Source organism: Fluviicoccus sp. (assembly GCF_030646115.1).
Lineage (GTDB): Bacteria > Pseudomonadota > Gammaproteobacteria > Pseudomonadales > Moraxellaceae > Fluviicoccus.
This window is the reverse complement of record NZ_JAUSMX010000008.1, coordinates 114,544-172,214: the sequence shown is the minus strand read 5'-3', so window position 1 is coordinate 172,214 and position 57,671 is coordinate 114,544. Positions and strand designations below refer to the sequence as shown.

Genomic DNA, 57,671 nt, shown 5'->3' with positions numbered 1-57,671 from the left:
CCTACCGTGACCCCGCCAATCTGCCGCGATACAGCCTCGGCAGGTTCTGATTCCATCGGTTTCCCCGAAGCGTGGCCCGCCGGATCAGGCCGCGCTTCGAATGCCGCCATCCCCGCACCACCTTTGCCCACCCCCGCCCCCTAAATCGCGCATCCAGGGCTGGTGCACGGTGCAAAACCCGCCCCGCTTCGGTGCAAATGCATCCAGCGCGACACCCAAGATCACCTCCAAATCCATAACCCATTGAAATAAAACACTTTCAACAATAACCCCCGCCATTGGCACGCCCCTTGCTAATACCAGCTTGTATACAAGAATGCATGCCTGGGGGCTGTAATGACCGTCACAACAACCGCGTGGACATTGGCAGAATGGCAGACGGCCTACCGTCAGGGCCAAACGCCGCACGCCCTGCTGACGGCGCTGCTGCAAACCTTGTCCCCGGCCGATCCCGCCTGGATCAGCCTGCTGGACACCGCCGGACTGACCGCCGCCCTGGAGGCGCTGCATGCCCGGCTGGACGCCGTGAACGGCGATCTCTCCCGTCTGCCCCTTTACGGAATTCCCTTTGCGGTCAAGGACAACCTTGACGCTACCCCTTTGCCCACCACCTGCGCCTGTCCTTCGTTTGTCTACAAACCTGAGCACAGCGCGGTTGTTGTTGAAAAGTTGGTTGCAGCAGGTGCGGTCGTGGTGGGCAAAACCAACCTCGACCAGTTCGCCACCGGCCTGGTGGGCACGCGTTCGCCTTATGGCGCGGTGCCCAATACCTTCAACCCCGCCTATATCAGCGGCGGCTCCAGTTCCGGCTCCGGCAGTGTGGTGGCGCGCGGTCTGGTGCCGTTTGCGCTGGGCACGGACACCGCCGGTTCCGGCCGGGTGCCTGCCGGGTTCAATAACATTGTCGGCCTGAAACCCACCAAAGGCTGGCTGAGCACCACCGGCCTGATACCGGCCTGCCGCACGCTGGACTGTGTGTCGGTGTTTGCGCTGACGGTGGAAGACGCGGAGGCCGTCACTGCCATCGCCGCCGGATTCGATGCCGCCGACCCCTATTCCCGCCCGGCCCCGACCAACAAGTCCTCCTTCCCCGCCCGACCGGTGCTGGGCATTCCCGCCCATCCCCAGTGGTTTGGCGATGCTCAGGCGGAAGCGGCTTATCAGGCCACGCTGGCAAAGTGGCAAGAACTGGGAGTGACGCTGAAGCCACTGGACTTTACCCCGCTGCACGCCACCGCCGCCCTGCTGTATGACGGCCCGTGGGTGGCGGAACGTTATGCCGCCCTGGAAAGCCTGATGGAAAAGCCACCGGTGGACCTGCATCCCGTGGTGCATGACATTGTGCTGCGCGCCAAGGGCCAGACCGCCGTGGACGCCTTCAAGGCCGAATACCGCCGCGCCGCGCTGGCCCGCGAAGCCGAACAATTGCTGGCTGGCGTGGACGGCCTGCTGGTGCCCACCACTCCCGGCATCTACACCACGGCCGCCGTGCTGGCCGAACCGGTGGCGCTGAACAGCCGCCTCGGCCTCTACACCAATTTCGTCAACCTGCTGGACCTGTGCGCGCTGGCGCTGCCCGCCGGTTTCCGCGCCGACGGCCTGCCCGCCGGGATCACGCTGATCGGCCGCACCTGGCAGGACAGCCTGCTGGCCGACCTTGGCCGCCAATGGCAACAGTCGCAACCGTGGACCGCCGGGGCCACCGGCAAGGCGCTTCCCCTTCCCACTTTCAAGAAAACGACAACGCCCATGACTGACACCCTCACCGTCGCCGTGGTTGGCGCGCACCTGACCGGCATGCCGCTGAACAGCCAGCTGACCGAACGCGGCGCCACGCTGCTGGAAAGCACCGTCACCGCCCCGGCCTACCGGCTCTTTGCCCTGGCCAACACCACGCCGCCCAAGCCCGGCCTGAAGCGGGTCAGTGAAGGCGGTGCGTCGATCATCGTCGAATTGTGGTCGATGCCGGTGGAACACTTCGGCTCCTTCGTGGCGCTGATTCCGTCGCCGCTGGGCATCGGCACGCTGGAACTGGCGGACGGCCGTCTGGTGAAAGGTTTCATTTGCGAACCGTGGGCGCTGGATGACGCGGTGGACATCACGTCCTTCGGCGGCTGGCGCGCCTATATGGCCAGCCGGGTTTAAGGAGCGGACCGTCATGTTCAAGACCGTACTGATTGCGAACCGGGGCGAAATCGCCGTCCGCATCGCCAAGACGCTGAAGAAGATGGACGTGCGCAGCATCGCTGTCTATTCCGAAGCCGACCGTTACAGCGCCCATGTCACCGCCGCCGACGAAGCGGTGCTGATTGGCGGCCCGTCGCCGTCCGACAGCTACCTGCGCGGCGACACGATTATCGAAGTGGCCAAGGCCACCGGTGCGGAAGCGATCATTCCCGGTTACGGCTTTCTCTCCGAAAACGCCGGTTTTGCCGAAGCCTGCGCTGCCGCCGGGATCGTCTTTGTCGGCCCCAGCCCTGACCAGCTGCGCCGTTTCGGCCTGAAACACACCTCGCGGGAACTGGCCGAACAGGCCGGAGTGCCGCTGACCCCCGGCACCGGCCTGCTGACCAGCCTGGCGGAAGCCAAAACAGAAGCCGCGAAACTGGGCTATCCGGTGATGCTGAAAAGCACGGCGGGCGGCGGCGGCATCGGCCTGTCCCGCTGCAACAGCGAAGCCGAGCTGGTGGCCGCCTATGAGTCGGTGCAGCGGCTGGGCCAGAACTTCTTCAACGACGCCGGGGTGTTCCTGGAGCGTTTTGTCGATGAAGCCCGCCATGTCGAAGTGCAGATTTTCGGCAACGGGCTGGGCAAGGTGGTGGCGCTGGGCGAACGTGACTGCTCGGTGCAGCGTCGCAACCAGAAGGTGATGGAAGAAACCCCCGCCCCGGGCCTGCCCGCCGCCACCCGCGCCAAGTTGCTGGACGCCGCCGTGCGTCTGGGCGAGTCCGTAGGCTACGCCTCCGCCGGCACCGTCGAATTCATCTACGACGGCCTGCGCGACGAATTCTACTTCCTGGAAGTGAACACCCGCCTGCAGGTGGAACATCCAATCACCGAAATGGTCACCGGCCTGGATCTGGTGCAATGGATGGTGATGACCGCCGCTGGCGAACCGCCGTCATTGGACAACCTGCCGGTGCCGCAAGGCGCGGCCATTGAAGTGCGCATCTACGCCGAAGACCCGGTGAAGAACTTCCAGCCCTCGCCCGGCGTGCTCACCGACGTATCCTTCCCGGACGGCATCCGCCTGGACGGCTGGGTGGCCACCGGCACCGAAGTCTCGCCCTATTACGACCCGATGCTGGCCAAGCTGATCGTGCACGGCGCCAACCGCGCCGAGGCGCTGGCCAAGCTGCAGGCGGCGCTGGACAGCACCCGCCTCTACGGTATCAGCACCAACCTCGATTACCTGCGCCAGATCGTCGCCAGCACCGCCTTCCGCGAAGCCACGCTGTCCACGCGCTTCCTGGAACGCTTCACCTACCAGCCGCACCTGATTGAAGTGCTGGAACCGGGCACCTACAGCTCGGTGCAGGACTACCCCGGCCGCAAAGGCTACTGGGACATCGGCGTACCGCCGTCCGGCCCCATGGACGACTACGCCTTCCGTCTCGCCAACCGCATTGTCGGCAACGACGAAGCTGCCGCCGGGCTGGAATTCACCATCCAGGGACCGGCGTTGCGTTTCCATGGCGACACCGTCATTGCCCTCACCGGCGCGGATCTGGGTGCCACGTTGGACGGTGAACCCGTCGCCTGCTGGATACCGGTGGCGGTCAAGAGCGGCCAAGTGCTGAAGACCGGCCGCGCCGTGGCCGGTTGCCGGGCTTACCTCGCGGTGCGTCAGGGCATCGACGTGCCCGACTATCTGGGCAGCAAGTCCACCTTCGCCCTCGGCCAGTTCGGCGGCCATGCCGGGCGCACGCTGCGCAACGGCGACATGCTGGCCATCAGCCAGCCTAACATCAGCGCCTGCAACACCCCTGCGCCCCTGTTCGCCCCTGCCCCGGCTCCGGCCGAACTCATTCCCGCCTATGGCACGGACTGGGACATCGGCGTGCTCTACGGCCCGCACGGCGCACCCGATTTCTTCACCACCGAGGCCATTGACGAATTCTTCGCCAGCCCGTGGCAGGTGCACTACAACTCCAACCGGCTGGGCGTGCGCCTGACCGGCCCCAAGCCGACCTGGACCCGCTCCGACGGCGGCGAGGCCGGGTTGCACCCCTCCAACATCCACGACTGCGAATATGCCATCGGCTCCATCAACTTCACCGGCGACATGCCGGTGATCCTGACCCGCGACGGCCCCAGCCTGGGCGGCTTTGTCTGCGCCGCCACCATCGCCAAGGGCGAATTGTGGAAGGTGGGCCAGGTGAAGCCTGGCGACCGCATCCGCTTCAAACGCATGACCTTTGAAGAAGCGCTGGCGCTGGAGACGGCTCAGGATGCCGCGATTGCCGCGCTCTCCACCGCCGTCACTCCCGCGCAGGCAGGCATGACGACCTCGACCGCCGATGAAGTTTGGCCCGCCCCCGACGCCGAGTGCGAGAAAACCGCCTGCATCATCGCCATGCTGGCCGCCTACGAGCACCACCCCGGCGTCACCTACCGGCAGGCGGGCGACAAGTACATCCTGGTGGAATACGGCCCCAACATCCTCGACCTGCGTTTCCGCTTCCGTATCCATGCGCTGATGGAAGCGCTGAAGGCCGCGCCGATTCCCGGCGTGCTGGAGCTGGCCCCCGGCGTGCGTTCGCTGCAGATCCATTACGACAGCCGCGTCATTTCTCAGCACGCGCTGGTCAACACCTTGCTGGCGATGGAAAACACACTGCCGGACGTGGAGACCATGACCATCCGCAGCCGCGTGGTGTACATGCCGCTGGCCTTCGAGGACTCCGCCACGCTGGGCGCGGTGGACCGCTACCGCGAAACCGTGCGCGCCGAAGCGCCGTGGCTGCCGAATAACGTCGATTTCATCCAGCGCATCAACGGCCTGGCCACGCGGGAAGAAGTCAGCGACATCGTCTACAGCGCCCGCTACATGATCCTCGGCCTGGGCGACGTCTATCTGGGCGCGCCCTGCGCGGTGCCGGTGGACCCGCGCCACCGCCTGATGACCTCCAAGTACAACCCCGCCCGCACCTTCACGGCGGAGGGCACGGTCGGCATCGGCGGCGTCTACATGTGCATCTACGGCATGGATTCCCCCGGCGGCTACCAGCTGGTGGGCCGCACCCTGCCGATCTGGAACAAGTTCCTGAAGAACGAGCAATTCACCGACGGCGAACCCTGGCTGCTGAAGTTCTTCGACCAGGTGCAGTTCTACCCCGTCACCGAGGCCGAACTGACGCAGTTGCGCGAAGACTTCCGCGAAGGCCGCGCCACCATCCGCATTGAGGAAGAGACCTTCGACCTGAAGACCTACGACGCTTTCCTGCACGAAAACGCCGCCTCGATTGCCGATTTCCGCGCCAAGCAGAAGACCGCCTTCGACACCGAAGTGGCGCTGTGGCAGGCCGAAAGCACGCAGGACCTGGTGGCCGCACTGGAAGAGGAAATTGCGCTGGCGATTGCCGAGGACATGCACCTGGTCTCCGCCGACATTTCCGGCAACGTCTGGAAACTGCTGGTGGACGTGGGGCATGTGGTGGAAGCCGGCACGCCGCTGGTGATCCTGGAAGCCATGAAAATGGAATTCCCGGTGCACGCCACCGTCAGCGGCACGGTGCGCGCCCTGCACTGCCGCCCCGGCAAATCCATTGGCGCGGGCGAACCGCTGCTGGTGATTGAACTGGCGGAAGAGGCCTGACCATGAGCGAACCCGTGCAGCTGAACGTGGTGCGCGGCGGCCGCCGCAAGGAAACCCCGGAAAACCTGGCCGAGCGCATCTATGGCCGCCTGAAGGAGGAAATCTTCAACTTCCACCTGCTGCCGGGCGACCGCTTCAGCGAAAACGAAGTGGCGGAACGCATGGACGCCAGCCGCACCCCGGTGCGCGAGGCGCTGTACCGCCTGCAACGGGAAGGCTATGTGGATGTGCTGTACCGCAGCGGCTGGCAGGTGAAGCCCTTCGATTTCCGTTTCTTCGAGGAAATCTATGACGTGCGCATCGTGCTGGAACTGGCCGCCGTCAAGAAGCTGTGCGAACAGGAAACGCAGTCGCCGATTCTGGACGACCTGAAACGCATATGGCTGGTGACACCGGAAGAACGCATCCAGGACGGCCATACCGTCTCGATGCTGGACGAACGCTTTCACGAAATGCTGGTGGAAGCCACCGGCAACCGCGAGATGGCGCGCATGCACCACGAGATCACGGAACGCATCCGCATCATCCGCCGCCTGGACTTCACCAAGGGGCCGCGCATTGAAGCGACCTATGAAGAACACGGCAAGATTTTACGGTCGGTGCTGGAACGACGCATCGACCAGGCACAGCGCCTGCTGAAAACGCACATCGGCGAAAGCAAGTCCGAGGTGCGCAAGATCACGCTGCACATGCTGCACAGCGCCCGCGAGGCGCTGGCAGCGGATACCGAAAACGGCCTTTAACGCCGCCGATCGGGGCCGACTGACCACCGCCCCGTGTTTTGATGGTCATCAACGGAGAAACATCATGTTCGCACCATTCGCGCTTAACCGGGGTAAAACGACACTGATGGCCGCTGTGGTTCTGGCCAGCCTGGGCTCTGCCGCCCAAGCCGCAGAAGTGAAGATTCCGGATACCACCATCACCGCCAGCCTGCGTTCCAGCTTCACCTACACGGACACAGAAGGCGCAGCCACTTCCACGTCTGACTTTGCGCTGAACAGCTTCAACATCTACCTGAACAGCAAGATCACCGAGAACATCAAATTCAGTTTCTCCAGTGAAATGACCGGGGTCGCCGATGCCTCGTCACCCAGCGGCTCCAACACATCGGTGACGGTGCAGGACGCCGTCGCCCAGTTTGAATACAGCCCGACCATGAACATCTGGGCCGGCCGCTTCCTGGCCCCGACCGACCGCGCCAACAGCTACGGCGCCTACTTCTCCAACAACTGGAACTTCGCCAGTGACGGCACCCAGGACGGTTACCCCTTCATTGACAAGTATGGCCGCGCCGACGGTGTAGCCTACTGGGGTGACTTCGCTGACACCAAGCTGAAGATCTCCGCCGGTCTGTTCGACATCCCCGCCACCCTCGGCAAGAACGAAACCATGGTCGCCGCCCGCGTGCAGTACGACTTCTGGGACGCCGAGCCGGGTTACTACGTCAACGGCACCTATCTGGGTGAAAAGAACATCCTCGCCGTGGGCGGCGCCACCAACATGGTGGACGGCAAGAGCACCACCAACCTCGATTTCCTGATGGAAAAGAAAGTGGGTGACGGCGGCGCGTTCACCGTGGAAGGCGAATACATCGTCTATGACAAGCTGGGCGGCTACGACGGCGGTTTCAGCGAAGGCAACAGCTTCTACCTGCTCTCCTCCTACCTGCTGCCGGGCAAGATCGGCCCCGGCAAGGTGTCGGTGCTGGGCAAGTTCGGCACCACCAGCTACGAAAAAGGCGTCACGGCTGACTACGAACAGGACACCACCGAGTTCAACGTCAACTACTTCCTGAAGTCCTTCAACGCCAAGGTCAGCCTGTTCGTGAAGGACACCGCCTACACCGCCACGTCCGTCAAATCCGACAACACCCAGATCGGCCTTGGCGTGCAGTTGATGACCCTGTAACCCCATGACCCCAGACCAAGCAAGTACGGAGACACGCACATGAAAATGCATACGCTGCTGAAGAACCTGTCAGCCGGAGTCATGGCTGCCGGGCTGGCCATGAGCGCCATGACTGCGCAGGCCGCCGACACCATCAAGGTCGGCATCCTGCACTCGCTGTCCGGCACCATGGCCATTTCAGAAACCACGCTGAAGGACACCATGCTGATGCTCATTGAAGAGCAGAACCAGAAAGGCGGCCTGCTGGGCAAGAAGCTGGAACCGGTGGTGGTGGACCCCGCCTCCAACTGGCCGCTGTTTGCCGAGAAGACCCGCGAGCTGATCCAGAAGGAAAAAGTGTCGGCGATTTTCGGTTGCTGGACCTCGGTGTCGCGCAAGTCGGTGCTGCCGGTGGTGGAAGAACTGAACGGCCTGCTGTTCTACCCAGTGCAGTATGAAGGCGAAGAATCGTCGAAGAACGTGTTCTACACCGGCGCTGCGCCCAACCAGCAGGCCATTCCCGCCGTGGATTACCTGATGAAGCAAGGCGTGAAGCGTTGGGTGCTGGCCGGTACGGACTATGTCTACCCGCGCACCACCAACAAGATCCTGGAAGCCTATCTGAAGGCCAAGGGCGTCAAGCAAGCCGACATCATGATCAACTACACCCCGTTCGGTCATTCTGACTGGCAGTCGATTGTGGCAGACGTGAAGAAGTTCGGTTCGGCGGGCAAGAAGACGGCGGTGGTCTCCACCATCAACGGCGACGCCAACGTGCCCTTCTACAAGGAACTGGGCAACCAGGGCATTACGGCTGAAAAGATTCCGGTGGTCGCTTTCTCGGTGGGTGAGGAAGAACTTTCCGGTATCGACACCAAGCCGCTGGTCGGCCATCTGGCCGCGTGGAACTACTTCATGAGCGAGAAGTCTCCGGCCAACGCCGCGTTCATCAAGAAGTGGAAGGCTTTCACCAAGAATCCGAAGCGCGTGACCAACGATCCGATGGAAGCGCACGTGATTGGTTTCAATCTGTGGGTGCAGGCGGTGCAGAAGGCGAAGTCGACGGATACCGACAAGGTGGCTGCCGCCATCATTGGTCTGAAGACGCCGAACCTGACGGGCGGTATGGCTGAGATGTTGCCGAACCACCATATTACCAAGCCGGTGCTGATTGGTGAAATCCAGGCTAACGGTCAGATTGCGACGGTGTGGAAGACCAAGGGTCTGGTGGCCGGTGATGCGTGGTCTGACTTCCTGCCGGGCAGCAAGGACATTGTGGCGGATTGGGTGAAGCTGAAGTGCGGTAACTACAATATGGTCACCAAGAAGTGTTCGGGGCAGGTGTTCTGATCGCGGGTTGGGTGAACAAAAGAGGGTAAAAGGAGCCCGCCGGAAGGCGGGCTTTTTGTCGGCAAAATCAATAAATGGATACTTACCACCACCAGAACGAACGGATACTTTTTGAGCTAATTGGCCCCAAAATCCACCTGAGCCTACCTTTCATCTCAGCAGACACATCACCTGAATTAAGCATCTCCTCCAATTTACGACGTCCGTATATTGACTCAATCTCGCTGCCCAACTCTTTTAGATACTCCGGGTTGCTGCTAATTGTTAAAGCCCCGAGATCTAGCATCTCCAGTGGAGGCCACTTGAGGACAGCGCTCCTGCAAAGTTTGATACGTATCAATGAGGTTCGGATGGCTAAGGGTAGATGGCCTTCCAAATACCGCACCTCTTCTCTTGAGAGCCTATGTCTATGTACAGCATATTGCAGGGGGTCATACACAGCTCTCGCAAGAATAAGCGAGGGTTCTCCTTCTAAGTTCAATGCAGAGATGTATCCAACAACCAAACTGGCATTGCCAATAGACTGATTGGCTTCTTCTACTGCTGAGCAAACAAGTTTCGACCAGAGCAAACAATGTTGATTATGAGAGCCAAAGTTAATCTGTGCTCTGGCCAACGCCTCAACTACAGCTGGTTTTATATTATCGTGCATGCCCATCAAGCCTCCAAAGCGCACTGGTACTTGCACAATCCATGCAGAAACAATGTCACAAACCTCTTTCGTGCCATTGCGCATTAACATGACAACTTCAGGAGATAGGCTTGCTGTGTCGTTGAGCAATGCAGAAACAGTTTGCTCTCCAATATTATAACCAAAAATATCTATGGCTTTTTCTAGGTTGAATATATTAAGGGGGTGTATCTGACTGATAAGTTCTGCCCTGCTTAAGTCAGAATTGGGCCAGAATTCATTGACATTTGCAAGCTCAGGCCGTCGCAGTAGCATTGGGAGTCGATTTTCTTCTGTTACTGCCATCACTAATTTTTCCAATGGCGATATATTTAAAAGATCAGAAAAGATACTACTTCCAAGCGAATTATCATTACATGGGCTTGTTATCATTAACAATATTCGGAACTCACTTTCTGAAAATGAGTCTATGCGATTTCTTAATTCAAACAAATCAAGCTTTATTATTTCCTGACGAAATATACGCACAATTTCAATAACATCAAGATTGCTCGAGGCACTCTTTAATCCTTCTACAATGATATCCCTTACCAGCCTTGGGAGCGATTCACCCTTGCTCAGTGAGAGAATGTGGCTAAGACTTAGGTTTATTGGCTTACTCTTTTTTTCGTATTGCAATTCAGTGAGGGGTATCACCAAACGACGGGGCTGTTTGCTTTCGATAACATAGCGCCCCAAAAATGAACGGAGATCTGTTGGCCCCAGTTTTGGCAGATCCTCCAGAAGCCAGCGATAGCCCTCATCAAGTGGCTCAGCAATTGGGTCTAATTGATAATTTTCATGATCAAAGAAGCGGAGGATGCATCCAGCTTCGAGGCCTAGTAGGTCATTACTAATACACGTAATGAAAGCAAAATCGCGACGTAATCCTGGCCACATTTGTCGCCACAAGGCGAGAGCAAGTATCTCATCCGACTCAGCTGTCGAACGAGGCAGATTAATTTCTCGCCTAGGATTTTTCCCATAGAGCTGCATTAGGGCATCAATTGCTCGTGACCCCTGTTCAACCAACTCAGGACTCTGCTCTTTACTTATAAAGGCAATGGGTACGGTGTAGTTATTATGATTTCCTTTCTCAGGGAACTTAAAGTGTGATCGAAGCGCAGCGAGATCAGGTATTAGTGTTAATGCCTGATAATCAAGGATTAATGAATGCGTCCAGACGCTGCCAGGTCTAAAACCTCGCCCCGCCGCCCAAGTCCTAGCGAGCACGTGTTTTGATGCGTGCCGAAGTGGATAGGAAGTCAGATAAGAAACTCCTTCTTCCAAACTTGTAGAGGCGATCAAATCGCTCAAAACCAACATTAGTGCGCGAGACTGTTCATCCAAAGAAATGGAGGCAGCTAATTCTTTGTGACCGCGATCATAGCCGTGTAATACCTGATCGATATAGATGCTCGATGTCACCTGCATGATATTAGCGATGCTCCAACATGAGCCATCGTAAAGGTGCAGAGAGATCATGAATTTTAGCACAATTACCTACAACGCGAATTCTCTCTGACGGCTTTTTGATCTTCTCAAGAGTCACCTGCATCTCTGGCAACTTTCCTCCTTGGGCACTGATTCCATAAACGCGAGTTTCCCATAGGTCATAATTCGTTTCTAGAAACTGGGCGAGCATTGGCCGATGTGTCTCAAGCCATTTATCCGGTAACAAAACATGTTGGTTTTCGACAATATCCCACGCGGATATTAAGACAGCGACTTTACGTTTGCGAGGATATCTCGGCCGTCGGTTTGCGAATTGAAGGAACTCTACAATTTTTACCTCTTCAGGCATGTTTTCCGGCTTGAAGCCATGGAGCGGTTGCTGATCGGCTGTTTCATCTTCACCAAGAATGTCAGAAAAATCAGATATTAGAAGAGCATCATCCTCACGATCTGCATTGGTAAAGAGTAAAATACCATCTGTCTCTATTAGGGAGTCATGAAGCTCTTTCTGGCATTTGCCAATGCAGGCCGGTTGCTCAAAAGCCTCTCCCCTGAGATCAGGTATTGAGAGGGTAGATTCAATACCACTTTCCTGATCTCTGACATGAAACTGTACCCACCCCTCAGTTGCAGGCTTAGTCCTCTCGACCATTTGACAGGCAAGCCAATCTCTCTCTAGCAGGTTCAAGTGTGCTTCATTTTCTGCAAGCCCTGTAAGCTTCAACTCCGTAGTAACCTCGTTCGCTAGTAGCAGATGACGCAGCGCAGCGATGAATGTACTTTTTCCCGAGTTGGGCATTCCAATAATCAGTTGATGCATCATTGCTGTTTACTCCTGTACACATGCATGAGTGCATCCAACTCAGTGTTTTTTTCGGGCCATGATGATCCTGCGCAAAAATTCGGAGGTTCCTTCTCTTTTAATATTTCATCAATCAGGGCTTCAAATCCTTCACCAATCTGTGTCGATCCAGCACTTGCCCTGGACGCGATCAGGGAAGACGTCACAGAAACGCGGCCAACTGTGCGTCTACTTAAATCTACTGCCAATTCATTAAGTGCAGATATTGCCTCACTACGTGCATCTCTAGTCTTCGCTAAGTCTGCCTTCGTGCCCACTAACCTTACGGGCTTGTTCTCTAACAGCGCATGCTGCTCCATAGCCATGAATAGCCGACGTACCTGTGAAGTAGGATGGTGTGGTGTTTTTAGCAACTGCTCCAAATCCACGAGCAAAAGGATGATGTCAGCACGTTTGAGCTCTGCGAATCCAGCGATGTCAGAGGGGCGCTTCAAGGCATTATCAAAATGCTCTCCCGATCGATCGGAGAAAATGACATCCTTTATGCCAGACAACGTTGCAACCTTCAGATGAGTAAAACTGAGTTTCGCTGATATCGGTGTGTGCGGCGTGTCCGAGCGTGCAGCATTTGACGCCATTCGTGATAAGTGACATCGCTCCTCATAGCCTCGGAGAGTCTCAGATCCTGCAAAGCGATACGCTGTTAAGCGTCCCCGATGTATCAGCTCATACATGGTGGCAATCATTGTTGTCTTACCCACCTCAGGCCCTGCAACTATTGCCACAACAGTCCCTCCGCGCGCTCGCAGTAAGGCATCACATGCTGCCGCATCAAGACTACTTACGCCTCCAGTTTGAACCAGCTCATTGCTAACAGGATCGACCTCCGGGACAACAGAGGTGCCTTCTGCACTATCTTCCTCTCCTATAGGAATGACGTCTGGGCATTCACTGAGGCTTAGGCTGTTGATACATACGCCAGAGCGTGGTCCTTGGCATCCAGGGATCCGACACGTGTACGCCAAGAGGTTCATCATCAAACCTCCAAGGCTCGCAGCACCAGCCGTTCACGATATAACTGGAGTGCAATATCAAGTGGGTGCAATTTCTTACGTGGGTCAATATTAGTAAAGCGCTTGAATCGAGGCTGCCAATCATCGGCATCATCGCTTAACGCTGCTAGACCTAGCGCTGACGTTACTGGCAGGAGGTCTGCCAGTGATTTTTCGGCCTCAGCCCCGAAAGAATCGAGTCTCCATACCCGATTTGAAAGAGTTGCCGCCTCGGTTAGGGCCATATCCTTGATAGCAACTTTTCGGCCTGTTTCGATGACCATACTTAGAAGGGCTGGTGCGGAAAACAGACCAAGTTTGTTTCCGTTCTTGTCTGCAAGCTCTTTCCCAGCCCGCAAAGCAGCCTCAATTGGTGTTAGAGTACGGAAAGCTACGCCAGCATCAGTGCTCCACCCTCCAGTTACCCACCAATGAGTGCGAAGCTCATCTTCGAGCCGCCTCACATACCCGAGGATATCATTATCACTCTTTGCCGCAGCAAGCGCGTTCGCCTCTGAATATTTACCAAGCTGTTGAATAGACGAAATCATATGAGGCAGAGCAACATTAATGTTGCTGTTTTGCAGGGAAGTGGCTGCGTCAGTTAACTCCTTTGGCTGCTTCATATATCGACGATCTGGGGGCACCAAAGTAGCTGCGCTTTGCGCATGTGCAAGGGTTTTATCCCCAAGCTTGAGTAGTTGGTCGTCTACAAGTGGTGGTCGTATACCTCCAAAGGAAGCCGTCACCAAGCAAAGAGCCAGCAATCCATTGAGGTCAGACTCTCTTTCCATCTCAAAGGCAACGACTGCACTAGCTAGCAGAGCAGCCTCATGGTCTCTAGGTTGAACATCGAATGTGGGGTCTTGATTGCTGAAGTGGCTGAGAAAACCTGGAGCCGCATTTGCACGACCTATACCGAAGACGTATCGCAGGATTTCAGGTATGTCCTTGGCTTCCAAAGCGTCAGCCGCTTCCTCAATACTACTCCCACGTCGTTCAATTAGGCTGGCATCTGTCGAAAGGCCGAGCTTTCCGTATAGGATCCCCATCCGTTTAATTGCATGCATCAATCATTCTCCAATTTATCCATAAGTGCTTCTATTGCGTCCATTTGCTCTCTTTCTCGCGCTCTTAGCAATGAGAGCTTGAAGCGCTCAACATCGGTTAGACGACTGTCACTTTCCTCGGAGAGCCTCAGATGGCCGACAATCTCGTTTTTCTTCGAAAGCGATAGGCGGAAAAACCGAAACACGGCTATCCGAAAGCGTTGCTGTGGATCCACTGACTTCGCCTCCAATTCACCTTTTGCTTCTGACATCACCAATGAAGGACAGGAGATGGCAGGCAAAAAAGCCATAGTACGCATAGCCTCGGGTAGATCCGGTAGCTTTATTTCCGTACGATGAACTGAATCATGTCGAATGTCTTCAATCGACCGAAATTGTGCTGGCGCACCCTGCCACTCCCTCGCATGCACCTCTACTTTTAGGCGGCGATCCGGAATGGGATCCACATACACCTCAAGAATGTTGTAACCCGGCCTCCAACCAGACTCAGCGCGATGTGGATTGATTGCCCCTGCAAAAAGTTTCACCCAGTCTCTACCTGGCATTATGCGCTGGTCGTGCTCATGACCGAAGAGTTGGATGCGAGCAACATTTTCAAAGGCGCGCTCGGTCTCTCGCCCATCAGCCAACCAACTGGGGGGATGATGTGCCATTACCATATATTCAACCCCAGAATGGATGGGCAGCGTCCAAGCTCGTGAACCAAGGAAAAGGCTTCGCTCTTGGTCTGCCAAGCCGGAGAGAAGCGCTGTATTTAGGCCGCGAAGCCGTAGCGTTGAACTGTCATTAAGCGTGAAGTCGTGCTCCCAAACGAAAGTCTTGCTATCCGCAAAGAAAGACGACTGGTAGCGGGCAGCAAACTCGTTGTATGCAGCAATCGGCGAATAAAAAAGCGCACGCACGCCAGGCTGTACGAGTCGCCGGGTGAGTGCCGTATCGCGTTCGTAATGAGTATTTTCACGCCGGATTGCATCGTGCCCATCCTGAATCAGAGGGTTATCTCTAATTACGCTTTGATCGACGTCATGATTGCCCGGACACATGAAAACTGCTTCAGGCCCGCAGCCTGCGGCAGTGCAAATGTCGCCTAACCACTCTGCGGCGTCTTCAAACTCCTCACGCTTACCTGCGTAGGCGATATCACCCGATATGAGGATTGCATCCGCATTCCCTAGCTGAACCCTCATCTCAGCAATATCACGTTCCACCGCTCTCCTAAGCTCACGATCAGGGTCGAATCCGTATGAAGCGGCTCTGTTGTTGAAGTGGATATCTGATAGGTGGATAAATCGTAGCTTTGCAATAGCACTCATGATGAGATTACAAACTCAAATCAAACTATAGAAGGATAGGATTATCCCTACAGGAACACAACTCTCATACCGCTAAACCCGCCGAGCAATTGCCCTATAGAGCTCAAATTTCCCATCCCCGTCAACAACACCAACGTCTAGTTCAAATTCTGCACTATCAGCAACCATTCCGTAGGGGCCGCCTCTACGGCAACATCCAAGATTGATGTACATAGCTCAAATCCTTTTGCGCCAAACATTAAAATTTGTACGCCACAAAAAATATTGACACACACCTGAACTAAGTACACACTGAAAACCAAGTACACGCTTCGTACCAATCAGTACTATACCTGTGGAGAATTATATGGCAAGACCTTTTGTTGCACCTGATCCGAAAGACCGCTCTGTCAATGAACCAACTCAAGTGGTCAACGCCAATCAAGTGCTTGGCCTTTACAATCAAGTGACCGGGGAAAAAAAGGAGCGCGTGGTCGATTCGGTCAAAGAATGGTATTCGCAGCACATGATCGAGGCTGGCTGGTCCGATGCCAGTTTTCACGGAAATCAGTGCGTCCTGAGTGCCGAAGTAACTTTGAAACCAAAACGTCGATAGAGGTGGATCATGAGTGATAGCTGGTGTCAGCCGTTTTGGGACGGTGATAAATGGCTCTATGGCGGGGCGGCTCGCAATGCACGAATTGCCTTGGCCGGAGGGGTTCAAAAAATATGCCACGACGTTGCAACCGACGCAGCACATCAAGCTCTACTTCGGGTTGAGAAAGCCGCCAAAATTGCCCGTAAGAACAATGTGGTAGCATTACACAAAGCTGCCTGATCTGTTTAAGATCAGGCCCTGTCATTGCTTTACGTAGCTGATCGGGCCGAGATAACGGGATCAGTTGTGAAACATCATTACCATCCCGACAGAAAATCAGGGACGTAGCTCAATTTAAACAAACAAGCTCCCAACTTTTCTCAAACCACCATGCTCGTAAGCGAGGGCGCACGCAGTGCGCCCCTACGACCCCGTCATCTGACAAACCCACCGTCTGGCTTACCGCATCCAAAAGCGCATAATCATGCACATCTTCATGCTCATGAATTGGCACTCCTCATGCGACAACGAATGACCATCACCCTCGACGCCGCCGTCGTCCAGCAATTCCGGGCCGCCGTCCCGGCCAAACAACGCAGCCAATACATCGAGGATAACCTGCGCAAAGCCCTGCGCCGCATGGACATGGAGGCCGACTACGAAGCCATGGCCAACGACCCGGAATCGCAGGCAGACTCCGGGTTCTACAAACAATTCGCTGGGGACGTGGAATGAACCGCCCCCCCTCACCCCAACAAATCCTTCACCGCCACCGACTCATCCACCAACCGCCCCGGCTCAATCACAATATTGTCCAGAATGATCTTCTTGCTCAGCATGAATTCCTGCGGCCGGTTAATGCAATCCGCCGCAATCAAACGCGCCCCCTGGAAATAGAACGCCGCAAAACTCCGGCTGTTCGCCTGATCACCCCGAAACACCACCCGGTCATAACCCTGGCTTAACCCAGCAATCTGCAACTTCAGGTCATACTGATCCGACCAGAACCACGGCAAGCTCTGATAGGCCTTCTTCACCCCACACATTGAAGCCGCCGCCGCCTTCGCCTGATCCCCGGCATTGGGCACCGACTCCAGCCGCATGCGGCGCTGGTAAATGGCATTGAAGTGATTGGCGCAATCCCCCGCCGCCACAATAGCCGGATCGTTGGTGCAGGCAAACTCATCCACCGTAATGCCGTTATCCACGTCCAGCCCGGCAGCCTGGGCCAGCTCGACATTGGGCACCACCCCGACGCCGATAATCACCAGATCGGCCGGAAATTCGCTCCCATCCGCACACACCACCCGTTCAACCCGCGTGTCCCCGACCAGCGCTTTCACCGAGACACCGGTATGGATGCTGACGCCTTCCTCCCGATGAATGCGGCTGTAGAACGCCGACAAGGCCGGGGCGGTCACCCGCTGCAGGATACGGTCGGCCATTTCCAGCACCACCACCTCCATGCCCTGCTTGCGCAGCGAGGCCGCCGTTTCCAGGCCGATATAGCCCCCGCCGATAATCACCGCCCGCTTGCCCGCGACCACATCCGGCTGAATGCCCTGCACATCGGCAATGGTCCGCAGGTAGTGCACCCCGGCCAGTTGCTCGCCCGGCAGGCCGGCCTTGCGGACGCGCGCGCCCAGGCACAACGCCAGCTTGTCGTAGGCCAGCGAGGTGCCATCGTCCAGCGTCAGGCTTTGCTGCGCGCGGTTGATGGCCGTGACCCGGGCCTGACGAAAGCGGATGTTGTTTTTTTCATAAAACGCGGCAGGCCGGATGTACAGATCCGCCACGGTCTTGTCGCCCGACAAGAACGTCTTCGACAGCGGCGGATGCTGGTACGGCAGATACGCCTCATCACCCACCACCAGAATATCCCCGTCCCAGCCTTCCTGACGCAGGCTGGCGGATAGCTGGGCGGCGGCATGGCTGGCGCCAATGATCACGGCGGTTTTCGGGGTCATGGCGAATCAGCCTGCAGCCTTGGGGGTGAGTTTGACCATCATCTTGCCGTAGCCGCGCACAAAGTTGGACTGGACGATTTCCGGTTCGCTGAGCACTTCAATGTTGTCGAAACGGGCCAGCAGTTCTTCCCACAGGATTTTCAACTGCAATTCCGCCAGGCGGTTGCCCATGCAACGATGGACGCCAAAGCCGAAGGACAGGTGGTTGCGCGCGCCCTTGCGGTCAATGATGAATTCATCCGGCTGCTCAATGGCGCGTTCATCGCGGTTGCCCGAGACATACCACATCACCACCTTGTCGCCCTTCTTGATCAACTGGCCGTTCAACTCGACGTCCTGCTTGGCAATGCGGCGCATGTACGCCAACGGGGTCTGCCAGCGGATAATCTCGGACACCATGTTGGGAATCAGGCTGGGCTTGGCTTTCAGCTTGATGAACTCGTTGGGGAACAGGTTCAGCGCATACACGCCGCCCGACATGGAATTCCGCGTGGTGTCGTTGCCGCCGACAATCAGCAAGGCCAGATTGCCCATGAATTCCATGGGCTTCTTGATCAAGTCTTCGGTGTCCTTGGAATAGACCAGCATGCTCATCACATCGTAGCCCATCGGTACACCCGCCGCCTTCTGGGCCGCCTTCTTGTGCCACAGCTCCGAAGACTGCTTGGTCATGTCAATCGCGGCGCGATAGAACTCGTCATTACTGCTGCCCGGACCGCCGGTGGCTTGCGGGCTGCCCGCAATGATGTCAGACCAGTACACCAGCTTGTGGCGCTTTTCATACGGGAAATCGAACAGGGTGGCCAGCATGCGCGTGGTCAGCTCGATGGACACGTTTTGCACCCAGTCAAACGGCTGGTTCAGCGGCAGTTCATCCAGCACATTCTGTGTTCTGGAGCGAATCAGCGATTCCAGCTCCTTCAGATTCTTGGGCGCCACCACATCCTGAACGGCCTGCCGTTGCTTGTCGTGTTTGGGCGGGTCCATGGCAATGAACATTTCCGCCGGCAAGCCTTCGGGGGTCTGACCAATGATGATGGCAGGCTCGGCCGAGAACAAGTCATGGTTTTTATCTACAAAAACAATGTCTTCATAGCGGGTGACGGACCAGAAGGGGCCAAAGGGGCTGTTCTTCTGATAATGGACCGGGCATTCATCCCGCAGGCGCTTGAAGTAGGACTGCCACTTTTTTTGCTTGTACAGGAAGGGATTGCTGACATCGATCTCTTCGAGCTTCAGGCTCATGACATCGGGGATGGGCTTTTCGACGAACTCTTCAAAGGCCTGGGTCTGCAACACCGCATGCTTGACGTTCTGGAACGTCTGGATGCCTTTGATCAGGATCGGCATCGGCACGTTGGCCGAGACGGTTTCGACCACCAGGTCCGTGGCTTTTTGAATGGCGGGTACTTTTTCGTTCAGTTCGGCAAAGGTCGAGGTCGCTTTGTCGTAGGCGGTTTTCAGCAGGCTCATGATTTTTCAACCCAGGCAGTGTATTGGCTAACGGGGACACATCTCGCGTTGTGACGCGACATTACATCTGGAATTCCGGCAGGTGGATCACCATGCCATTCATGGCATCGGTGGCCTTGATCTGGCAGGACAGGCGCGAGGCCGGTTTTTTCTCGGGGGTCATTTCCAGCATCTGCAACTCTTCCGCACCGGGCTTACCCGCCACGTTCAGCCATGCGTTGTCCACGATCACATGGCAGGTGCCGCAGGCGCATTCGCCGCCGCAATCGGCATCAATGCCGGGAACACCGTTGTCCATCGCAATCTGCATCAGCGATTTGCCCACTTCCAGCTCAACCTGATGTTCAGCGCCATCGTGTTCGATAAAGGTAATGTTGCCCATGAATCTGTCCCCTGCGTTGAATTAAACATGCCGATGGTTTCGTAATGATCCGCATGTCACTGAGTGGTCTAAGCGTAGTCAAGATTTGCCCGGTGCATAGAGGTCATTTCTTGACAGGCCGGGGTCATTTCATGACTGCTGCCCCCTGAAAAGCGTACTTTGGCTGAATTTCACACAGCCTTGACGCCATTTCGTAAGCCTTTCCCGCCCTATGGAGGTTGGATTGTACTACAATTTGGCAATTTTGAAAGTCAGGGGAGGATCGAATTATCTACATTTAGGGGAGGTGGTTCTGATCGCGGCTTAGGGTGGGCAAAACAGGGTAAAGAGAAGCCCGCCGGGAGACGGGATATTTTGGCTCACAATTCCTTGATGGACGAAGAACGCCGTTGGGGCGCAGTGCCTGCGCCCTTCTATGCCGGACATGGCTGCTTGATATGAATGGAAAATACGGCGCATTATTAATGCGCCCTACGCTGGCTTCGTCAACCCAACCCACAGACTTGTCACTTCAAGCTTATATCCGCCGGAGAACAACAATGATCACCAGAGTCTTTCGAGTCCGGGTTCCGGCTGAACTGCATACCGAGTTCGAGAGCAAGTTCCTCTCCGTCTCGGTGCCGTATGTTCAGGCAGCCCCCGGCCTGGTTTCCGTCACGGTAGGCCGCCCCACCCGGTGGGATCCGGATGAATACATCATGATCTCGGTATGGCTCAATGAAGCGGCAGTGGACGCCTTCGCCGGTGAAAACTGGAATACCGCCGTCATCCCGGAAGGCATGGAAAAATTCGTCTCGGAGTGCCGTGTTCATCACTACGAGAACTTTGATCAGCCTGCGTAGATGGGTAGAGACACAATCCCCCGGCATCACCATGATAGACTTCATGTCATCATCTCAACCGGGCCATACAGATGCTGCGAGCCTTGATCTACGGACTGACCATCCTGCACCTCGGCCCCGGATTCGCCTTTGCCGTCCTCGCCTTCGGCTGCGACTCCTTCAACCCCGCTCTTGGCGACTTCTGCACCGGCAACCAACTGAAGACCTTTGCCTGGCTCACTCTAGGCGCATGGGTCATCCTGATAGCTGGCTATATCGTGTGGCAGGCATTGGCGAGAAAACGGCAAAGCAAGTCGTGAGGTTTGCATCAACGGAAATAGCGCAACATCATCCGCAGACCGCCCAAGGAACCGATCCGGTACTACTTCCCAATGACAATTTCATTGTGAATGGTGTGAACGCCGCTAACACTGCTGGCAACCAAAGCGGCCATGTCGTACTGGCTTTGATTCATCACTGCCCCGGTCAGCAGCACGTCACCCTTTTGAGATTTTGCAGTGATCTGAACATCTTTCAGCTCAGCACTCCCAATCAGGGCCCTTTGCACGTTTGCTGTCAAATCGACATCGCTCACCTCTGTAGTACCGTTCGCGTGAACTGCCGGATCAGAATTCGTGACCTTATCGCAGCCGACGATGGATATGGCAGATACTCCTGAAAGCAGGAGAATTGTCCAAATTTTAACGGAATGCCTTGTCATGTTATTTGCCCCTGCGAAGAATCACATTGCGTGATATCTGAGCAAACAAGTATCAACCATGCCAAGAATATTCTCTGTTCAGTACCGTACACACATGGTTCAGGGACAAAGGCCCCCGGTCTAAAGTTTAACAAGCTGCAACCTTATTGAACTTCAGCTTACCGCCGCACCCCCCAAATTGCGCTATGCTCCCCCTCATCACCCGCCGGAGTCCCGCCATGTCCGCCAACGACAAAACCGTCGCCGAAGCCCGCCGCGCTGTCGCCGCCCGCGAGCAAGGCTACCGCGAACAAGCCCTGAAACTGTACCCCTGGGTCTGTGGCCGCTGTACCCGCGAATTCACCCGCGCCAACCTCTCCCAGCTCACCGTGCACCACCGCGACCACAACCATGACAACAACCCCGCCGACGGCAGCAACTGGGAATTGCTGTGCATATACTGCCACGACCACGAACACGCCAAATACGTGCATCAAGACGGCAACGCCACCATCACCAGCCGTGAGGAAGGCCCTGCCCCGGCCAAGCACAAACCCTTCGCCGCGCTGGCCGGACTGTTTCCCAAACAAGACAACTAAGAGCAACCGGCCCGGGCGCTGCGCGGACGCACCGGTGGCATCGATGGCTCCACCGCAGAGCAAACCCGGTGACGACCTGACTGCTTCGCTTCGTACAAGGCACGGTCCGCCAGTTCCAGCAGATCGGCCTGTCGCAGCGCCGGATGCGGCAGTAATGCCGCCACCCCAGCACTGACCGTGACAAACGACGCCGTGGCAGACGCGGCATGCGGAATATCCAGCGCTGCCACACCGGCCAGCAAACGCCGGGCAACATCCAGGGCGCCGTTCAGGTCGGTATCCGGCAACAGCACCACAAATTCCTCACCGCCATAACGCGCCGCCAAATCCGCCGGACGCAACAGGGCATCGCCAATGGCCCGCCCCACCGCCGCCAGGCAGTGGTCGCCCTTCGCATGCCCGTAGTGGTCGTTGAACTTCTTGAAGTGATCAATATCGATATACAGCGCCGACAATGGCTTCTGCTCCCGCTGCATGCGCTCCCACTCCACCGACAGCGAACGGTCCAGTTCCCGGCGGTTGGCCAGCCCCGACAGGCTGTCGCGGTGCGCCATACGGTCCAGATCGGCAATCATTTGTTCCCGCTCGGCCGCCGCATGTTCAATCAATACGGATTGCAGGAAACTCTCCTTTTCCTCTTCCTCCATCAGCCAGGCCACAAACAGGCATACACCGGCCAGCGCCACGAAGTAATACCCGAAGAAGGTATGCCGGCTCAGCGGCCCGCCGTCAAAAAAGAAGGCCACCGTCACACCCAGCAAGGGCCCGCAAACACACACCGCAGTCGCCTGGAACAGCGTCAGGCGCATGGCCAGCGTCACCAGAGTAATGGCAATCATGCAGAAAAAACTCTCCGCCAGCGCCGCAGACGGGCTGTCCAGAAAAGTCGGCATCGCCACGAATTTTGCCAGGATCAGGGTCGCCAGCGGCATCGCCAAGCGAGGGTAGTGCTTCTGCACCAAGGGAGACTGCGCTGCCAGCAAGCCCAGCGCCACGGCCAGACAGATAAAGCCCGAACCGAAACGCCACAGCGACTCATCATGAACAGACAACTTGCCCGCCTGTTGCAACGACTCAACCACCGCCAGCCCGATCACCAACAACAGCAACGGCGCCGACGCCACCCGGATATACCGCCCCAGATCCCGCAGCCGCCAAGCCAGAAAGGCCGGCCTCAACGCAACCGGCATCACCAGCCACACCGCGCGCTTCTCCAGCAAGCCCCGGATAGCCTCGACCTGTGACTCACTCACCCGCCAATTCACATTCAACACGCTACCCAGCCTCCATTTCAGCCCCGCCACGAAACTGAGCTGACCATTCTTTGAACGCCGCCTAGTTTCCAACCCCCACACCAATCGATGCAAGAATAACCAGACAAGCGTTAACGCCTCATCAACGAGCCTCTAACGCCTCACAAACACTTCCCCACATTGCGCCCCTCTTCAAATACCGCTCGCAAACGCTGCATTCGAACCACGCCCCCCAAATGCTGTCCGCAGCCAACTGTCCGAGCCACAAGCCCGTCACCGAAGTGATGGAGTCAAAGCCATTGAAACAGAGAGCAGCCCTCTCGCGAGTTTTGGCGAAGGACGCGCTTTTGCCTACTTTTGGCAAGCACAAAAGTAGGGCCTGCGTCAGGCAGACGCCATCAAATCAGGCACGCCTGCATCCAGCGCCCCAACCAAAAACCCAGCCAACCATCGCCAATTCATTGATTAAAAAAGAAAATTAATAACCATAAAGACTGGCACGATTCCTGCCCTCCAAACTTGGATACAAGCTGAAATACCAGCCCAGGGAACCCCGTCATGCCACCACACACCCGCCCCACCCCACACAGGCCACTGCTCTGGCAAAGCCTGATCCTGCTGCTGCTGATACAACTGCACCCCACCGTCCAGGCCGACGACCTCCCCGTTGCCGACAGCATCGCCACCGACGTCACCGTTGAAGCCCCGGCCGCCCCGCTGCCCGCCACCTTCGACGGCCTGCTGCTGGCCCTGCCCGATGCCGACTTTGACATCCGCGCCGAGATCATCCAGCGCCTGTCCGCCACACAGCATCCGCGCCTGCTGCCGGTGCTGGAGGCGCTGGTGGAAGGTCAGCTGAACAGCACCACCGAAGCCCCGAAGAAAATCGTCATTGTCGCCGCCGAAGGCGACGACCCGGCCGCCACCGACGCCCTCACCGGCCAGGCGCTGGGCCCGTCCTCCGCGCTCAGCCTGGACATGATCTCTGTCAACAACGCCCTGCGCGGTGAACTGCGCGACCTGATTGCCGGTCTGCAACTGGCCTCGCCGGACAAGGCCAACCGCCTCGCCGCCGCGCAGCGCCTCATTGCCTCGGACGAGATCAGCCCGGAACAGCTGGCGCTGGTCAAGACGCAACTGCTCAAGGAAAGCGACGGTGGTGTGAAGGATTTGCTGACCAGCGTCGCCGCGGCCTCGGCCTTGGCCAGCGAATCCCCGGCCGACCGTCGGGCTGCCATCCATGCGCTGGAAAACTCGCTGTACCCGGAAGTGCGCGCCAAGCTGCAGAACCTGGCGGAAAACGATGCCGATGACGGCGTGAAAAACACCGCCAAGGCGGCGCTGGTGGCCATTGACGAAAAACTGTCGCTGAACCACGCCGCCGAGAACATCTTCTTCGGTCTCAGCCTTGGCTCGGTACTGCTGCTCTCGGCCATCGGGCTTGCCATCACCTTCGGTGTCATGGGCGTCATCAACATGGCGCACGGCGAACTGATGATGCTGGGCGCCTACACCACCTATGTGCTGCAACAGCTGATGCCGAATTCCATTGGCGCCAGCCTGCTGCTGTCCATTCCCGCCGCCTTTCTCGTCTCCGGGTTGGTGGGCATCGCCATTGAGCGCGGCGTCATTCGTCATCTCTACGGCCGTCCGCTGGAAACCCTGCTCGCCACCTTCGGCATCAGCCTTATTTTGCAACAGGCGGTGCGCTCGGTGTTCTCGCCGCTGAACCGTCAAGTGGCCTCCCCCGACTGGATGAGCGGTTCACTGGCCATCAACCCGGCGCTGGCCATTACCTATAACCGGCTGTTCATCTTCGGTTTCGCGCTGCTGGTGTTCTTCATCCTGCTGGTGGCCATCAAGCGCACCACGCTGGGCCTGAAGCTGCGCGCCGTGGCCCAGAACCGCGCCATGGCGCGGGCGGTCGGGGTGCGCGCCGACTGGGTGGATGCGCTCACCTTCGGCCTCGGCTCCGGCATTGCCGGGGTGGCGGGCGTGGCGCTGTCACAACTGACCAATGTCGGGCCGAACCTCGGCCAGGCCTACATCATCGACTCGTTCATGGTGGTGGTGTTCGGGGGCGTCGGCAATCTCTGGGGCACGTTGGTGGCGGCGCTCAGTCTGGGCGTGGCCAACAAGTTCCTGGAACCCTTCGCCGGGGCGGTGCTGGCCAAGATCCTCATCCTCGGTTTCATCATCCTGTTCATCCAGAAACGGCCGCGCGGATTGTTCCCGCAAAAAGGCCGCGCGGCGGAGGCCTGATCATGCTGACCCAACGCCTCATCCTCGCCGATACCGGCAGCCGCTGGCTGATGGGCCTGCTGGCCCTGAGCATTGTGCTGGTGCCGGTGCTGAACCTGCTGGTGCCCGCCGACTCGGTGTTCCACCTCTCCACCTTCACCGTCACCCAGCTGGGCAAGTTCCTTTGCTACGCCTTGCTGGCGCTGTCGCTGGACCTGATCTGGGGCTATTGCGGCATCCTGTCGCTGGGCCATGGCGCCTTCTTCGCCCTGGGCGGCTATGCCATGGGCATGTACCTGATGCGGCAGATCGGCAGTCGCGGCGTCTATGGCAATGCCGAACTCCCCGACTTCATGGTGTTCCTGAACTGGGACTCCTTGCCCTGGTACTGGTATGGCTTTGACCAGTTCTGGTTCGCCATGCTGATGGTGCTGTTGGTGCCGGGGCTGCTGGCCTTTGTCTTCGGCTGGCTGGCCTTCCGCTCCCGCGTCACCGGCGTCTACCTGTCCATCATCACCCAGGCGCTGACCTATGCACTGATGCTGGCCTTCTTCCGCAATGAAATGGGCTTCGGCGGCAACAACGGCCTCACCGACTTCAAGGATCTGCTGGGCTTTTCGCTCAGCCACGACAGCACCCGCGTCGGCCTGTTCCTCGCCTCCGCCTTCGCGCTGGGGTTGGGCTACCTCGCCTGCCGCTTCATCGTCACCTCGCGGCTGGGCCGGGTGGTGGTGGCCATCCGTGATGCCGAAAGCCGTACCCGGTTCTGCGGCTATCAGGTGGAACGCTACAAGGTCTGGGTCTATGTCTTTGCCGCCATGCTGGCGGGCGTGGCCGGGGCGCTGTATGTACCGCAGGTGGGCATCATCAACCCCGGTGAATTCGCGCCGCTGAATTCCATCGAACAGGTGGTGTGGGTGGCGGTAGGCGGACGAGGCACGCTGTTCGGCGCGGTGCTGGGCGCGCTCAGCGTCAACTACACCAAGAGCTGGTTCACCTCCGCCTATCCCGATGCCTGGCTGTTCGCGCTGGGCGCGCTGTTCGTGCTGGTGACGCTGTTCCTGCCCAAAGGACTGGTCGGCCTGCGCCGTCCGCAACGGTTCGCCCGCAAATCCGCAGAACCGGCCACCCCCGCCCCTGTCGCCACTCCGGAGGAAAAGGCATGAAGGTGCTTGAGAAATTCCCGGCGCTGAAGACGCGCCGTCCCACCCGCCTGATGACGCAGGGCGGCGAGCTGCCGCTGGATACCGGCAAGGGCCCGGTGCTATATCTGGAAGACGTCAGCGTCAGTTTTGACGGCTTCAAGGCGCTGAACAAACTCAACCTCTACATTGACGAGGGCGAACTGCGCTGCATCATCGGCCCCAACGGCGCGGGCAAGACCACCATGATGGACGTGATCACCGGCAAGACCCGCCCCGACAGCGGCGAGGTCTGGTTCGGCCAGCTGATCAACCTGCTGGAACTGGACGAACACCAGATTGCGCAAGGCGGCATCGGCCGCAAGTTCCAGAAGCCCACCGTCTTCGAACAACTCAGCGTCTATGACAACCTGGAGCTGGCCATGGCCAGCGACAAACGCGCCTGGAAAAACCTGTTCTTCAAGATCAGCGGCGAACAGCGCGACCGGATTGCCGAAATCATGGAACTGATCCGCCTCACCGCGCACCGCGACCGGCAGGCGGGCAGCCTGTCACACGGGCAAAAGCAGTGGCTGGAAATCGGCATGCTGCTGATGCAGGACCCGCGCGTGCTGCTGGTGGACGAACCGGTGGCGGGCATGACCGGCGAGGAAACCGAACGCACTGCCGAACTGCTGGTATCGCTGGCGGGCAAGCACTCGGTGATCGTCGTCGAGCACGACATGGCCTTCGTGCGCTCCATTGCGCGCAAGGTCACGGTGCTGCACCAGGGTTCGGTGCTGGCCGAAGGCACCATGGACCAGATTCAACAAGACCCGAAGGTCATTGAAGTCTATTTGGGCGAGTAAGAGGGAGAAACGCCATGCTGTCAGTACGTCATCTCAACCAGTTTTACGGCCAGAGCCATATTCTCTGGGATCTGAACCTGAACATCCGCGACGGCGCCTGCGCCTGCCTCATGGGCCGCAACGGCGTCGGCAAGACCACGCTGCTGAAGTGCCTGCTGGGGCTGCTGCCGGTGAAAACCGGTGAAATCCAGTTCAACGGCCAGCCCATCCACAAGCTGGCCACCGAGAACCGGGCGCGCTCCGGCATCGGCTATGTGCCGCAGGGGCGGGAAATTTTCTCCTTGTTGTCGGTGGAGGAAAACCTGCGGATTTCACTGGGCGCGCGGGCGGACAAGATGCGGCAGATTCCACCGCATATTTACGAAATGTTCCCGGTGCTGAAGGAAATGCGCCATCGACGCGGCGGCGATTTGTCCGGAGGCCAGCAACAGCAGCTGGCCATTGCCCGGGCGCTGATCCTCGACCCCAAGCTGCTGATCCTGGACGAACCGACCGAAGGCATCCAGCCCAACATCGTCCGGGAAATCGGCGAGGTGATCAAGCGCCTGAACCGCGAACACGGCCTGACCGTATTGCTGGTGGAACAGAAACTGCCCTTTGCGCGGCAGGTGGCCAGTGATTTTTACTTGATGGACAAGGGCCGGCTGGTGGCCGAAGGCCCGATTGCGGATTTGAGCGAAGGGATCATTGCCGAGTATTTGAGCGTTTAAGCGGCGTGGGTGATGGCGGGCCGCGTCGGGACGCGGCTCCGCTGCTTAACGGCTAACCGCTAAACGGATTCGCCGCAACCCCTCTTCCAGCGTCAGCCGCGGACACCCGAAATTCAGCCGCACAAACCCCGGCGACCCGAAGTCACGCCCGTCCGACAGGCCCACGCCCGCATCTTCAAAAAACCGTACCGGATCATCCAGTCCCAGCGCCCGGCAATCCATCCACGCCAGATACGTGGCTTCCGGCTTCACCACCTTTAACCCGCCCGCGCCATGCAACGACATCACCCGGTCGCGGTTGCCGCGCAGGTAATCCAGCAGCGCAGACCGCCAGTCCGCACAATCCCGGTAAGCCGCCACTGTCGCCGCCAGCCCCAGGATATTCACATGCGGCACAATGCCCGCCATGGCGCCCTGAAACCGCCGGCGCAGCGAATCGGACGGGATCACGGCAAAGGCCGCGCCCAGCCCCGGAATATTGTAGGTTTTGGACGGCGCCATCAGCGTAATGCTGCGGGCGGCAGCGTCGGCGGACAGCATGGCAAACGGCCTGTGCCGCAAGCACGGCTCCAGGATCAGGTCGCAATGAATTTCATCGCTGACCACCACCAGATCATGTTTTTGCGCGTGGTCGGCAATGACCTGTAACTCTTCGGCACTCCACACCCGCCCGATCGGGTTGTGCGGGTGGCACAACATCAGCCCGCGGGTGCGCGGCGTGGTCAGCGCCGCCAAGGCGTCCAAATCCCACGTCCAGTGATGTTGTTCATCCAGAGCCAACTTCTGGCTCTCCTTGCCCATGTTGCCCGCACAGGTAAACAGGTGTGGATAGACCGGCGTCGCCGTCGCCAGCGCATCTCCCTCCTCACCAATGGCGCGGGCGGCCACGTTCAGGCCGCACACCAGACCGGGCAATGGCACCACCCACTCCGGCCGGATCTCCCAGCCATAATCGCGCCTCAGGGCGTCGGCAATGACCGTCGCGAATTCCGGCGGCGCGCCATAACCGAACACCCCGTGAGCCACACGCGCCTGCAGGGCCGCCAGCACCGGCGGCGGCGCGGCAAAATCCATGTCCGCCACCCACATCGGAATCACGTCCCGCCCGGCGTACTTTTGCCACTTCAGGCTGTCGGTTTCACGACGCTCAATCACCCGGTCAAAATCAGAATTCATGCTGCCCTTACCATCCTGTGAAACCCTAATACCAACAAGCCGTCAGGACTTGCCCCGCATTTGCCGCAACCGCTCGGCGATTTTTGCTTCCAGCCCGCGTTCGGTCGGCTCATAGAATATCCGCCCCTTGAGCCGGTCCGGCAGGAACTGCTGCCCGGCGGCATGGGCTTCCGGCTCATCATGGTCGTAACGATAACCTGCACCATAACCCAGATCCTTCATCAACCGGGTCGGAGCATTGCGGATATGCATCGGCACCTCCAGGCTGCCGGTCTGCTCCACCACGCCGCGCACCGCCTTCCAGGCGCTATAGACCGCATTGCTTTTCGAGCAGCACGCCAGATACACCGCTACGTTCGCCAGCGCCAGCTCCCCTTCCGGGCTGCCCAGCCGCTCAAAAGCCTGCCAGCCCTCCATCGCCACCTGCAAGGCGCGGGGGTCGGCCACGCCGATATCTTCCACCGCCATGCGCAGCAGGCGGCGGGCCACGTAACCGGGGTCACAGCCTCCGTCCAGCATCCGCGCCAGCCAGTACAAGGCCGCATCGGGATCAGACCCCCGCACCGATTTGTGCAACGCGGAAATCTGGTCATAGAACTGCTCACCGCCCTTGTCGAAACGACGCAGGCCCTTGCCCAGGAAACGCTCCAGCACCTGGTCGTCGGTGCCGCCTTCCGCACGCGCCAGTTCGTAGACGGTTTCCAGCAGCACCAGCGCCTTGCGGGCGTCACCATCAGCCATGCCCGCCACCCGTTCCAGCCAGTGCGCCGGCAGGCTGTCCGGCGCAGCCCCGAGACCGCGTTCCGGCAGGCTCAGGGCGCGCTGCACCAGTTGCAGCAGCGCCTCGGCGGACAACGGCTTCAACACCATGACCCGCAACCGCGACAACAAGGCGGAATTGAGCTCAAACGAGGGATTTTCTGTGGTTGCGCCAATCAGCGTGATGGTGCCGTCCTCGACATAAGGCAGCATGGCGTCCTGCTGGGACTTGTTGAAACGATGGATTTCATCGACAAAAAGGACGGTACGCCGGGCCAGCAGGCCTTGCGCCTGTTGCTGGGCGCGCGCCACCGCCTCACGCAGTTCCTTGACCCCGGCCAGCACCGCCGACAGGGCAATGAAATCGGCATCGACATAACCCGCCACCATGCGCGCCAGCGTTGTCTTGCCGACACCGGGCGGCCCCCAGAACACCAGTGAAGGGCACTGCCCATGATCCAGCAGGATGCGCAACGGCGCGCCGGGCCCCAGCAGGTGCTCCTGCCCGAACACTTCATCGAGTGTCCGGGGACGCATGCGGTCGGCCAGGGGCCGGTTCGAGGGAGTCGCACTCATGGGGATTCCGGGTAAAGCGGCTGTTTTGCGGAGTATGCCTCCGCCGGGCGAATTGCACCAGAACGACACCGGCTGATGACAGAACAGAAACGACAAAGGCCGGCGTGCGCCTTGGCAAGCGCCGTATTTCAGCGCAGCATGAGGCACGCTTTTACGGAGAGACTCATGGAAAATTTCCCCGAACCGGACAACCGCCGCCCGGTGCTGCCCAAAGCGGACGGCCCCCGTCGCGGTTTCATCAACCCCCTGCTGGTGCGCAGCATTTCCTTCACGGTGATTTCACTGTGCCTGTTGTTCTGCACCGTCATCAGCATTCTGGCGGTATGGGACTTCATTGAACGGGACGACCTGATCTGGCGCGCGTTTTCGACCCTGTTGATCGTGGGATTGGCAACCTGGGTGTTCAACCAGGTCAACGAACGTTTCGGGGCCTGATCAGCGGTTTTTCTGGTTCCAGGTTTCACGGCATTCCGGCCGGTCACACACGCCATAAAGATGCAGGGCGTGGCCGGTCAGCACAAAACCCATGGACCCGGCCACACTGCGCTGGCGTTCCTCGATGATTTCATCATGGAACTCCAGCACCTTGCCGCAGGTGACGCAGACGATGTGGTCGTGATGCTCGCCCTGGCTGATCTCGAACACCGAATGCCCGCCTTCAAAATGATGGCGCTCGACAATACCGGCGGCCTCGAACTGGGTCAGCACACGGTAAACCGTCGCCAAGCCCACATCCTCGCCCTGTTCCAGCAAAGCCTTGTAGACATCCTCGGCGCTCAGATGATGCACTGGCGAGCTTTCCAGAAGCTCCAGTATCTTGATGCGCGGCAGGGTGACCTTCAGTCCTGCCTTGCGCAGGTCCTGATTACTCAATGGCATGTACGGCCTCATAACAGAATAACCCTAGAATGGTGTACGATTATCGGCTTATGCTTAACTGCAAACAAGTGAGGATGGTCGATTGTGCGGCAAAAGCTGATAGTGCCCCTGTTCTTTTCCCTGGTCCTGCTGGGCGGTTGCAACGCCCTGCATGTCTATACCATTGACCTGCCGCAAGGAAACCCGGTGACCCGGGACATGGCCGCCCGCCTCAAGATCGGTATGACCCCCGCCCAGGTCCGCTATGTGCTGGGCAGCCCGATGGTCTCCGACCCGCTGAGCCCCGACCGCTGGGACTACCTGTACACGCTGAAACCGGGTACCTACGCCCAACAAGCCGGGGTGAAGAAAATCACCGGCCAGCGCCTGACGCTGCACTTCAGCGGCGGCAAGCTCGACCGCATTGAAGGCCTGGACAGCCTGCCGGAAAAGAGCCTGCAAGCTTCCCCCAGCCGCGATGCTGGGCTTAACGCCGATCCGCTTTAGGCGTTGTCCTGCCGGGTCTCCTTCACTTTGGCGGCCCGGGCCTTCCTCGCTTCCTTGGGGTCATTGATCAGGGGCCGGAAGATCTCGACCCGTTCCCCGTCCTTCAGCACCCGGGTCTTAGGGCTCTTCTCCACCTTGCCGAACACTCCCAGGCTGACGGATTCCAGATCCAGTCCGGGCGCTTTCTCCATCAGCCGCGACAGCACGGCCGCCTCAAACAGCGTGGTGCCTTCCGGTACCTGCAAGGCAATCACCCATTGCTGGGTGGGCAGGGCATAAGCCACCTCCACCGCCAGCAACCGGTCCCCGCTCACAGGAATACTCCGGTCATCACCCACAGGCACAGTCCGGGCACCACCAGCCGCACCGCCACCCGCCACAGGTTGTAGACCCCTTCGGAGGGCAGGTTCAACGCCTTGCGCACATGACTGATCTTCATGATCCAGCCCGCAAACAGCGACAGCCCCAGCAACGGCAGCAAGCCCAGCAACTGCACCAGGGTGCCGAAAGTCGGCTGCATCGCCAGGAAGGTCAAGCCACCGGTCACGGCCACCGCCGCGCCCAGCGCCGCCGGACGGGCATAGCCCTTGCCGGTCAGTTGTTGCACCAGCACGTGCAGCATCAGTGCCACGGCGAACAAGGCCGGCACCACATAGGCGCAGGCTGCGGGCTGGTGACGCAAATCACCGGCCATGAAAATGAGCACACCGGCCACCGCCTGCACGCCCAAGAAGGGTGCCACCGCAGAGGCAGCAGAATCATCGGCCAGTCGGCGCTGGGCCAGCCACGCCTGAAGACCGATACCGGAGCCTCCCGCCAGCAGGGCCAGGAAGGCCGAATGCTGCCAACCCCGCGCATCCGGCAGGCTGAACGCCAGCGGGCTTTCGCCCAGAAACAGGCTGACAGCGATACTGCCGGCCGCCAGCAGCCCCCCCAGCCCCAGCAACTTCTCAATACCGGCCCAGACCATCACCGACGCCAGCGCCAGCAATAGCCAAGGCGCGGCCAGTCCCAGCCACTCGGGCTCGGCGGGCATGAAATCGACGGTGGCGGCAGACGCCAGCGCCGCCAGCGCCGCCAGCATCACCAGGCTGAAAGGGATCAGGCCGCGCCAGGCGGTGCGGGCATCGGCATCGCGGGTTAGCTGGGCAATACCGGGATAAGGCATCTGCCTGGCCCGGCGCACCAGGGCAAATTCCAGAAAGGCGGCCGGCAAGGCAGCCACCGCCATGAACACCAGCCAGGCTAGAGCCAAGCCGGTGGCGGAAGCGCCTTCAGGAAAAGGGAAAACAGCAATCACGGTCAGGGGCAGCAGGATGGCGGCCCCCGACTCGGCAAAGGAAAGTCTCATGGTCTGCTACCGGCAGTCTGCTTGGACGGCCTGCATTGTCCGGGATTCCGCCGCCAGTCTCAAGGGGCGGAGCGGCGGCTTTTCCCGGTCAGACCAGTTCCACCGGCTGCAGGCGGAAGGAGATTTCCACCAGGAACTTCTCCTGGTCATCCAGCAGCTCCAGTTGATGCTGGATGCTGACCAGCCGCTGGTCGCGGGTGGCGTCAATCATCTGCAGGTGTTCCAGGCGCTGCAACTGTTCGTCAATGCGCTTCTTCGCCTCCAGCGTCTGCTGCATCAACGGCGCCAGCGACTGCTTGCACCAGCGCACCGCCTCCTCACGCGCCTTCTCGTAGAGGCTCTTGGCCTCGCGCGCCAGCGTTTCGAAGAAATGATCGAAGACTTTTTCCTGGCTGGCCAGCAGGTTGCCGAAACGATTCTTGTAAGGCGCGGCCTGCTTTTCCAGCTCGGAAAACTCCTCGATCAGCGGATCGATGTTGATATCGGGGTACTGCACGTTAGCCGCACCCACTTCCTGATAATAACGCTGGTAAATGCGGTCCACCGTCTGGCGGGCGGAATCCAGCTCGTCCCGCAAGCGGCGCATGTCCAGCTTCAGGCCCTGGAAAAAGATGCCCACCGCTGTCGCTACGCCGAAATTGAGCGTATTGCGGGTCGCTTCGCGGGCGCGGTTGAAATGCCAGTCCAGCTTGTCATCGCCCACCACTTCGCTGATGCGGCCCAGATGCTGCTCCAGCGACACTTTGCCTTCCTGCAGAATGACCAGCCGCTGGCTGTGCTTTTCCTGATCACGGCGCACCAGACGGGTCAGGCCCACCAGCTCCACTTCCACATCTTTTTCATTACGGCTGAAGACACTGTGCTCTTCCTTCAGCGACTCGCGCTGGGTCAGCAACGAATTCAGGCTGGTGTCCACCATCTCAATGACATCTTTGAGCGTGGTGTTGCGCAAGGATTGTTCGCGGGCGGCAATGACCGAACTGGCCAGCGCCGCCTCCAACTCAATAATATGGCTTTTCGCAAGGCGCACCGGGTCGCCCAGCATGTGTGCCCGCATGGCCTGCTTGGCGCTGAGCGGCATGACATGGTGGTCGGGCAGGTGCAACTGACGGGCCGAGAGCCGGATCATGCGGCGCAGGCTTTCTTCCGAGTTGACCGGCGGAAAATCTTCCTCTTCCTCTTCCAGCAGGTCAATCTTGTTGATGATGGCATAAAGCGCGGTATTGCTGCGCGAGGCCAGATCACGCACGTGGTTGTTCCAGATGGCGAAGTCGCTGGCAGTGACGCCGCATTCGGCGGACAGCACAAACAGCAGCGCATGCGCTTCGGGCAGGAAACTGAGGGTAAGCTCCGGCTCCAGGCCCAGTGCGTTGAGGCCGGGGGTGTCAATAATGGAAAGACCCAGCCGCAGCAACGGGTGATCGAGATTGATCAGGGCGTGCCGCCAGGACGGAATATGCACATAGCCGTCCTTCTTCGACGACGACTCCAGGAATTCCACTTCGAAACCAAGGCTTTCAGCGACCTGCGTCGGCACTTCGCGGGTCTTGGCCACCTCCTCGAAGGCGCGCTGCATCGACTGCGGGCTGTTCAGGTCGATATCCAGATGCGCCCAGTGCTCCAGCTGCCGCCGGTAGGATGACAACGGCGTACCGCTATTCCGGGTCTGGATTGGCAGCAATTTGATGTAGGGGGCGGACGACTGGGGATCGTAGAACACTTCGGTGGGGCACATGGTAGTGCGGCCGATGCGGGTGGGAAACAAGCGGCTCTTGAAGTGGCGGCCCAGCAAGGCATTAATCAGCTCGGTCTTGCCGCGTGAAAACTCACCGACGAAGGCCAGCAGGATGCGGTCGGTGGTGAAGGCGCGCAGGCAACGGGCCAGCTTGTCGTCCAGATCGACGGTGCTGAGCCCCTGCTGGTGCAGCCACATGCGGTAGCGCTTGATTTCGGTTGCCACGGAAAGCTTCCAGGCGCTGAACGCCTGAATGCCCGTCAACAACCTGTCTCCGACCTGAACTGCCTGTGTCACGTCTGTATCCCCTGAACAATCATTTTTATGGCGTCGGGCAAACCATCGGGACGCGTGATGCGCACCCGCTTCTGCCGGCTGGTTTCCCCACTGATCACACATACATCCTGACGTTTTACCTGAAAAATCCCGGCAAGAAAACGGCAAAGCTCGGCGTTGGCCTTGCCATCCACCGGCGGGGCCTGCAAGCGGATCTTGACGGCGTCGCCGTGCAGCCCCGCCAGTCCCGTTTTGCTGGCGCCGGGCTGGACATGAACCTGCAGGATCATGTCCTCACCGGACATCAGCACCGGGCCAGCCACCTAAAACATGCCGTGCAGCGACCCGGCCGCCGCCCGCAACAGGATCTGGATCACCTGGATGGCCAGAAAAGCCAGGATCGGTGACAGGTCCATGCCGCCCATGGACGGCAACAAGCGCCGGAACGGGGCCAGCACCGGCTCCGCCAACTGCTGGATCAGGCCGGTGACCGGACTGTGCCCCGGACTGATCCAGCTCAACACCACACTGACGATGATCAACCAGAAGAAAAAGTCGGTGACCATGAACAGCAAATCAAAAATCGTGGTGAACAACAGCCCCAGCGGCGGCAGGGTGGCGCCAACCGTCACCAGCGCCAGCAGCGTCGTGGTCAGCAACTGCAACAGCAAAATCACCAGCAAAGCCGACCAGTCATGAAAACGAGACTTTGGCATGGCGCTGCGCAGGGGCTTAAGCACCGGATCGGTGAAGCGCACTACGCCTTGGGATACCGGATTGTAAAAGTCCGCCTGCACCAGTTGCAGCAGGTAGCGCATCCACAGCAGCAGGATGAAGATATGGGAAGCCGTACTGATCAACAGGTTGAGAATCTGGCCGGTCGCGCTCATGTTCAGTCTCCCTTGCCCAGTTGCGCCGCCAGCTCACGGCCGCGCGCCGCACAATCGTTCAGCGCGCCGGAAAACACCTGCTTCAGTTGCGCCTGGTCAAAGGCGGCAATGGCGCGCTCGGTGGTGCCGCCCGGCGAGGTGACCCGGCGACGCAGTTCATCCGGGCCGACATCCGCCGTAATGGCCATCTGCGCCGCCCCGAGGGCGGTCTGCAGGGTCAGGGCGCGGGCCGTGCGTTCATCCAGACCCTGCTCCTTCCCGGCCGCAATCATGGCTTCCATGACATAAAAGAAATAGGCGGGGCCGGAGCCAGACACTGCCGTGACGCTGTCAATCAGCGCCTCGTCATCCACCCACACCGTCATCCCCACCGCGCCGAGGATCTCTTCGGCCTGACGACGCAATTCCATGCCCACCTGATCGTTGGCATAAAGACCAGTGGCCCCGGATTGCACCAGCGCCGGGGTATTGGGCATGGCCCGCACCACCGCGACATTCCCGCCAAGCCAGCGATCAATCGAGGCCACCGGAATACCTGCGGCAATGGAAATCACCAGCGGCTTGCGCGCCTGGACGATGTCCGCCAGCGGCTTCAGCACATCCTTCATCACTTGCGGCTTCACCGCCAGCACCAGCACGTCGCTGCGCTCCACCAGCGCGCGGTTGTCGCCGGTTGTCCAGATACCGCGCTCCCGGAAGGATTGCAGTTGTGAATCACTGGGATCTGACAGGGCCAGCGCCGTCGCGGCCTGCCCCTTCGCCAGTAGTCCGCCCGACAGCGCGCCGGCCATGTTGCCCGCACCAATAAATCCGATAGTGATACTCATGTTAAGCCTGGTTCCTGCACTTGCTTGACCCGTTCGCCAAAAATGGCCGTTCCGACCCGCACCATGGTGCTGCCTGCGGCAATGGCGGCCTCCAGGTCGTCGGACATACCCATGGAGAGTGTATCAAAGCCAGCCGGGCTAAGGGCGGGAATGTTCGCCAGCAAACGATTGCGCAGCTCCGCCAGCAACGCCAGTGCCGCCGGGTTTCCGGGCCGTGGAATGGTCATCAGCCCCCGCAATCGCAGATTCGGCAGCGCCAGCACCGCCAGGGCCAGCGCTTCGGCTTCTTCGGGCCGACAGCCGGACTTGCTGTCTTCATCGTCAATATTGACCTGGATGCAGACATTCAGCGGCTTGCTCCCTTGAGGTCGTTGGGATGAAAGCCGCTGGGCGATTTTCAGGCGGTCCACGCTGTGCACCCAGTCGAACCATTCGGCCACTTCGGCGGTCTTGTTGCTTTGCAAGGGACCAATCAAATGCCATTCCAACAATAAATGTGACAACGTTTGAATTTTGTTGACGGCTTCTTGTACATAATTCTCGCCAAAGGCGATCTGCCCTGCGGCGTGCGCGGCGGCAACGTCTTCGGCGGGCCGGGTCTTGCTGACCGCCAGCAGATGAACCGATGCCGGATCACGACCAACCGCCTTGCAGGCGGCTTCAATCCGTGTACGGACCCCGGCCAGGTGAAAAGGGATGTCTGCCATGCTTGATGCAACCCGATGAAAGCTATAAGTTAGCCTATTCTATAAAAAAACCCGACGGGCGCTGACCCCCGCCCGCTTTATTTCTGGAGCCGCTCATGGATATTACGGAACTGCTGGCGTTTTCCGCCAAAAACGGTGCTTCCGACTTGCACCTTTCCGCCGGACTGCCGCCGATGATCCGCGTCGATGGCGAAGTACGCCGCATCAACCTGCCGCCGCTGGAACATAAAGAAGTCCACCGCCTCGTCTACGACATCATGAACGACAAGCAACGTCGTGACTATGAAGAATTCCTGGAAACTGACTTTTCCTTCGAAGTGCCGGGCGTGGCGCGTTTCCGGGTCAACGCCTTCAACCACAACCGGGGCGCCGGTGCGGTACTGCGGACCATTCCGTCCAAGGTGCTGAGCATGGAAGACTTGGGCATGGGCAAGATTTTCCAGGAAATCAGCGACTACCCGCGCGGCGTGGTGCTGGTGACCGGCCCCACCGGCTCCGGCAAGTCCACCACGCTGGCGGCCATGATCGACTACATCAACGCCAACCGCTTCGACCACATCCTCACCATTGAGGACCCCATCGAATTCGTGCACCAGTCGAAAAAATGCCTGATCAACCAGCGCGAAGTGCACCGCGACACCCACGGCTTCAACGAAGCGCTGCGCTCCGCCCTCCGGGAAGACCCTGACATCATCCTGGTGGGTGAAATGCGTGACCTGGAAACCATCCGCCTGGCGCTGACCGCCGCCGAAACGGGCCACTTGGTGTTCGGCACCCTGCACACCACCTCGGCCGCCAAGACCATTGACCGGGTGGTGGACGTGTTCCCTTCCGAAGAAAAGGAAATGGTGCGGGCGATGTTGTCGGAATCCCTGCAGGCCGTTATCTCGCAAACCCTGCTGAAGAAGAACGGCGGTGGCCGGGTGGCGGCCCATGAAATCATGCTCGGCACCCCCGCCATCCGTAACCTGATCCGCGAAAACAAGGTGGCCCAGATGTATTCCGCCATCCAGACCGGCGGCTCACTGGGCATGCAGACCCTGGACCAGGCGCTGAAGAACCTGGTCGCCAAAGGTACCATTTCTCCGGCAGTGGCGCGGTCGGCGGCAAAGACCCCTGACAACTTCTGATGTGGAGATGAATCATGGATTTTGATGACCTGTTGAAACTGATGGTCGAGAAAGGCGGATCGGACATGTTCATTTCCGCCGGCATTCCGCCGTCGATCAAGATGAACGGCAAGATGGTGCCCATCACCAAGAATCCGCTGACCCCCGATGTGGCGCGGGAAGTGGTGCTGAGCATCATGAGCGAGGACCAGCGCCTGGAATTCCAGCGCACCAAGGAGTGCAACTTCGCCATTTCCGCCCGCGGCATCGGCCGGTTCCGGGTCAGCGCCTATTTCCAGCGCAACATGGCCAGCATGGTGTTGCGCCGCATTGAAACCAACATCCCGAAGGTGGATGACCTGAAGCTGCCCGAGATCATCAAGGAACTGGCGATGACCAAACGGGGCATCATCATGTTCGTGGGCGCCACCGGCACCGGCAAGTCCACCTCGCTGGCGGCCATGATCGGCCACCGCAACGCCAACTCGCGCGGCCACATCATCACCATTGAAGATCCTATCGAATTCCTTCACCAGCATCAGGGCTGCGTGGTGTCACAACGGGAAGTGGGTCTGGACACCGACAGTTTCGAAGTGGCGCTGAAGAACACGCTGCGTCAGGCACCGGATGTGATCCTGATTGGTGAAATCCGTACCCGTGAGGTCATGGACTATGCCATCGCTTTTGCCGAAACCGGACACCTGGTGCTGGCGACCCTGCACGCCAACAACGCCAACCAGGCGCTGGACCGCGTCATCCACTTCTTCCCCGCCGACCGCCACGAACAGCTGTTCATGGACCTGTCGCTGAACCTGCGCGGCATCGTGGCGCAGCAACTGGTGCCGACACCGGACGGCAAGGCCCGGCGCGCCTGTATCGAGGTGCTGCTGAACACGCCGCTGGCCAGCGACTACATCCGCAAGGGTGAAGTGCACAACCTGAAGGAACTGATGAAGAAGTCGCGGGAACTGGGCATGCAGACCTTTGACCAGGCGCTGTTTGACCTGTACACCGCCGGGGAAATCACCTATGAGGACGCCCTGAAGCATGCGGACGCCCCGAATGACCTGCGTCTGATGATCAAGCTGGGCAGCAATGACAACAGCCGTTATCTGGATCAGGCGACACGCGGCATGAGCCTGCAGAATACAGACAATTGACCCGCCGTCAATAACCGTTCACGAAGGACCACAGGGGCCGCTTAATCGCGGCCCCTGTCTTTTTCGACAGCGTCTGCCGCAATGCAGGCCAACACCGCATCCACCTCGGCATCGGAGGCCGCAGCGGACGGCGGCAGGGAAATTGAAACCGCCTGCGTGGTGCGCAACTGCCGGATATAACGGCGGCAGTAGCGGCAAAACAACAGGTGCACCCAGAACCCCGCCCGTTTCCAGCCCCGCATCTCCCCGGACAGGAAGGCATCTCCGTGGCGGACGATATCTCGACACCTCAGCATGATGCGCCCTCCTCAAACCGGTTGATCACTTCCATCAGCCGCAGCCGCGCCCTGTGCAGCAGCACCCGGACATTGGCCTGGCTGGTGCCCAGGGTTTCCGCAATTTCCGCAAACTCCAGACCGGACTGGTCACGCAGCAGCCAGGCCAGGCGCTGGGCTTCCGGCAACTCCTGCGCCTTCTTCTGCAACAGGGCGGCCAATTGTTCCCGCCCCAGCACTTCCTCGGGTGAGTCCGCCGACCATGACGCCAGCGGGTTGTTCCAGTGTCCCCAACCGTCAAAACGCTCAGCCATCGGCTCCCCCTCCCCCATCGCGGTGTCCAGTGACAGCGTCAGCTTCGAGCGGTCATAACGATGGTGACTGTAGGCGGCATTCAGCACAATCCGGGTCAGCCAGGTATTCAGGGTGGATCTCCCCTCAAAGCGGGGCAAGGCGCGAAAAGCCTGCAACCATGCCTCCTGCACCACATCCTCGGCCGATTGCCCCACCAGCGCCCTGGCGACGGCCTGCAACCGGCCGTGATGCTTCTGCACCAGATAGCGGCAGGCCGCCGCATCGCGGGCAATCAGGCGGCGAATGAAAGCATCATCTTCCAGCATTGGCTTGTGTCCGGCCCCGGGATTATGCGGCAAGCATATTGGCCTGATGACAGCCTGACAACAGGCTTCTATAGTTAGAGCTTCAGATTCATCCGGCGTTACATCAACCTATGAAAAAAGCATGCAAGGGGAATCCGGCGACTGCGGTAGCAAGGACTTGGCGAAGGGCTGTGGCGGCCATGATCCTGTCCTTGGCCTCCGCTTCAGGAATAGCGGATGTGGAATTGCAGATGCAGGCCTATCGTGAGGTCGAGACGGCTCAGGACGACGGCAGCGTGCTGATCCGCCGCGAACCTGCCACGCATCTCCATCACGGCGACCGGCTGCTGCTGACCATTCATTACCGGAATGACAGCGACACACCGGCGGACAGGGTCATCATTGAGAATCCGGTGCCGGACAGCGCCGTGTACCTGCCCGGAGGCGCAGGCGGGGAAGGCGCGGAGATCGAGGTTTCGACCGATGGCGGCGCCAGCTACCGGGAGGCGGATGGCGTCAATCCGGCGTTGGTCAGCCATATCCGCTGGGTGGTGAGGGACGTACCTCCGCAGGCGGAGGGCGAGGTTTTTGTCCGCCTGCGGGTCTATAAGGTCAGCTCCCAACCCTGACCGGGGTAAAGTTCAATTATCCACGGTCACGGTAAAACTCACCGCCCCTTCCGCTCCCGGCAACAGCACTCCGCTGAAGTTCCACTCGATGGCTGGATTGGCTATGACCGGCGTACATCCGGTAAGGCCTGAAGGCAAGGGCAGGATACAGACGGCGGACGGGCTGTGGGTAAAGGCCGGCACTGCGTCATAAATATTCAGGTTGCTGATCGCCGACACCCCCTCGTTGCGGTATTGAACCGTATAGGTGATGACATCGCCCGGTTGCGCCGCCGCCTTGTCCACGGACTTGTACAGGAACAGGGTGTCATTGCGGCTGACAGATACCTGATCCTGATTGACCAGCACATCCGAAACCGCCGGCACCAGATTGTCGTAAACAAACGTCGCGGTCAGGGTGATGGTGTTACGGGCGCCATCGTTCGCCTGCACCGGCACGAATTCCTTGATCAGCAGGCAGATCCGGCCGCCCGGCGTCATCACGAAGGGGCCGGTGACCGGAGGATCGGAGGGATCCAGCAAGGCATCGCAATTCGCGTCCTGGTACAACACCTCGCTCCACAGTGGCGCGCCCGGATTGGAGACTGCATTCAGGCTGAACGTGACGATGCCGTCCGAGTCCGCCTCAAAGATATGGGGCAGTTGCAGGATGGCGCCGGGCGTGGTGTTGCGCACCTGGTTGCTGTACAGGCGGCTTTGCGAAACATCAGCAAAATCGACGCCGCTGTAGGCCACGCCATCGGTATAGGTGAATTGCGTGGTATCCGTCGCCAGCGTATAGGAGCCTGCCGTGGTGCCCGGACTGCCGCCGGTGCTGATATAGCCTGACACCGGATACTCCACCACGCAGAGCACCGCGCCGGTGGCCAGCGCCGCCGGAACGATCAGGGAGTAATCCCCGAGGGCGTCCGTGGTATCGGTCAGGTAGGTCACGGTATTGGGCGGCGTGGTCAGGCCGCAATCGGTCAGGCCGACAATCACATCGGGCAGCCCGGCTTCGTCTCCCCCCTGCAGGCCGTCATTCGCCGTGCCGGCACCCGCGCCGTCATCCCGGAAAACACGACCACTGACCATGCCGTCTACCACGGTCACCGGCGCGGTTGCCGTGTTGTCAACCGGGCTGGGATCCGGGGAACTGCCGGTAACTGTGGCGCTGTTCAACTGGACGCCGCCCGTCAGGGCCGTACCCACCAGGGTGACTTCCGCAAAACCGTTGTAAGGAACCATGCCCAGCGGACAGGTCACGACTCCGGCAGCATGACTGCAACTGCCTTGCGAGGCCACGGCGCTGACAAAGCCGATGCCCGACGGGAATGTATCCACCAGCGTCACGGCGCTGTTGGCCGGACCGGTATTCCTTACCCGCAAATAATAGAACACGGAATTACCGGCAATCACGGGATTGGGAGTTGCGAGCTTGCTGAGTTGCAAATCGGCACCCAATTGCACGGTTGTATTTTCCGAGACGCTGTTGTTGACCAGATTGGTGTCAAACTCATCGGCCGTGACACTGACCGAATTGGTGTCCACGCCGACAATATTTGCGTTCATGACAATGGCAATGCTGGCAGTATTGGCTACCTCCAGATTACCCAAGTTACAGGTCATGACATTGGCGACCGGCGCACCGCAGGTACCCTGACTGGGAGTGGCGCTGACGAAGCTGACGTAGGTGCTGGGCAGGTTCTCGGTCAGGACAATGTTGGTGGCGGCCGACGGTCCCTGGTTGGTCACGGTGACATTGTAGGTAGTCGTGGTGCCCAGCGCGACAGGATCAGGGGTGTCCACCTTGTTGACCAGCAGATCAATCTGGGCTTGCAGCACCGTCGTATTCTGGGTGACCGAATTGTTAAGGGCATTAATGTCGGGAACCGTGCCGCTGTTACCGTGTGACACCGAAGCGGTATTACTGATAGAACCGGCGGTGGCGGCGGCATTGGTGGGGCGGCCGATGACGGTGACGGTTTGCTGGGAAGCCGCAGCCAGGTTCGCCCAAGTACAGGTCAGCGTCGTGAAGGCCGAGCGCGGGCTGACGTTGGTATTGGCCGAGGTATAAGTGGTGCTGGCCGGGGTGGTCGTACAGCTTCCGCCACCCGACGGATTAATGGAGTAGAGGATCAACTCAGCCGGTAGGGTATCTGTCAGGGTGACCGGCGTAGCGGTTCCCGGACCGGTGTTGCCGACGGTCACCACATACGTCAGGTCCGTACCGGCGCGAACCGGGTCGGGTGCATCTGTCTTGTTGACAAACAGGTCCACCGAATTAAGGACATTGACGCCCACGGTCGCCGAGTTATTGGCTGCGTCCGGGTCCACCGGGAAGGTCACGCCATTTTGGCGCAGGCCAACAGTAGCAGTATTGTTGCGAGGACTGCCGACCACAGTCGGAGTCACCGTCACGTTAAAACTGACGCTCTGCCCGGACAACAGGGAGTTGTTGTAATCGCAAACCAGGTTGATCAGGTTGTTGCAATTCCAGCCCGGTTGGGCGGGCGTCACCGAAACAAAGGTTGCACCCGGGTTGCTGGTCATGTTGTCAGTGACACTGACATTGTTGATACCGGTGGCGTCGGGGCCGTTGTTGGTGACCGTGACCGTATAGGTCAGGTTTTGCCCGGCCAGCAGGCTGGCCACGGACGCAGTCTTGGTGATGGAGAGATCGGCCGAGCCGCGAACTGCCGTATTGACATTGGCCGTATTGTTCGTCGTATTGCTTTCCGCACTACCTGCCGTCACATCCACGCGGGCATTGTTGGTCATGGTGGTTCCGGCGCCGGAATCCGCCCGCAGGATGAAGCGGATATCGCTGCTAACGCCGTTATTGAAGGTATTGGTGGCAATGCCGGTAACCGTCCGGGTGCAGACCACGGTCACCGGACCCGGCGAGCCGCTGATCGGTCCAGCTGGGCAAGTCCAGCCCTGTCCGACTGTCACTTCGGTGCCCGAGATATAGGTGGTATTGGCCGGCAGGGTATCAGTGACAGTAAGGGTGACGCCGCCGGGCACATTAGTGGGGCCGTTGTTGGTTACCCGCAACCGGTAATCCACGGTATCGCCCACGGCGACCGGATCAGGTCCGTAGCCCCCGGCGCTGTCGCTCTTGGAAATCACCAGGTCATAATTGGAGGTAATGGTGATATTGACGCTGGATGAATCGTTTGTGGCGTTGGTATCCCCGGTATAAATCACCGTCCCGGTATTGGTATAGACTCCGCCTGCCGTTCCCACCGCACCGACAGTGATCGTGGGGTAATTGGTATTGGCGTTGAGCGAACTGGTTCGTGTGCACTGCACATAGTCCGTATCGTTCCCGACGATGGGAAAACTGCCGGTGGACGATGAACATGTCCAGCCGGTTCCGGAAGCGCTATTGAAAGTGATGCCGGTTGGTGCAATATCCGTGACCGTCACCAATTGACCGGTGGGTTTTTGCAATGGTCCGTTGTTTCGCACCGTCAGCGTATAGCTATATGTGGCCCCCACGGAACGTGAGGTATTGGAAACCGTCTTGGTGACCTGCATATCGACACCCGGAGCCACGACCGTCCGGCTGGTGGAGGCAGTGTTGTTGGCCGGGGAGGTATCCGTGGCGGGACTGCTGATGGTGACATTATTCACCAGAGTCCCCACCGCCGTGGGCGAGAAGTTGTAGGTGACATTGCTCAGGCTGGATGAACCCGGACCGGCATTCACTGCTGTCGGCTTGGTGCAGGTAATGGTGCGCGGCCCGGCCAAGGGCAAAACACCGGCGGGTGATACTCCGCAGGTCCAGCCGGTACCGGTCGGGTTGCTGGTCAGGTTGGCTCCTGCCGGGAAATTATCCACCAGCGTAATCACGCCGCCGGTATCCCCCATGGCCAGAGAGGGTGACAGGGTATAGGTATAGGTGCTGCCCGTAGCCAGCGGCGAGGCAGCGCTGACTGACTTGGCCACCACCAGATCGTTGATGACCGTATTATTGACTGTGCTGCTGTTATTGCCGGCGGTGGTGTCGGTCGCGCCGCTGTTAATGGTAGCTGTGTTGGCCAGCGCCCCGGTGGCGGTGGGGCGCACGCCGAAGCTGATGTTGTTCAGCGACAATGCCGCCGGGCCGGCGTTACCGGTTCCCGCGCGTGTGCAACTGATGGCCACTGGCCCGGCCAGCGGAAAACCGCTGTTAGGTGTACAGCTCCAGAGGGTGCCGGTTGGCGCAGAAGTCAGCGTGACACCGGCGGGGAGGTTGTCGGTAACGGTAATGGTACCCGCCGTGGTGCCCATATTGAGTACCGGGGCCAAGGTATAGGTATAGGCCTGATTTTGACCCAGGTTACCCGCCTGACTGACGGTCTTGGTGATGGCCGCATCATTGATGACGGTATTCGACACTGTGGAGCTGGTGTTGTTGCCCGGCACCGGATCGGTTGCACCGGGATTGATGCTGGCCGCGTTGTTCAGGGCACCGGTCGCAGTTGGCCGGAAACTGACTGTAATATCATTCAGCGACAAAGGTGTCGGGTTGGTGTTGCTGGCGGATGCCCGGGTGCAACTGATGACCTGCGGCCCGGCCAGCGGAAACCCCGCGTTGGGCGTGCAAGTCCAGCCAGTACCGGTAGGGGTGGCAGTCAGTTCCGCACCGGCGGGGAAATTGTCGGTGACGGTAATGGTGCCGGTGGTGCCGACAATCAGTGTCGGTGACAAGGTGTAGGTGTAGGTCTGGCCCAGACCCAGATTACCGGTCTGGTTCACGCCTTTGGTTATGGCAGCATCGGAAGCCTGGTTAACTGTCGTGCTTTGCGTCGCATTATTGTTAGCGGTATTGTCATCCCGGATGGAAGACGACAGCGTCACCTGGTTGGTAATGGTGCCCAGCGACAACGCCATGACCGGTACGGTCAGCACCGGGGCATTGGCGGCAATCGCCACCGCCCCGGTGCGGGTACAGGTCAGGGCAAACGGGCCGTTCATGGGATAGCCGGACGCGGGCAAGCAACTCCAGCCCGTGCCGGAGGGCACGGCGGTCACCCGGATACCGCTGGGAACATTATCGGTTATGGTCAGGGTATCTGAGGCACCCAGCGCATAGGGGCCATTGTTGCGTGCCGTGAGGGCGTAGGAAAAGGAATCCCCCTGCGAAACCGGGTCGGCGCTGTCGGTTTTGGTGATCGAAAGATCAGTACCGGTCTGCACGGTGGTAATGTCGGTATCGGCATTATTCGCGGCATTGGAATCCGGTTCGTTACGGGTGCTTGTCACAGTATTGGTGAGGGTGCCGACGACCGTGGGCACCACCCGGATCAGAACGGTGGCTGACTCGCCAATAGTCAAACTGCCGATGGTACAGGTGATGGTGGATGTGCCGACGCAGGCGCCCTTGGTCGTGGAGACGCTGGAAAAAGTGACCGTGCCGGGAATCGTATCGGTCAACACCACGCCGGTCGCGTCATCCGGGCCGTTGTTGCTGACCACGATGGTATAGGTCAGCAGCCCGCCGGCACCGATAGGATCAGGACTGTCGCTTTGGTTGACGACGATATCCACAATCGCAGCATGGGTAAGACCGGACAAGATCAGACAGAAGAATGTCAGGAGGAGCCTGGCTCCTCCCCATCTACGAGACCGCATGGTACAGACTCCGCTTATTTACGCCCAGGCCTTGCCTTGGTGGTGGAAGTCTTCCTGCCCGCTTTACTTCTGGCCTTAACCTTGGCCTTGGCTTTTTTCGCTGCCTGACGGGCCGCCTCAAGCTGCAGGTCATCCCGTTGCGCATACGACTCGATCTTCTCGCCAAAATACGCAACCTCAACCCGGCGGCTTAGGGCGTGATTCATCAGCGCATCACTTTCCGCACTGAGAGTGCGCTCCATACCCATGGCAATCGTGGTCATCCGGTCGGCAGACACCCCCAGCTTCAGCAGGTAGTTGCGCACGGCATCCACCCGCCGCTTCGACAACTTCAGGTTGTAACCCTTGCTGGCGCGGGAATCGGTATGCCCTTCCAGCGTAATGGTCATGTGCGGGTAGACTTTCAGGATCTCGGCGACACGCTTCAGCACCACGACCGACCCGCCGCTGATATCGGACTTGTCGAGGGCAAAGTGCACGTTGCGCGGCACATTCACCAACAGCGAAGGCGGCTGCTCGGGAGTGACCACCGGAACAACCGGAGGCGGCATAACCGGGGTTTCCACGACGGCCGGCGGCGTTTCCGCGATGGGGCAAGGCTTGGTGGCTTCCGGCGGGCAAACACAGTTATCCGCCAGTTTGCGGGCGCGCTTTGCCAAACGCTCGGCGGCGGCAAAGTGCTCACGGGCATGACGCCAACCCAACTCCTTGTTCTCGTGACCTGCCCAGACCAGACGCACTTCCATTTCGGCCAAGGGTGCGGCGGCGCAGGCAAATCCCTGATGACGCTTCATGTCGGCAGCAATGGTCCACAAATCTTCCCGCAGGCGTTGCGATTGCTCAATCACCGGCGTGTCCAGGGTTATATTGGCCACGGCCGTTTCCATCTGCCCCACCAGCCAGGCGGATTGCCCGACGGCCTGCTCAATGACCTGGCTGCGGTCATTCTCATAATATTCATGATAAGCAAAATCCAGCCAGGCCTGCGCCTTGACCAGATAATAGTTGTCTGCGCCGACACCACCGGCATTCAGGCGAGCAATACGGTCCTGCAGCAGCTTCAGGCCGGTCAGGTCGGCATGCACCACTTCATCGCTGATGCGGGTTTCCTGGGGCTGGACGACAGAGTCTTCCGCATGCACGGCGCCGGCCGCCAGCCACAGGGCGGAACACAGGCTCAATGTCGCCAGGCGGCTTGGGTTAGGGGCGGACATTTTCAGGCTCCAGAGTCTTGTTGATGCCGGGTTTGCGTGCGTTGAACAAATCTTCATCAAACTTGAAGCGGAAACGCAGGTAGAACCCGTCCACGGTATAGTCATTGCCGACCAGGTCACCGTCGTCATAGTTCAGGAAGTTGTAACCGGCGGACAGCCAGAAATTGGTCATCACCATGTATCCGGACTCCACACCCAGCACATAGCGCTTCTGGCCACCGTCGCCCCAGATTTGTCCGCCCTGCACGCTGGCCTCCCAGCGCTCGGTCAGGTCGCGGATGGCGCGGGCGCCGACCATGTGCGTGGTGCTGTCGGCGGCAATACCGCCGGAATTATCAGTGGCCCATTTACCGGCATAGTTGCCGGACAGGGTGAGACGGCGCACCGGATGGTAATTGAGGTGCGTGGAGAAAATGAAGGCGTCACGGTCGATGGCAACGGTTTGCGAGCGGTCGTCTTCGATCTTGTATTCCAGCTTGGTCAATGCATCCCAGCGGTTGGTATCGACCTGCCGCCAGGCAAAACCGGTCTGGAAACGGTCCAGAACCTTGTTGCCGACATTCTTGTTGTCGGTGAGGCTGAAAGTGTTGCGGGCCAGCAACGTCCAGTCCCGGTTCAGTTTCCAGGCAATACCCAGCTGGTTGAGGATGGTGTCTGCGGTGTCCGCCCAGCGGAAATCAACTTTGCCGGTGGCTTTCCACAGCGGGTTGGCCAGATATTCCAGGCCCAGGCTGACGGCGGTGGCATCGTTGGCGGTGGTGCCTTTCAGGGTGGAAACCCGCTCCAGGTTGGTGCTGAGCCGCACGTCTTGCGCCAGATACCAGCGGTTGCGCAGGCCGATGGCCGCTTCGGCCTCAGTGGCGGAAATGGCGTCACGCACCCGGTATTCGCTGAACACCCGGCCGTCCTTCATGTATTCGTCTTCAACGCCAACCACGGTGGTGTTGCGCTGCTGGGTGTCGTTCAGGCCGTTGCCGCCGGAAAGACTGGAAATCAGTTCATGACGGGCATAGAGGCGGCCCTGGGTACCCAAGCGGTAATCACCGCCCACCGACAGCACCTGACGCTCCGAGTTGTCCACATCCTGCTCATATTCGACAAAAGCGGATGCACCGGGCAAGGCGGCAAACTGGGCATTCATCTTCAGCCAGGCGGTCACGCCTTCATAAGGCGTGGAACCCAGGCTGCTTGATGATGCCGGTGCGCTGGTTTCGTCATAAATGCGCGAGCCGATTTCCAAGGCCAGCATCTCGTTGAGACGCTTTTCCAGGCTGAGCTTCAGCCCCTGACGCACACCGGAAGTGTTGGCATCGGCGGTACGGGAGGCTTCGGCGCGGAACATGCCCCATTTTTCGAGACTGAGGCGCAGGCGGGCGCCGCTTTCCTCGCGGCCGGCCGTCAGCGGCGCAGCCGTATTATCGAACTCTTTTTCGCTCTGGCCGTGGAAGACACGCCAGTAATCCGTGCCCTTTTCATGCACGATTTCAATGCGGCCAGCAGCGCCCACACCTTTGCTGTCGCGGTCGGATGAGGCTCCTTCAACCACGACCGTCGTATCCGCTGTCAACTTATAGGAGGCGTTGACACTACCCAACTGATAGGCATCCACCGGATTGTCTTCCGACACCACGGCGGCGCCCACGCTCAGGCGCTCGGTCAGCTGATGCTGGCCCTGAACGCCGCCCACCCAATACTCAGGCCCGTTGTTGCTGACTTCCAGCGTCACGCGGATGGAGTAAGGATTGAGGTTGGCGTCCAGGCTGGGCACCGGACCCTTGAAAATCAGGCTGCCGGTCAGCGGCTCAAATTCATAATCGAGAAAACGGGTTTGCGACTGCGTGGAAATAATCAAACCGGGATTGTTGCGGTCCCGCAGCAGAATTTCCACTTTCTCACTGTTCACCAGCAGGCCATTGATGCCGGGCAAGGCATAGGGGCCGGATACGCCCTGCGCCGGGATTTCCAGCGTGGTCTGGTTGGCATTCGTTTGGGCGGCAAAAGCGGTAGTGCTGGACTTTTCGGTCTCATGATGCAGGCGCAGGCCGGTCAGCGAGCGGTTGTACTGACCCAGTTCCAGACCCTTGGCATTCTCGATGCGGGTATTGTAGTCGCCGAACAATGCGTAGGAGCGGCCCTTGTCCAGTCGTGCATACAGCTTGCCGGTGGACTGGGCGTCAAAGCCTTTCACGGCCGAATCGCCGTAAACCGGGTAGTATTCTTCCGGACGGATATCGCGGAACAGCGACTGCTGCTTGTCCTTGTCCGAATCATAGGACATGGTCAGCAGGTACTCGCCTTTGACTTTGCCTTTCAGGAAGAAAGCCATGCGGCCGGTGGCGTTCAGCTTGCCGTCATTGCTGCCGGCCAGGTTGTTCAGTTCCTCTTCAAAACCGTCGGAAGCCATGGCCGGGGAAATCTTGCTGCTGTCGAAGTCCTTAAGGCTGATCATGCCCTCGGCGATACCGGCCACAATCATCGGCCTCAATTCAGGGACGAATTTAACCTTGAGGGTTTCCTTCAGGATACCGGTGCGCACCACCACTTCCCCTTCGCCGGGCGTCGTCGGAGCCACGAGGGTCAGCGTGGTTTCGCCGCCTTCCACAAACAACTGGGTTCCGGGCTGCTTGGGGTCCAGATCCTTTTCGGCAATGCGGCCGGCGCTGGCTTCCACCGTGATCTGGGTGCGGCTGGTGACAGGAACACCATCCTTGTCGTGCAGGATGAGGCTGACGGGCAGACGGCTTTCGCCATTGGCCTCCAGCGACTTCGCCGGAGCCAGCATTTTCAGGGCATACAACGCACCGGGGGCTACCACGGAAACCGCCGCTTCACCGCGCGGATTGCCCATGGCGTCTACCTGCTTCAATTCAATGCGGTTCAGACCCGGGTCCAGTTGCACACCGATATATTCCCGCCCTTCCACGCGGATGTCCTGCACGGTGATGCGCTTGCCGACACGCTTGAACGGGACTTCGCGACCATTGACGGTGAGCATCATGGTAGCTCCCAACGTGCCCTTGACCTGAATCACCGTCTGGGTGGTTGGCAGAATATCACCCTCCTTCAGGTTAAGGATGGCGGCGCTGCGGTCCGCTCCCGGCAAGTAACTTTCCAACTCGGTCAATTCGACACGGCCTGCCTTGACTGATGCACTGATCGCTTCGCTCAACTCCGGCAGATATGCCTTGCCATGGGTTCCGCATTTGCTGTCGCCATTGAGACAACCATTGGCGGGCAGGGAACGCACATCACTGACCACAACCGGAATCACCGGCAGGTCCACCTTGAGATTGCGCTCCAGCTCGCCAATCACGCCATCGCCGTCGGCGCGGCGCTGGAAAATTTCTTCCATGCCCGGTCCTTCGCAGGTACCGCTGCCACTGGTGACGGCAAAATCCGCCCTATGGATTTCAGCAGGCTTCAAGTCTGCAAAGCGGCTGGCCGGGTCGCCGCCGTGACGCACGCTTTGCTCAATCAACTCAATATCGCGCGGCAAGGTGGTGCGATCCAGTTTCAGCATGTGAGTCTTTGGGCGCAGTCCGTAGAAGTCGAATTTACCTTCCACATCGCTGACAACAAAAGTGCCGTCCTCCAGATAAAGGCGCACACCGGGGACGCCGACCTCTTCCAGTCCCTGCACCCCGTCGCGATTGCAATCGGTGTAAATCTTGCCGGTGATATACGCTTCCGACGTAAATACGCCGGGCAACACCCGGACTGTATAAGCCGCGACATTGGAGCGGTTGCCGCCTGGAATGTTTTCAAACGCTGAAACCTGGTTCACGGCATTGCCCATGCGGGCCACCGCACCGGCCTTCAGGCGGTAGCGAATGACTTTTTCCAGGCTACCGGCCATATTGCCGAGATTGAAACGGATGATGCCGCCGCCGATCACCGGTTCCATGGCGACATTGTCCACCCGGGCGGAATTGAGCACATAACTGAAACCGGCCGGGAGACGGTCCTCGACCTGTACGGCTGTAGCCACCGCCTTGCCGGCATTGCGGACATTGACAGTGTAATCGACAAATTCGCCCACTTCGACGGTGGTGCGATTGCCGGACTTGCGCACAAACAGCGTGGCCGCAGCCAGTTGCGGGTCCAGCGGAATATCAATTTCCACCGGGCCGCGACCGGGAGTCACGGAGAAGCCCTCCCCCCGTGAACCCACCACCACCACCCGCATGAAACCGGCCGGAATCACGACGTTGCTGGGGAAAATATGCGTGGCCGGCGGCGTAATCTTCAGGACATAGTCGCCCGGCTCCACCAGCGGGAAGCGGTATTTGCCGTCCGCTGTGGTGGAAATGGAGCCCAAGCAGTCCGCCGCCGCCAGCGGATCACGATTGGGGCTGCACTGACGGCCGTTGTCATCATAGACAAAGGTGGTATTGGGGCTTTCCACGCCACCGACCAGACGAACCAGCGTCACCTGGGCGCCGGCAATGGGGGCGTTGGTGCTGCTGTCAAACACCACGCCGAAGGGGTCCACCAATACATTGGCGGAGACATTGACGTTCTGGCCGTGCGACAGGTCCGGATTGATGCAATAGAGAATATTGGCGATCAGGATGTCGTGACGTACCGTTTCCAGGATGTTGTCACTACCGTCAACGGGTCCACCAACATAACTGTGGGTGGGAATGCCGATGGTGACGGTCTTGGAAGTATCCTCACCAAAGGCCACGACCCGGAAAACCCCGGTATTCGCACCGGTTTCATAGGCAGTGACTACTACCGAGTCTTTTCCCGCTGGATCATAAAACGCGATCAGGGGGGCATTCTTGATGCCGTCATTCTTGGGGTTGTTGCCGGAATGCACCCGGATCACCAGATAATCACGACGACCGGACTGGGTGTTGCAGACGGAGCAGGTGGCTTCCAGAAACAACTCCTCACCCAAGCCGATGCGCAGTTGCAGGTCGGCGTACTGGCTGTCCTTGTTGACCAGGCTGGGCAGCTTGCCCGCCTCATCGACCACGGTTTCGACTTTGGGCGAAATCAGCTCTCGGTCGGCATCACCCAAACGGTGCAGGAAGCGGAACTGGTTGGTCAAGGTCGTCTTGACCGCATTGGCCAGCACCAGCACCTTGAAATTCAGCTCATCCACCTGATTGCCGGTGAATGTTTCATAGGCAACACCCAAGCGATCCACCCGGGTCAGATCAGCCGGAGGCGTCGTGACATACAACTCGGAGGCTGTTTCCGCCAGGTGATAGATCACCTTGCCCGGACCGGCATAAACCGGAACGGCATTCAGGCGCACATTGGCCGGAACGGGGTCATCCACCACCATGCGCGGGACGATGGACCCATCGATACTGACCATGACCGGAATGGCGGCATAGGCATTGCGATTGGAAATGGTCAGTGTATATGTCAATTCATCGCCCTGCTTGGCAGTGGCGGCGCTGACTTTTTTGGCCAGTTCAATCTGCGGCCCGGAAACACGGACCTGATCGTTGCGCACCAACACCAGCGTAGAATCACTGATACTGGTGGCGGTGATGCGGACGTTATAAAGGAAGCCTTCGTCCGCCGTAGCGGGAACCGTACCCTTGACCAACAGGCTGGCCGATTTGGCGGCCCCGAAATTCACGGTCACCGTGCCGCCATTGGCAACTACACGGTCACCGGCATCCTCCACACAATTACCGTTGGTGTCCTCCACCAACGTTAATGTATTCAGGATGCCGCTGTCGCCGCCAAGATCAGTGGCGGTCAGGGTGTAGGTATCAGCCAGCGTACCGGTATTTGTCAGAGAGTGGCACCATGTCACCGGCGTTCCGGGACCAACAGTCATCAGCGGCGCCGGGGTCAGGCTGGCGGAAACTACATTGACAATGGTGGTGTTGGAAGTGGCGAAAAGCTTGTTATTGAGGGTTTGCGGATCATCGTATTGGGCGGTCGCCTGATTGCGGATGGCCGCCCCCGCGAGGGGCGCAGCCTGCACTGCCCCGCTCAACCCCAAAAGTACACACAGCAACGCCATCAAGGCGAAGCCGGTGAACTGGAGTGAGCGAAGTAGCCGCATGGAATATTTCCGGAATTTTTAGGTTTTATTGATAATTAAAAGCGGGAGCCAGCCGAAGCAAGCTCCCGGTATTACATGGCCTTCCCTGGCCTGTCAACCTTGACCTTGCGGTCTTAGTTGTCGATCTGCACACCGATCTCGATGGTTTCGGAAGCACCACCGTTCAGGTTGGGGATGGTGGCCTGCACGTTACCGGCGTTGTTATTGCCCGGCGATGCGGTGATGGTGTTACCGGCACCGGTAACCGTCGGACGACCGCCCGCAGTATCCAGCGTGGTGTACGTCGGCGTGGTGTCGTTCACCACCACGTTGGTGGCAGGGGAAACACCTTGGTTCTCGGCCACAACACGGTAGATGATGCAAGCGCCGGGCTTGGCGGTCAACGGCGTCAGCACAAAGCCGCCACCATCTTCCGTTCCGTCACAGTTTGCATCCAGAGCCTGGGTCTTGACCAGACGCACCTGACCACCGATGACACTGGTGGTGTCGGTGTTGAGCACAGCAGCCGGAGCAGCCACGCTATTGACCGCACCGGTGGTGGTGAGGGTAATGGTTGCCACATCGGTGTCACCCGGGTTGGCGTTGACGTTGGACTGGACACGGGCGAAGATCCGGATGGATTCTCCCGGAGCCAAGCCAACGGCCAGGTTCGACGTAAAGGCGCTGATATCCGAAATCGGAGTCGACGCTTCCACTACGCTCAGTACGCCGTTGTTGTCGGCATCATAGAACAACTGGGTGTTCCAGGCATTGACACCAACCGTGGAGTTAGCAGCTGACAGCACCACTTCCCCAGCACCATCACCTTCCAGCACGTTACCGTTGTTGGTGATGATGTGGACATAATCCACCGTACCACCCGGGTAGACGGTGTTGCTGTTGTTGGTGGTGATCTGGATGTCACGAACCGTATTCACGGACAGGGCGTCCAGCTTTTTGTCCGTGGCGCCGGTCAGCGGCGAGGTGGTTTGGAACCAGACTTCCTGCGCCGTCACCGGAGCAGCATTGGCTGGGACCGAGACCACGGCGCAGAAGGTGCCGGTAGCGCCAGCATTAATGGTGCCAGTGTTGACAATGGCTGCACCGTAGGAGGAGCAGTCACCTGCGCCGCCGTCCTGATAGTAGGTCACGGCCCAGCCGGCAGGCAGATCATCCACACCGCCGAAAACGCCGTCCTGATCCGCGAGGAAGCCGTAGTTGTCAGCCGTGGCGGAAGTGTTGACCACATTCAGCACGAAGCTGGCATTATTGCCCGGATTCACGGTTTGAGTGGTGAACGGTGTGGTGCCATCGCCGCCAACGGTTTCATTGGCTGCGCCAGTGCCTGTTGCCAAGCCGCCGGCGTTTTGCAAGTCAACCGTGCTGCCAATGATGCTGGTGACACGGTTGGTGACGGTGTCGTCCTGATCGCCCGCAACCAAGATAACGCCGGTAGCGGTGGAAGTGGCGGTTACGACCATGTCGAGGTTGGTGCCGCTGGACACGGAACCCGGCAACACGGCCTTGACGACAACCTTGTAACCTGCACCGGCGGCCACAGGGCCGGTATCCGGAATGAAGTCACCGTTGGTGTCCTGCAGCACGTTCAGGCCGTCGGCCTGATACAGCGTGAAGGAGGTGCCCGCCGGGAAGCTGGTGTTGGCGTAGGTGATGTTGAAAGTATCGGTACCGTTGCCCTGGTTCCAGATATAGTCTTCGAAGGTAACCGTAGCGCCTTGCAGCACCGGGCCTTGCTCGACGCGGTCATCAACACCCAGGTCGGTTTCAAGCACGGCGTCATCGTTGGCGCCGACATTACGGGTTTGCAGCACTTCAAACAGCACGTCGTTGGACGGTGTCGGGCCGATATCCCCCTTTGGACCAGCACCATCAGGATCATAGGTGTATTCGGCGGTGTTGGTCAGGAAACCTGGGGCCGTTGTCGCGTCAACAATGACACTGAACTTGATTTGGCCGGTGACATTGGGAGCCACGGAACCCACGGCGGCGGTAATGGTGCCCGCAGCTTCAGAGAACACATCGGCATCAGCGCCGTCAGTCTGAACCCCGCCGTTCCAGGAACCGGTGTTGGGCTGGTAGGTAGTGCCGGCGGGCACAGCATCGGTCAACGTCACGCCGGTGGCGGTGTTGTTACCAACGTTGGTATAGGTAATGGTGTATTCAATGACGGTGCCGGTGGGGCCTTGGGTCACGTTCGCCGACTTGGTGACATTGATGACGGCGTCAGCGGTCAGGATGGCCGTGTCGACATTGCTGATGTTGGCAGGATCATCGGCCGGAACGGCCTGGAATACCCGCGAGTCAGCGGTGACGGTGACAATGGAAGTGTCAGCGTCGACCAACCCGGTGCCCGGCGCATAACCCACCACCACGAAGGTGAAGACGTCATTGCGGTTAAGGGAAACGTCCGTGCCGGCCAGGTTGACTGCGTTATCCGGCACGCCGTTGCCGTCGGCATCGGCATAGATGGCCAGCGAGTTCAGGTTGAACACGTCGCCAGCGCCGTTGGTGGTCTGGGCCACGGTCAGGCGGAAGGTGTCGGTGCCGTTACCGGTGTTGGTCAAGGTGTGCGGATACACGACCTGGCCACCCAGCGTCACATACTTGGTCTGCGTGGCGTCCAGCGTGAAGCTGGCAACTTGCAGGACAGTGGTGGACACGGGATTGGACGTGGCGGGACGCACCACACCCGAACCGTCGGTATAGGTCGCGGTCGCGATGTTGCCGATGGTCTGGCCGGCATCCGGCGCAACCGCCAGGGCTTGAGCGGACACGCCACCCAGAACCAGAGCGACCGACAGGGCCAGCGGATTGAGACGCCAGGCGTTGCGGGCCTGGTTGTTGGTAGTTTTACGCATAGGAAGTACTCCCCCAAAGTTTTGCTTGGATTATTTCATTTTGCCTTGCCAGCCCACAGGAGCCGACACCGCTCACCGTTTCCGTGTGCAAGAAAATCAGTGAGCGTCCTGCTCCTGCTTAAGGCCGTGATACGCGAACCCTCGCGGATTTCGACCCATTATTTGGACCCGGAGCAATAACTCCGAATCACAAAATTCTCAATAACAAACCGGGTTTATTTACCGGCTGCCACTGCGCTGACACGCATGCGGGCGCTGACTTCAAACGGCTTGCCCGGCGTCAGGGACGACACCGTCCACCGCAGGGCGCGATAATCAGTCAAAGGAACCGGAACCGTCTTGCCGTCCGCACCCTTGCGCGTTAACGGCATGGCAGAAAAAACCTTGCCGTCTGTGG

At 59.2% G+C, this 57,671-nt stretch carries 47 protein-coding genes and 1 pseudogene (2 of these 48 only partly in view); 21 read left to right on the top strand and 27 right to left on the bottom strand.

Translation table 11 applies throughout. The features are described from left to right. From Q7T36_RS05020 to urtA, 6 genes and pseudogenes are all read left to right on the top strand, one after another. On the top strand, positions 1–50 hold the final stretch of the coding sequence (locus Q7T36_RS05020) for a hypothetical protein (protein ID WP_304844682.1). The gene continues 661 nt to the left of window position 1, outside the view; the window shows 50 of its 711 coding nt (coding positions 662–711); the start codon falls outside the window, past its left edge; the stop codon is at positions 48–50. 286 nt (positions 51–336) lie between these two features. Then, entirely contained in the window at positions 337–2,145 is a 1,809-nt protein-coding gene (atzF, locus tag Q7T36_RS05015; RefSeq protein WP_304844681.1) for an allophanate hydrolase, read from the top strand. 13 nt (positions 2,146–2,158) lie between these two features. After that, entirely contained in the window at positions 2,159–5,818 is a 3,660-nt protein-coding gene (uca, locus tag Q7T36_RS05010) for an urea carboxylase (protein ID WP_304844679.1), read from the top strand. A 2-nt stretch (positions 5,819–5,820) separates the two neighbouring features. Beyond that, positions 5,821–6,561 carry a GntR family transcriptional regulator gene (locus Q7T36_RS05005; protein WP_304844677.1) on the top strand — a complete coding sequence of 247 codons (741 nt, stop codon included), beginning with the start codon at positions 5,821–5,823 and terminating at the stop codon, positions 6,559–6,561. 64 nt (positions 6,562–6,625) lie between these two features. Continuing rightward, positions 6,626–7,729, top strand: a complete 1,104-nt coding sequence (locus tag Q7T36_RS05000; protein ID WP_304844675.1) for a hypothetical protein — start codon at positions 6,626–6,628, stop codon at positions 7,727–7,729. 105 nt (positions 7,730–7,834) lie between these two features. After that, positions 7,835–8,971, top strand: a pseudogene (gene urtA, locus Q7T36_RS04995) (urea ABC transporter substrate-binding protein); the annotation flags it as partial. Between the two features lie 169 nt (positions 8,972–9,140). On the opposite strand, the gene Q7T36_RS04990 reads toward urtA, so the two are convergent. From Q7T36_RS04990 to Q7T36_RS04970, 5 genes are read right to left on the bottom strand one after another with little or no spacing between them, the layout of a single operon-like run. After that, complete coding sequence (locus Q7T36_RS04990; protein ID WP_304844671.1) at positions 9,141–11,213, bottom strand: hypothetical protein; 2,073 nt, start codon at positions 11,211–11,213, stop codon at positions 9,141–9,143. Further along, positions 11,167–12,006, bottom strand: coding sequence for a hypothetical protein (locus Q7T36_RS04985; RefSeq protein ID WP_304844669.1), 840 nt, complete (start codon positions 12,004–12,006; stop codon positions 11,167–11,169). The genes Q7T36_RS04990 and Q7T36_RS04985 overlap by 47 nt, the downstream gene beginning before the upstream one ends. Continuing rightward, the gene (locus Q7T36_RS04980) at positions 12,003–13,019 is read right to left on the bottom strand and encodes a hypothetical protein (protein ID WP_304844988.1); all 1,017 of its coding nucleotides are present in this window, start codon (positions 13,017–13,019) and stop codon (positions 12,003–12,005) included. Before Q7T36_RS04980 ends, Q7T36_RS04985 begins: the two co-directional genes overlap by 4 nt. Before the next feature lie 2 nt (positions 13,020–13,021). Further along, entirely contained in the window at positions 13,022–14,107 is a 1,086-nt protein-coding gene (locus tag Q7T36_RS04975; protein ID WP_304844667.1) for a GTPase-associated system all-helical protein GASH, read from the bottom strand. Continuing rightward, entirely contained in the window at positions 14,107–15,420 is a 1,314-nt protein-coding gene (locus Q7T36_RS04970) for a metallophosphoesterase (protein WP_304844665.1), read from the bottom strand. The genes Q7T36_RS04975 and Q7T36_RS04970 overlap by 1 nt, the downstream gene beginning before the upstream one ends. A 346-nt stretch (positions 15,421–15,766) precedes the next feature. On the opposite strand from Q7T36_RS04970, the gene Q7T36_RS04965 reads away from it, so the two are divergent. The 3 genes from Q7T36_RS04965 to Q7T36_RS04955 all read left to right on the top strand — a co-directional run bounded on the left by Q7T36_RS04965 (position 15,767) and on the right by Q7T36_RS04955 (position 16,732). After that, positions 15,767–16,015 carry a hypothetical protein gene (locus tag Q7T36_RS04965; protein ID WP_304844664.1) on the top strand — a complete coding sequence of 83 codons (249 nt, stop codon included), beginning with the start codon at positions 15,767–15,769 and terminating at the stop codon, positions 16,013–16,015. A gap of 9 nt (positions 16,016–16,024) precedes the next feature. Next, on the top strand, positions 16,025–16,237 hold the full coding sequence (locus tag Q7T36_RS04960) for a hypothetical protein (RefSeq protein WP_304844662.1): 213 nt from the start codon (positions 16,025–16,027) through the stop codon (positions 16,235–16,237). A gap of 279 nt (positions 16,238–16,516) precedes the next feature. Continuing rightward, positions 16,517–16,732, top strand: a complete 216-nt coding sequence (locus Q7T36_RS04955; RefSeq protein WP_304844660.1) for a hypothetical protein — start codon at positions 16,517–16,519, stop codon at positions 16,730–16,732. An 11-nt stretch (positions 16,733–16,743) separates the two neighbouring features. Here Q7T36_RS04955 and Q7T36_RS04950 read toward each other — a convergent pair whose 3' ends face one another. The 3 genes from Q7T36_RS04950 to Q7T36_RS04940 all read right to left on the bottom strand — a co-directional run bounded on the left by Q7T36_RS04950 (position 16,744) and on the right by Q7T36_RS04940 (position 19,819). Next, a complete protein-coding gene (locus Q7T36_RS04950) occupies positions 16,744–17,964 on the bottom strand; it encodes an NAD(P)/FAD-dependent oxidoreductase (protein WP_304844658.1) in 1,221 nt (406 codons plus the stop codon). Positions 17,965–17,970: 6 nt separating this feature from the next. Next, positions 17,971–19,314: a cytochrome P450 gene (locus Q7T36_RS04945; protein WP_304844986.1), complete on the bottom strand. Its 1,344-nt coding sequence runs from the start codon at positions 19,312–19,314 to the stop codon at positions 17,971–17,973. A 184-nt stretch (positions 19,315–19,498) separates the two neighbouring features. After that, positions 19,499–19,819 (bottom strand): 2Fe-2S iron-sulfur cluster-binding protein, encoded by a 321-nt coding sequence (locus Q7T36_RS04940; protein ID WP_304844656.1) that lies wholly within the window; start codon positions 19,817–19,819, stop codon positions 19,499–19,501. A gap of 539 nt (positions 19,820–20,358) precedes the next feature. Here Q7T36_RS04940 and Q7T36_RS04935 point away from each other — a divergent pair. Both Q7T36_RS04935 and Q7T36_RS04930 read left to right on the top strand, forming a co-directional pair. After that, positions 20,359–20,661, top strand: coding sequence for an antibiotic biosynthesis monooxygenase (locus Q7T36_RS04935; RefSeq protein ID WP_304844654.1), 303 nt, complete (start codon positions 20,359–20,361; stop codon positions 20,659–20,661). A 71-nt stretch (positions 20,662–20,732) separates the two neighbouring features. Beyond that, positions 20,733–20,960 carry a hypothetical protein gene (locus tag Q7T36_RS04930; protein ID WP_304844652.1) on the top strand — a complete coding sequence of 76 codons (228 nt, stop codon included), beginning with the start codon at positions 20,733–20,735 and terminating at the stop codon, positions 20,958–20,960. Between the two features lie 62 nt (positions 20,961–21,022). On the opposite strand, the gene Q7T36_RS04925 is transcribed toward Q7T36_RS04930, so the two are convergent. Next, positions 21,023–21,361 (bottom strand): BON domain-containing protein, encoded by a 339-nt coding sequence (locus Q7T36_RS04925; RefSeq protein WP_304844650.1) that lies wholly within the window; start codon positions 21,359–21,361, stop codon positions 21,023–21,025. A 218-nt stretch (positions 21,362–21,579) separates the two neighbouring features. On the opposite strand from Q7T36_RS04925, the gene Q7T36_RS04920 reads away from it, so the two are divergent. Continuing rightward, the gene (locus Q7T36_RS04920) at positions 21,580–21,939 is read left to right on the top strand and encodes a YajD family HNH nuclease (RefSeq protein WP_304844648.1); all 360 of its coding nucleotides are present in this window, start codon (positions 21,580–21,582) and stop codon (positions 21,937–21,939) included. Here Q7T36_RS04920 and Q7T36_RS04915 read toward each other — a convergent pair. After that, complete coding sequence (locus tag Q7T36_RS04915) at positions 21,936–23,213, bottom strand: diguanylate cyclase (protein WP_304844646.1); 1,278 nt, start codon at positions 23,211–23,213, stop codon at positions 21,936–21,938. The genes Q7T36_RS04920 and Q7T36_RS04915 overlap by 4 nt on opposite strands. 537 nt (positions 23,214–23,750) lie before the next feature. Between Q7T36_RS04915 and urtB the strand changes: the two genes are divergently transcribed. From urtB to urtE, 4 genes are read left to right on the top strand one after another with little or no spacing between them, the layout of a single operon-like run. Then, complete coding sequence (gene urtB, locus Q7T36_RS04910) at positions 23,751–25,454, top strand: urea ABC transporter permease subunit UrtB (RefSeq protein ID WP_304844645.1); 1,704 nt, start codon at positions 23,751–23,753, stop codon at positions 25,452–25,454. Positions 25,455–25,459: 5 nt separating this feature from the next. Next, positions 25,460–26,599 (top strand): urea ABC transporter permease subunit UrtC, encoded by a 1,140-nt coding sequence (urtC, locus tag Q7T36_RS04905; protein WP_370690060.1) that lies wholly within the window; start codon positions 25,460–25,462, stop codon positions 26,597–26,599. A gap of 50 nt (positions 26,600–26,649) precedes the next feature. After that, entirely contained in the window at positions 26,650–27,423 is a 774-nt protein-coding gene (gene urtD / locus Q7T36_RS04900; RefSeq protein WP_370690059.1) for an urea ABC transporter ATP-binding protein UrtD, read from the top strand. A gap of 14 nt (positions 27,424–27,437) precedes the next feature. Then, positions 27,438–28,133, top strand: a complete 696-nt coding sequence (gene urtE / locus Q7T36_RS04895) for an urea ABC transporter ATP-binding subunit UrtE (RefSeq protein ID WP_304844642.1) — start codon at positions 27,438–27,440, stop codon at positions 28,131–28,133. A gap of 45 nt (positions 28,134–28,178) precedes the next feature. Here urtE and Q7T36_RS04890 read toward each other — a convergent pair whose 3' ends face one another. Then, positions 28,179–29,309, bottom strand: coding sequence for a MalY/PatB family protein (locus Q7T36_RS04890; RefSeq protein ID WP_304844640.1), 1,131 nt, complete (start codon positions 29,307–29,309; stop codon positions 28,179–28,181). Positions 29,310–29,351: 42 nt separating this feature from the next. Further along, a complete protein-coding gene (locus Q7T36_RS04885) occupies positions 29,352–30,644 on the bottom strand; it encodes a replication-associated recombination protein A (protein ID WP_304844638.1) in 1,293 nt (430 codons plus the stop codon). Positions 30,645–30,809: 165 nt separating this feature from the next. On the opposite strand from Q7T36_RS04885, the gene Q7T36_RS04880 reads away from it, so the two are divergent. Beyond that, the gene (locus Q7T36_RS04880; protein ID WP_304844636.1) at positions 30,810–31,079 is read left to right on the top strand and encodes a hypothetical protein; all 270 of its coding nucleotides are present in this window, start codon (positions 30,810–30,812) and stop codon (positions 31,077–31,079) included. Here Q7T36_RS04880 and fur read toward each other — a convergent pair whose 3' ends face one another. After that, positions 31,080–31,523, bottom strand: coding sequence for a ferric iron uptake transcriptional regulator (fur, locus tag Q7T36_RS04875; RefSeq protein ID WP_304844634.1), 444 nt, complete (start codon positions 31,521–31,523; stop codon positions 31,080–31,082). It abuts the gene before it with no gap. Between the two features lie 84 nt (positions 31,524–31,607). Here fur and Q7T36_RS04870 point away from each other — a divergent pair, with 84 nt between their 5' ends. Then, complete coding sequence (locus Q7T36_RS04870; RefSeq protein WP_304844632.1) at positions 31,608–32,009, top strand: outer membrane protein assembly factor BamE; 402 nt, start codon at positions 31,608–31,610, stop codon at positions 32,007–32,009. Here Q7T36_RS04870 and Q7T36_RS04865 read toward each other — a convergent pair. The 7 genes from Q7T36_RS04865 to Q7T36_RS04835 form a co-directional block, all read right to left on the bottom strand. Next, a complete protein-coding gene (locus Q7T36_RS04865) occupies positions 32,006–32,323 on the bottom strand; it encodes an RnfH family protein (protein ID WP_304844630.1) in 318 nt (105 codons plus the stop codon). The two genes, Q7T36_RS04870 and Q7T36_RS04865, sit on opposite strands and share 4 nt — an antisense overlap. After that, positions 32,320–33,360 carry a hypothetical protein gene (locus Q7T36_RS04860; RefSeq protein WP_304844628.1) on the bottom strand — a complete coding sequence of 347 codons (1,041 nt, stop codon included), beginning with the start codon at positions 33,358–33,360 and terminating at the stop codon, positions 32,320–32,322. The genes Q7T36_RS04865 and Q7T36_RS04860 overlap by 4 nt, the downstream gene beginning before the upstream one ends. 88 nt (positions 33,361–33,448) lie before the next feature. Further along, positions 33,449–35,359 carry a dynamin family protein gene (locus tag Q7T36_RS04855; RefSeq protein WP_304844626.1) on the bottom strand — a complete coding sequence of 637 codons (1,911 nt, stop codon included), beginning with the start codon at positions 35,357–35,359 and terminating at the stop codon, positions 33,449–33,451. A gap of 29 nt (positions 35,360–35,388) precedes the next feature. After that, positions 35,389–35,661 carry a DUF167 family protein gene (locus Q7T36_RS04850; RefSeq protein ID WP_304844624.1) on the bottom strand — a complete coding sequence of 91 codons (273 nt, stop codon included), beginning with the start codon at positions 35,659–35,661 and terminating at the stop codon, positions 35,389–35,391. 33 nt (positions 35,662–35,694) lie between these two features. After that, positions 35,695–36,261 carry a YggT family protein gene (locus Q7T36_RS04845; protein ID WP_304844622.1) on the bottom strand — a complete coding sequence of 189 codons (567 nt, stop codon included), beginning with the start codon at positions 36,259–36,261 and terminating at the stop codon, positions 35,695–35,697. A gap of 2 nt (positions 36,262–36,263) precedes the next feature. After that, positions 36,264–37,088: a pyrroline-5-carboxylate reductase gene (gene proC, locus Q7T36_RS04840; protein ID WP_304844620.1), complete on the bottom strand. Its 825-nt coding sequence runs from the start codon at positions 37,086–37,088 to the stop codon at positions 36,264–36,266. Further along, a complete protein-coding gene (locus Q7T36_RS04835; protein ID WP_304844618.1) occupies positions 37,085–37,795 on the bottom strand; it encodes a YggS family pyridoxal phosphate-dependent enzyme in 711 nt (236 codons plus the stop codon). Before Q7T36_RS04835 ends, proC begins: the two co-directional genes overlap by 4 nt. Before the next feature lie 95 nt (positions 37,796–37,890). On the opposite strand from Q7T36_RS04835, the gene Q7T36_RS04830 reads away from it, so the two are divergent. Then, positions 37,891–38,925 (top strand): type IV pilus twitching motility protein PilT, encoded by a 1,035-nt coding sequence (locus Q7T36_RS04830; protein WP_304844616.1) that lies wholly within the window; start codon positions 37,891–37,893, stop codon positions 38,923–38,925. 14 nt (positions 38,926–38,939) lie between these two features. After that, positions 38,940–40,064 carry a PilT/PilU family type 4a pilus ATPase gene (locus tag Q7T36_RS04825; RefSeq protein WP_304844614.1) on the top strand — a complete coding sequence of 375 codons (1,125 nt, stop codon included), beginning with the start codon at positions 38,940–38,942 and terminating at the stop codon, positions 40,062–40,064. Between the two features lie 41 nt (positions 40,065–40,105). On the opposite strand, the gene Q7T36_RS04820 is transcribed toward Q7T36_RS04825, so the two are convergent. Together Q7T36_RS04820 and Q7T36_RS04815 are read right to left on the bottom strand one after the other, a co-directional pair. Then, positions 40,106–40,360 (bottom strand): hypothetical protein, encoded by a 255-nt coding sequence (locus tag Q7T36_RS04820; protein WP_304844612.1) that lies wholly within the window; start codon positions 40,358–40,360, stop codon positions 40,106–40,108. Continuing rightward, on the bottom strand, positions 40,354–40,959 hold the full coding sequence (locus tag Q7T36_RS04815; RefSeq protein WP_304844611.1) for an RNA polymerase sigma factor: 606 nt from the start codon (positions 40,957–40,959) through the stop codon (positions 40,354–40,356). The genes Q7T36_RS04820 and Q7T36_RS04815 overlap by 7 nt, the downstream gene beginning before the upstream one ends. Before the next feature lie 179 nt (positions 40,960–41,138). On the opposite strand from Q7T36_RS04815, the gene Q7T36_RS04810 reads away from it, so the two are divergent. Beyond that, positions 41,139–41,567, top strand: coding sequence for a hypothetical protein (locus Q7T36_RS04810; RefSeq protein WP_304844609.1), 429 nt, complete (start codon positions 41,139–41,141; stop codon positions 41,565–41,567). A gap of 12 nt (positions 41,568–41,579) precedes the next feature. On the opposite strand, the gene Q7T36_RS04805 is transcribed toward Q7T36_RS04810, so the two are convergent. The 5 genes from Q7T36_RS04805 to Q7T36_RS04785 all read right to left on the bottom strand — a co-directional run. Continuing rightward, positions 41,580–47,111 (bottom strand): hypothetical protein, encoded by a 5,532-nt coding sequence (locus Q7T36_RS04805; RefSeq protein WP_304844607.1) that lies wholly within the window; start codon positions 47,109–47,111, stop codon positions 41,580–41,582. A gap of 71 nt (positions 47,112–47,182) precedes the next feature. Further along, positions 47,183–48,382, bottom strand: coding sequence for an OmpA family protein (locus Q7T36_RS04800; RefSeq protein WP_304844605.1), 1,200 nt, complete (start codon positions 48,380–48,382; stop codon positions 47,183–47,185). Then, entirely contained in the window at positions 48,369–54,416 is a 6,048-nt protein-coding gene (locus tag Q7T36_RS04795) for a hypothetical protein (RefSeq protein WP_304844604.1), read from the bottom strand. The genes Q7T36_RS04800 and Q7T36_RS04795 overlap by 14 nt, the downstream gene beginning before the upstream one ends. Before the next feature lie 113 nt (positions 54,417–54,529). Continuing rightward, positions 54,530–57,274 (bottom strand): hypothetical protein, encoded by a 2,745-nt coding sequence (locus Q7T36_RS04790; RefSeq protein ID WP_304844602.1) that lies wholly within the window; start codon positions 57,272–57,274, stop codon positions 54,530–54,532. 215 nt (positions 57,275–57,489) lie between these two features. Then, positions 57,490–57,671: the final stretch of a hypothetical protein gene (locus Q7T36_RS04785; RefSeq protein WP_304844600.1), read on the bottom strand. It continues 307 nt past the right edge of the window; only the last 182 of its 489 coding nucleotides appear in the window; the start codon falls outside the window, past its right edge; the stop codon is at positions 57,490–57,492.

What these genes read in the sequence shown, in the direction of transcription:
- atzF (WP_304844681.1), top strand. Translation starts at nt 337, where the DNA reads ATGACCGTCACAACAACCGCGTGGACATTGGCAGAATGGCAGACGGCC.
- uca (WP_304844679.1), top strand. Translation starts at nt 2,159, where the DNA reads ATGTTCAAGACCGTACTGATTGCGAACCGGGGCGAAATCGCCGTCCGC.
- Q7T36_RS05005 (WP_304844677.1), top strand. Translation starts at nt 5,821, where the DNA reads ATGAGCGAACCCGTGCAGCTGAACGTGGTGCGCGGCGGCCGCCGCAAG.
- Q7T36_RS05000 (WP_304844675.1), top strand. Translation starts at nt 6,626, where the DNA reads ATGTTCGCACCATTCGCGCTTAACCGGGGTAAAACGACACTGATGGCC.
- Q7T36_RS04990 (WP_304844671.1), bottom strand. Translation starts at nt 11,213, where the DNA reads ATGATCTCTCTGCACCTTTACGATGGCTCATGTTGGAGCATCGCTAAT.
- Q7T36_RS04985 (WP_304844669.1), bottom strand. Translation starts at nt 12,006, where the DNA reads ATGATGCATCAACTGATTATTGGAATGCCCAACTCGGGAAAAAGTACA.
- Q7T36_RS04980 (WP_304844988.1), bottom strand. Translation starts at nt 13,019, where the DNA reads ATGAACCTCTTGGCGTACACGTGTCGGATCCCTGGATGCCAAGGACCA.
- Q7T36_RS04975 (WP_304844667.1), bottom strand. Translation starts at nt 14,107, where the DNA reads ATGCATGCAATTAAACGGATGGGGATCCTATACGGAAAGCTCGGCCTT.
- Q7T36_RS04970 (WP_304844665.1), bottom strand. Translation starts at nt 15,420, where the DNA reads ATGAGTGCTATTGCAAAGCTACGATTTATCCACCTATCAGATATCCAC.
- Q7T36_RS04965 (WP_304844664.1), top strand. Translation starts at nt 15,767, where the DNA reads ATGGCAAGACCTTTTGTTGCACCTGATCCGAAAGACCGCTCTGTCAAT.
- Q7T36_RS04960 (WP_304844662.1), top strand. Translation starts at nt 16,025, where the DNA reads ATGAGTGATAGCTGGTGTCAGCCGTTTTGGGACGGTGATAAATGGCTC.
- Q7T36_RS04955 (WP_304844660.1), top strand. Translation starts at nt 16,517, where the DNA reads ATGCGACAACGAATGACCATCACCCTCGACGCCGCCGTCGTCCAGCAA.
- Q7T36_RS04950 (WP_304844658.1), bottom strand. Translation starts at nt 17,964, where the DNA reads ATGACCCCGAAAACCGCCGTGATCATTGGCGCCAGCCATGCCGCCGCC.
- Q7T36_RS04945 (WP_304844986.1), bottom strand. Translation starts at nt 19,314, where the DNA reads ATGCCGATCCTGATCAAAGGCATCCAGACGTTCCAGAACGTCAAGCAT.
- Q7T36_RS04940 (WP_304844656.1), bottom strand. Translation starts at nt 19,819, where the DNA reads ATGGGCAACATTACCTTTATCGAACACGATGGCGCTGAACATCAGGTT.
- Q7T36_RS04935 (WP_304844654.1), top strand. Translation starts at nt 20,359, where the DNA reads ATGATCACCAGAGTCTTTCGAGTCCGGGTTCCGGCTGAACTGCATACC.
- Q7T36_RS04930 (WP_304844652.1), top strand. Translation starts at nt 20,733, where the DNA reads ATGCTGCGAGCCTTGATCTACGGACTGACCATCCTGCACCTCGGCCCC.
- Q7T36_RS04925 (WP_304844650.1), bottom strand. Translation starts at nt 21,361, where the DNA reads ATGACAAGGCATTCCGTTAAAATTTGGACAATTCTCCTGCTTTCAGGA.
- Q7T36_RS04920 (WP_304844648.1), top strand. Translation starts at nt 21,580, where the DNA reads ATGTCCGCCAACGACAAAACCGTCGCCGAAGCCCGCCGCGCTGTCGCC.
- urtB (WP_304844645.1), top strand. Translation starts at nt 23,751, where the DNA reads ATGCCACCACACACCCGCCCCACCCCACACAGGCCACTGCTCTGGCAA.
- urtD (WP_370690059.1), top strand. Translation starts at nt 26,650, where the DNA reads ATGACGCAGGGCGGCGAGCTGCCGCTGGATACCGGCAAGGGCCCGGTG.
- urtE (WP_304844642.1), top strand. Translation starts at nt 27,438, where the DNA reads ATGCTGTCAGTACGTCATCTCAACCAGTTTTACGGCCAGAGCCATATT.
- Q7T36_RS04890 (WP_304844640.1), bottom strand. Translation starts at nt 29,309, where the DNA reads ATGAATTCTGATTTTGACCGGGTGATTGAGCGTCGTGAAACCGACAGC.
- Q7T36_RS04885 (WP_304844638.1), bottom strand. Translation starts at nt 30,644, where the DNA reads ATGAGTGCGACTCCCTCGAACCGGCCCCTGGCCGACCGCATGCGTCCC.
- Q7T36_RS04880 (WP_304844636.1), top strand. Translation starts at nt 30,810, where the DNA reads ATGGAAAATTTCCCCGAACCGGACAACCGCCGCCCGGTGCTGCCCAAA.
- fur (WP_304844634.1), bottom strand. Translation starts at nt 31,523, where the DNA reads ATGCCATTGAGTAATCAGGACCTGCGCAAGGCAGGACTGAAGGTCACC.
- Q7T36_RS04860 (WP_304844628.1), bottom strand. Translation starts at nt 33,360, where the DNA reads ATGAGACTTTCCTTTGCCGAGTCGGGGGCCGCCATCCTGCTGCCCCTG.
- Q7T36_RS04850 (WP_304844624.1), bottom strand. Translation starts at nt 35,661, where the DNA reads ATGATCCTGCAGGTTCATGTCCAGCCCGGCGCCAGCAAAACGGGACTG.
- Q7T36_RS04845 (WP_304844622.1), bottom strand. Translation starts at nt 36,261, where the DNA reads ATGAGCGCGACCGGCCAGATTCTCAACCTGTTGATCAGTACGGCTTCC.
- proC (WP_304844620.1), bottom strand. Translation starts at nt 37,088, where the DNA reads ATGAGTATCACTATCGGATTTATTGGTGCGGGCAACATGGCCGGCGCG.
- Q7T36_RS04835 (WP_304844618.1), bottom strand. Translation starts at nt 37,795, where the DNA reads ATGGCAGACATCCCTTTTCACCTGGCCGGGGTCCGTACACGGATTGAA.
- Q7T36_RS04830 (WP_304844616.1), top strand. Translation starts at nt 37,891, where the DNA reads ATGGATATTACGGAACTGCTGGCGTTTTCCGCCAAAAACGGTGCTTCC.
- Q7T36_RS04825 (WP_304844614.1), top strand. Translation starts at nt 38,940, where the DNA reads ATGGATTTTGATGACCTGTTGAAACTGATGGTCGAGAAAGGCGGATCG.
- Q7T36_RS04820 (WP_304844612.1), bottom strand. Translation starts at nt 40,360, where the DNA reads ATGCTGAGGTGTCGAGATATCGTCCGCCACGGAGATGCCTTCCTGTCC.
- Q7T36_RS04815 (WP_304844611.1), bottom strand. Translation starts at nt 40,959, where the DNA reads ATGCTGGAAGATGATGCTTTCATTCGCCGCCTGATTGCCCGCGATGCG.
- Q7T36_RS04810 (WP_304844609.1), top strand. Translation starts at nt 41,139, where the DNA reads ATGATCCTGTCCTTGGCCTCCGCTTCAGGAATAGCGGATGTGGAATTG.
- Q7T36_RS04800 (WP_304844605.1), bottom strand. Translation starts at nt 48,382, where the DNA reads ATGTCCGCCCCTAACCCAAGCCGCCTGGCGACATTGAGCCTGTGTTCC.
- Q7T36_RS04795 (WP_304844604.1), bottom strand. Translation starts at nt 54,416, where the DNA reads ATGCGGCTACTTCGCTCACTCCAGTTCACCGGCTTCGCCTTGATGGCG.
- Q7T36_RS04790 (WP_304844602.1), bottom strand. Translation starts at nt 57,274, where the DNA reads ATGCGTAAAACTACCAACAACCAGGCCCGCAACGCCTGGCGTCTCAAT.